Here is a 57,671-nt window from a genome sequence, read left to right on the forward strand (position 1 = left end):
GCAGCAACTGCAGCAGGCCGGGGCGAACCTGGCGATCACGTACCAGAACGAGCGGCTTCGCGCGGAAGCCGAGGACATGATCAAATCGCTGCCGAACTCCGAGGCGTTTCAGTGCGACGTCTCCAGCGACGACGAAATCGCACAACTTTTTGACAAGCTCAAAGCGCGATACGGCAAACTGCACGCACTGGTTCATTCGGTGGCTTACGCGCCCGCCGATGAACTGAAGAACCCGTTTCATCTGACTTCTCGCGAGGGGTTCCGCGTTGCGCATGACGTCAGCGTTTACTCGCTGATCGCCCTCACGCGCGCCGCCGCACCGCTGATGACCGAGGGCGGCAGCGTGGTAACGATGAGTTATTTCGGCGCCGAAAAAGTTGTGCCGAATTACAACGTGATGGGCGTCGCTAAAGCCGCGCTGGAATGTACGGTGCGCTATCTCGCCTGGGACCTCGGACCGCAGAACATCCGCGTGAACGCCATTTCCGCCGGTCCGATCAAAACCCTTGCTGCACGCGGTATTTCAGGCCTGAGCGACATGCTGAAATCGCACGCAGACCGGTCACCGCTGAAACGCAATGTCGATGTTGACGAGGTCGCCGCAACGGCGACGTTCCTGTGCTCACCCGGGGGCACGGGGATCACGGGGGAGACGATCTACGTGGATTGCGGATACAACATCATGGGATTCTGAGAAGAGATTGACGATTGACGACTTTCTCATTGACGATTAAGAACGACCACGAGGCACGAAGATCTTAGGCCAGCGTTCTTCGTCCCTTCGTGTCTTCGTGGTACTTCGCGCCCATGCCTACCGAAACGTTTCTGACCAATTCCGCCGATGAGACCATCGCGTTGGGTGCGGAGGTTGCTCCCATGCTTCGCGGGGCACGCATTGTTCTGCTTCGCGGAGACCTCGGGGCAGGCAAGACGACGCTCGTGAAGGGGATTGCCGAGGCGTTTCGGGCGGCCGCGCAGGAAGACGTTACCAGCCCGACGTTCACCCTCATCCACGAATATCGCGGTCCGGAGCGGACGCTCTATCACATCGATCTGTATCGGATCGATACCGAACGCGAACTCGCGACGTTAGGGTTGGAAGACCTCATCAACGAAGATGGGGCGATCCTGCTGATCGAGTGGGGAGAGAAGTTCGAACGGCTAAGAAAGCTGCGCGACTTGGAGATCAGGCTCGAGCGGACGGGAGATACATCGCGAAAGATCAGCGTAAGTAGCTGACTTCTTTCACCGGCTTGATGGGGCGCTGGGTGCTAGTAAACTCTCAATACCTTCTGCTCCGCCCAAGCTTTTGCGCGGCGAATGGCTTCGGGAAGATAACGGATCAAATCGGTTGCAATCACTGATTGCTCGCCCAACGCGTCGCGCGCGACGTCTCCGGCGAGGCCGTGGAGATAGACGGCGGCGCAGACCGATTCAACCACTTTTTCCGGGAATTGCGAGAGCATGCCGAGGATCAGGCCGGTGAGGATGTCGCCGGAGCCGGCTGTGGCCATGGCGGGATTACCTGTCGGATTCGCGAAACAGGTGCCGTCCGGTAGGGCAACGACCGTGGGATGCCCCTTCAGGACGACTATCAGTTTGCGAGCGGCTGCGAATTTTCGGGCGGCGTCGATGCGGGCTTTCTCGATGTCCTCGCGCGGAACGCCCATCAGGCGCGACATTTCGCCGGAGTGTGGAGTGAGGATTAATGGGCGCTTGCTGCCATCGAGTTTGTCGAGCGCACCGGCGAAGGCGTTGAGACCGTCGGCGTCGAGCACGATGGGGATGTTGATCTTGTGTACGGCCGCGCGGACGAACTGCACGGTCTCCTGGTTGATCGAAATTCCGGGGCCGATTGCTACCGCTGTCTTGTACTCCAGCAATTTCTCGAGCCGCTGATTTTCGAGCGCTTTCAGCGAAATGGTTCCCTCGATGGTTTCCGCGAGCGGTTCGGTCATGATCTCCGGAGCGACCATCGCCACGGTGGAGAGCACAGAACCCGGTATGGCAACTGTCGCCAATCCAGCGCCGGCACGCAGCGTCGCGAGGCCCGCCATTCCGGCGGCACCGGCCTTACCGATCGACCCGCCAAGGACCAGCACACGACCGAATTGTCCCTTGGCGGCATCGAGCGGACGCGGGACAAGCAAACGTGCGACGTCGAGTGGGCTAATAACTTCAAGTTTCAGCGCTGACTGCACCGCTTCTTCGGGCGAGCCGATTTGTGCAACGAAAAGAGGCCCACTGGTGAGCAGTCCGAAGATGTGCGCGGGACGCGGTGCCGTGAACGTTACCATTACGTTGGCGCGCGAATAGAGGCCGTAGTAGCCGCCGAAGATGTCGGAAGGCGCACCGGAAGGGAGATCAACTGCAACCACTGGCGCGCGCATGAAATTGATGGCGCGGATGGCGGCTTCGGCCATGCCTGTGACCGGCGGCTTCACGCCTGTGCCCAGCACCGCATCGATAATCAGTTCTGCGTGACCAAGGCCACGATCCATCTCGGCCTGGATATCGGCAGGTGTACGCAGAATAACGGGCTTCACCGGCAGACGGGCGAACATGTTCGCGGCGTCGCCCTTGAGTTCTTCCGGAGATCCGCATAGGAGCACTTCGACAACGCGTCCCTGCTGGTGCAGTTTGCGGGCTGCGACGAAGCCGTCGCCACCGTTGTTGCCTTTGCCGCAGACGACCGCGATGCGACCCAGGTTCGGATACATGAGGTGCACGACCTGCGCAACGGCAGTTCCGGCGTTCTCCATCAGTCCGAGCGATGGCACGTGATACTTTTCCGTGCTCAACCGGTCGATCGTGCGCATCTCGTCCGCGGTAGTGATTTTCATCAGGCCCTGGCTCCGGCAATGGTTTCCATGCGGCGCAACTGGTCCGGCGGCCCCATGACGATGAGGAAGTCGCCGGCTTCGATTTTGTCCTGTGAGGCAGGATTGTAGTGCATCGGGGCACCCGGGCGCTTGATGGCAAGCACGATGATGCCGAGGTCCTGCCGAATCTTCGAGCCACTCACCGTCTGACCCGCGAGCGACGACGCCGGCTCGATTTGGATCTCCTCGATTTCCAGCCCAAGCTTTTCCTGCTGGACCATGGCGACGTCGATGAAGTCGACTACGTTGGGCCGCAGGAAGGAGTGGGCGATGCGATGCCCGGCGAAGGTGTAGGGGGAGACGACGGCATCGGCCCCGGCAGTGCGGAGATGCTTCTCGGCGTCTTCTTCGCTGGCGCGGGCGATTATTTTTAACTTCGGATTGAGTGCGCGGGCGGTGAGCACGATGTAGGTATTCGAGGCGTCGGTGGTTGTGGCGGCGACGAGTCCCCGGGCGTGTTCTATCCGCGCCTGGTGCAATACTGCTTCCTGTGCAGCATCACCAATGATCATGAGCGGGAATTCGGTGCGATAGCGCTCGGCCTTCGCCTGGTTTGCCTCAACGACGAGATAGGGTGCCGGCTTGCGCTGAAATTCGTGGGCTACGCTGCGGCCGACGCGACCGGCGCCGCAAATGATGTAGTGATCGGAAAGACGGCCAATTTCGCGTTCCATTCTGCGCCTGCCAAAAGTTTCTTCGAATTCGAATTCTATGAGCGCCTGCGTTAGCGATCCGATCAGCAGAAAAACCAGGCCGACCCCGGCAACGATCATGAAGACGTTGAAAACGCGTCCCGCGTGCGAGAGAGGATGCGTTTCCTGGTAGCCGATCGTCGTCAGCGTGGTTAACGTCATGTACAGGCCATCGAAGTAGGACCAGCCTTCGATGAAGTGGAATCCCAGCGTGCCGATGACGAGCAGCAGGAGAATTCCGACGGCCAGGAACTTGACGTTACGCAGGGCCTTCATTGGGTCTCGCAGCGAATTCTAAAACGAAAGGCCTCTCGCGACATCGCGAAAGGCCCATCTTAGTCAATGGTTTGTTGGCCTCTAATCCCCGGCCACAACCTGCTTTTCTCCGAGGAGCGCCTGTACCTTGCTGTGGTGACGGCTGTAGCTGAAATAGATGACCAAGCCGATGACCAACCAGACGAGCAGGCGAATCCAGGTGTCGAGCGGCAGGAAGCCCATCAGGGCCAGTGAAACGAGCATTCCAAGAATCGGAACGAGAGGTACCATCGGGGTTTTGAACGGCCGAGGGAGATCCGGCCGCCGCACGCGAAGGATCCAAACGCCGCCGCAGACGATTACGAAAGCCAGTAACGTTCCGATGGAAACCAGCTCGCCCAGGATATCGATTGGTACCAGGCTCGCAAAGACGGCGACAAAACCGCCGACCAGGATCGTCGAGATCCAGGGGGTGCGGAAGCGCGGGTGAACCGCGCCCGCCCAGCGGGGCAGCAAGCCGTCACGAGACATGGAATAGAACACACGCGATTGTCCCAGCAACATCACGAGCATGACCGTTGCAAGGCCGAAGATCGCGCCCAGTTTCACGAAGAAGGCCGCCCATTTGACGCCTGTTGCTTCAATGCCAATCGCCACTGGATCGGAAACGTTCAGGGCCGTGTAGGGAACCACGCCCGTCAGCAATCCGGAGACGAGAATGTAAAGGATGGTGCAAATAACCAATGAGCCAAGAATTCCGATCGGCATGTCCTTCTGCGGATTCTTGGCTTCCTGGGCAGCGGTCGACACGGCGTCGAACCCGATGTAAGCGAAGAACACGACACTGGCAGCGCGGGCCATCCCGCTCCACCCGTACTCTCCGAATCCCCCCTTGTTCTTGGGAATAAAAGGATGCCAGTTCGCCAATGTCTGATCCCAGTGCGTGAAGGCGTAGTGACCGGCGATCCCGATGAAGAGCAGGACGATCGAGACCTTTACGATGACGATCGCAGAGTTGAAGTTGGCGGACTCCTTGATGCCAATGACCAGGATTATGGTGACGCCGATAATCGCCAGGAAGGCAACAAGATTGAACAGTCCCGTCATGTGCGGCAGCGTCGCCGGGTCCACATGATTCGTTATGAGGGTGGCCTTGATCCTCTCGAAGTGCTCCCAGTAGCCGTTATAGAAGACCAGTTGCTCACTCGGTGCACAAGTTAGCCGCGGTGGGATTCGTATGCCAAAGTCCTGGAGGAAGCTCAGGAAGTAACCACTCCAACCGGAAGCGACGGTGGCAGCGCCGAAGGCATATTCGAGAATGAGGTCCCAGCCGATGATCCAGGCAAAGAGTTCGCCCAAGGTAGCGTATCCGTAGGTGTAGGCCGAACCCGCGATCGGAATCAGCGAGGCGAACTCCGCATAACAAAGGCCGGCAAAGACGCAGGCGATTCCGGAGAGCACGAATGACAGGACGATCGCAGGACCTGCATACTTTGCCGCGGCGGAACCCGTCAGGACGAAAATCCCGGCGCCGATAATTGCGCCAATGCCGAGGGTCATCAGATTGATCGGGCCTAAAGCACGTTTCAGGCTGTGCTCGCCGGTCTCCGACGCCTCAGACATGAGTACGTTCAGAGGTTTAGTTGCCAGAAGTTTCGACATCCAGAGTTTCTCCTTAAGTCGCCGGCCCTCGCCGGGCGGCACATCTTCAATATCTACTCGGCGCGCACACGCAGGTTACGTCTGCCTGGCTTGTTGCGCCTGTGCGCCCCGGGACCACCAGAAGTACACAGGTATCCCGAGTAGGACAATAATCAGGCCCGGCCAAGTGTATTGGGGTTTATAGCGCAACCAGACTACATCAATGAAGACCGCCATCAAAATGTAAATGGCAGGCAAATACGGATATCCGAAAGCCTTATAGGGTCGCGGTGCGTCCGGCCGGGTACGGCGAAGAACAAACAATCCGCCCAGGGTCAAAATATAGAACAGCACCGTCGCGAACATCGTGTAATCCAGCAATTGCCCGTAGCTACCGCTGAGGCAAAGGACACAGGCCCAACCTGCCTGTACGGCCAGTGATATGTGGGGCGTCTTGTATTTTGGATGCAGTTTTCCGACGGGCTTGAAGAACAATCCGTCGCGAGCCATGGCGTAATAGCAGCGTGCGCCGGATAGGATCAGGCCGTTATTGCACCCAAAGGTGGAAACGAGTATTGCGATCGCAATCAGCGAAGCGCCTATCTCCCCAAACATCTGCTGGGCCACAGCCGTGGCCACCCGGTCCTCGGAGGCGTACTGAATGCCGCGAGACAACACCGTCGTCCCATGGGGGTCGCCGAACAGGGGCAGCGCGCAGAGGTAGATCACGTTGGCGAAGATATAGAGCAGGATGACCGTTCCAGTTCCGATCGCCAACGCGAGGGGCAGATTACGGTGCGGGTTCTTCACCTCCGCGGCGGTAAAGGTCACGCTGTTCCAGGCGTCAGCTGAAAACAGCGATCCGACCTGCGCCACGGCGAGGATGGTGAATACCCCGACTGTTGCGGTGGTCCCAGCGAGGCCTACCGGGATCGTGTGAAGAGAACCCAAGCCTGCGTTCTGCCAGAAGTTATGTCCGAAGTTCGCCGCCAGGGCGATGGCGTTTCGCCCCAGGAAATATCCAAGGAAGATGAGTCCGATGAGGGCGGCCGTCTTGGCGAAAGTGAATACGTCCTGCACGAACGCCCCGGTCTTTACTCCGTAAACGTTAACAAGGGAGAGGAGGACAATTGTGACGATCGCGACCAGGTTTTGGGTGTTCAGCCCCACGTCCATGTTGCCGAACACCATGGGGCCGATCAGAATTGCCGGCATCTTGTAATGGAAGGTCAGCCAATGCTCCGAGGCAATCGACGGGAAGAAGACGCCGAGGAACTTGCCCATGGCCACGCCCACTGCCGCGATGGTGCCACACTGGATTACGAGGAAATAAGTCCAGCCATAGAGGAAGCCCCACAAGGGGCCGAGAGATTCGCGAAGAAAGATGTACTGCCCACCGGCCTTCGGCATCATTGCCGAGAGTTCGCCATATGCAAGGCCGCCGATGATGGTCATGATGCCGGTGATGACCCAGGCTCCAATCAGCAGGGCCGGCGATTGCACCTCGCGAGCGATTTCGGCTGAGACGATATAGATTCCCGAGCCGATCATGGAGCCCATGACGAGCATGGTGGCGCTGGTCAGGCCCATGCCTTTTACGAATTCAGAGTCTTGTTGATCGACACCCTTGACGTTCTGGACGGTTGCGGACTGGCTCACAGTCCTCCTTGGGGCAGTTTGGTGGCTTCGCTCTCTACGCCGTCATCACGGGCGAAGCCGCAACTACGAGGTTGAGTGCAGGACCGGCAATTCCTGTCAACATTGTTTCACTGAGAATCCGGAACCCTTCTCACCAACAAAATAAGTGCAAAGACTTTACACCAAAAGCCGGAGAAATTGCTCGGATGCGTGTGCCGGATCATGCAACAGATCGCCAATAACCGCCACCGAATCGGCGCCGGCGTCGATTACGGACCGGGCATTTGCCCGAGTGATGCCGCCAATCGCGACCAGCGGTTTTGACGTGAGCGCTCGAGCGGCCCTGACACCTTCTAACCCGACGACCGGGTCAGGGTTTTCCTTGGTAGAAGTCGTGAATACGGGGCCGATTGCGATGTAATCCGCGGGACCCATGGCGGCCAGCCTTGCCTGATCGGCATTGTGCGTGGAAACCCCGATCCAGCAATGGTTTCCAAGGACAGCGCGGGCGCCTTCCGGGGAAAGGTCTTCCTGGCCAAGATGAACGCCGTCGAAGCCTGCGGCGAGGCAGAGATCGGCGCGGTCATTCATGAAGAGGGTTCGATCTGGACCGAGGACGCGCCGCAGCTCTCGTGCATGCGAGAGCATGTCCCGGGAACTCATATTCTTGGCGCGGTATTGAAAGAGAGTGACGCCAGAGGAAGCGAGTTCGAGGGCAAAATCGCAAATGGCTGTGGTTAGTTGGTCCGGAGAAGTTCGGTCCGCGAGCAAACCGGTATCGATGATCGCGTAAAGCCGAGGCAAATGGAGAGGACGATCGGTCATTTTTCCGAGAAGACCCACGTCTGCTCACTACGGCAGACGTGGGGCACGGATACTAATCTTTCTATTTCCCGGCCTTCGATTCCGCTGCTTTGTTCAGGAAGCGTTCCATGAACTTGGTATCGAACCTACCGGCACGGAAATCGGGATCGGCCATGATGCGCCGGTGCAGAGGAATCGTCGTGTAAATGCCTTCGACAATAAACATGTCGAGCGCCCGCTGCATGCGCGAAATCGCCTCGGCGCGGTCGCGTCCGCGCGCCACCAGTTTTGCGATCAGCGAGTCGTAGTAGGGCGGCACGACACCTTCTGCATATTGGGCGGTATCGACGCGGATGCCGGTTCCGCCGGGGATATTGTATGTATTGATCTTGCCCGCGGAAGGCGTGAACTTTTCGGGATGCTCGGCGTTGATACGGCACTCGATGGCGTGGCCGCGGGAAAGGATTGGACCGTGTAATACAGAACTCAACTTCTCGCCGGCGGCGATCATAATCTGGCTCTTCACCAGGTCGACGTCCGTGGTCATCTCTGTGACCGGGTGCTCCACCTGAATGCGCGTGTTCATCTCGATGAAGTTGAGCTTGCGGTTCTCGTCCATCAGGAACTCGACGGTGCCCGCGTTCACGTAACCGATCGCCGACATCGTCTTTTGCAGGATGCCGCCGATTTCTGCACGAAGTTCGGGGGTGACCATTACCGAGGGTGCTTCTTCGATGAGTTTTTGATGGCGGCGCTGGATGCTGCATTCGCGCTCCCCGAGACTGACGACATTGCCATGGGCATCGGCAAGGATCTGGAACTCGATGTGGCGCGGCGTCTCGATGAACTTCTCCATGTAGAGATCGCCGTTGCCGAAGGCATTCGCGGCTTCAGTCTGGGCGGCCCGAAAGAGGTTCGGCAACTCTTCTGGCGCACGAATCACCCTCATGCCGCGACCGCCGCCGCCGGCTGAAGCCTTCACGATGACGGGATAGCCGACCGACTTCGCCCATTCCAAGGCTTCGTCTTCGCCGCCGATGACGCCTTCGGAGCCCGGCAGGATGGGCACGCCGGCCTTCTTCATCGCCATGCGGGCCTTTTCTTTTTCACCCATCATGCGGATTACGTCCGGCGGCGGGCCGATGAACTTGATGCCGCAGGTCTCGCAAACTTCGGCGAAATTGGCGTTTTCACTCAGCAGGCCGTAGCCGGGGTGAATGGCGTCGACGTTGGCGATTTCGGCGGCGCTGATGACGGCCGGAATATTAAGGTAACTGTCGCTCGGGCGCGGCGGCCCGATGCAAATCGCCTCGTCGGCAAAGCGGACGTGGAGCGAATTGCGATCTGCTTCGCTATAAATGGCGACCGCCCGGATGCCCAGTTCCTTGCAGGCACAAATGACGCGGAGCGCAATCTCTCCGCGATTAGCAATTAGAATTTTCTTGAACATTGATAGACTTCGCCGCGGACCATTCCGCGGCTTTGCTGTTTTCCCTTGCCGTTTACTTCGGTCTTACCGCGAAGAGCGGCTGCCCATACTCAACTGGTTGTCCATTCGCGACCAGCGCTTTCACAACTTCGCCGGCGACATCCGACTCGATCTCGTTCATCAGCTTCATCGCTTCCACGATGCACAATACTTGACCGGCAGCAACGTGGTCGCCCGGCTTGACGAATGGCGGCGCACCCGGCGAAGGTGCCTCGTAGAACGTGCCCACGATCGGCGACTTGACGTGATGCAGTCCCTCTTCCTCGGCGGGCGTCGCCGGGGCAGAAGGACCAGGTGTCGCAACCGGGCTCGCCGCGGGTGCTGCCGGCGCTGCCATGGCAGCGACGGCTGGAGCCATAACTGGAGCGGCCATCATTGGCGCAACCGGTGCTTGGACGACTTGCACCTGCTGGCCGCGCTTGATCCGCATTTTGACGTCACCGCGTTCCAACTCGAACTCCGTAACGTCCTTCTCGATCAGGAATTCAACAAGTTCTTTGATTTCTTTTGAATTCATTTTGGGGGAATCGCCGCCGGAATACTCTCCTTGGGCGCCTTCAGATTTCGATCAGTTCTTTTCTGGCGGACGTCAGCAGATCGTAGCCGGTCTCGGTTATAGCAACTACGTCCTCGATGCGGATACCGCGCTTGCCCGCCTGGTAAATTCCCGGCTCAATGGTGATGACCATGCCGGGCCGCAGAATTTCCTTTTGCCCTTGGGCGACGCGTGGAAGCTCGTGAATCTCCAACCCCACCCCGTGCCCCGTTGAATGCGTAAAAAACTTGTCCAACTTCGCCTGTTTCAGGACGTCCCGGGCCGCCGAATCGACCTCGGTCAGTTTCGCACCCGGGAGACAGGCTGCGATGGCCGCCAACTGAGCGTCCAGCACCGCCCGGTACAGATCGCGCTCTTCCTGATCCGCCCGACCAACGTGCACAGTGCGGGTCATGTCCGAGCAATAACCATGCAGTATAACACCGTAGTCCAAGACCACGAATCCGTTAGCCGGGATAGGCGCCTCGCTCGCCACGCCGTGGGGCAGCGCCGACCTTGGACCAGCGGCGACGATGGTTTCGAAGGACATCGCCTGCGCTCCAGCTTTACGCGCCGCGAATTCAAGCTTCGCCGCAACCTCAACTTCCTTGCCACCAGGGCGGATCGCTTTCTGCGCGACCGGCAGGAGTTCACAACCCAGATCAATCGCCGCGCGGAGGAGTTCGATTTCGACCGGTTCCTTGATCATTCGCAGTTGTTCGACAATGCTGCGCGTCGAAGCCAGACGAACGCCCTTGGGCAACGCGTCTGCAACGGCCTCGGCCGCGGTGACGCTCAAATGATCAGCCTCGATGCCGAGATGGCCCCGTTTCATTCGGCCTGCCTGTTTAGCTGCGGCGGTAAGTGCGGGACTCTTGGTGATGACGACCTTTGCCCCAACCACCTCTTTGGCGGCCTGCTCGGCATAGCGTCCGTCGGTGAAGAAGAAGCTTCTCGATGACAGTAAGAGGACGCCCGCGCTACCGGTGAATCCGCAGAGATACCGAACATTCGGAAGATGGGTGACGAGCAGGGCGTCGCAGCGCGCCTTTTGCATCGCGAGCCTAAGCTGTGCAATGCGGCCAGAGTAATCCATGCTGTTGATTGTAAATGTCGCGAAAATAAAAACCGGAACTCTTTCGAGTTCCGGGTGCAAAGAGGAGATGCCTGGAGCCGTTATGTCTGAACGATCTTCGGAGTGATGAAGAAGATCAACTCCTGGGTTTTCGTGTTGACCGTTCTGTGCTTGAACAGATTGCCCAGCACCGGGATGTCGCCCAGGAGCGGAATTTGATCAGTCTGAACCGAGTTCTGGGTCTGAATGACGCCACCGATGATGACCGTGCCGCCGTCGGTGACCAGTACCTGCGTGGTCGCCTGTTGCGTTAACAGTGCAGGTTGGCCGCCAACCGCCAACGACTGATCGGGGGTCGTGTTCTCCACGTCCACCGCGAGGAAGATGGTGCCCTCAGCCGTGATCTGCGGGGTCACCGTCAACCGGAGGACGGCGTCGATGTAAGTCGTGGTGCTCGGGCCACCCAATTGCGCCTGCGTGACGACCGGGATCTTGAAGCCCTGCTTCACCACGGCGGTGACGTTGTTCTGCGTCACCACGCGAGGACGTGACAGGATCTTTGCAAGTCCCTTGCTCTCCGCCATGCTCAGAACGGCGTCGATACGGTAGTTGTTGGTTGCATTCGTGAAGCCGAGCGCGCTCGTGGGTTTCGCCACTCCCAGGTTTGAGAATAACGGAATGTTTCCCCCACCGCCTGGAGATTGAATGTACATCGGCGCGGTTGGAACGTTGTTCGTGATGGGGCTGTTGCTGCTGAGTATGCCGCCGGCGGCGCTGACGCCATTGCCCCATCCAAGGCCGAGTTGCATACCGATGTCGCGCGCGAAGTTGCGGGTCGCCGCGACCACTCGGGCTTCAATCTCGACTTCCTGGGTCTTACGATCCAACTGGGCAAGCAAGCGATCGATCTGCGGGATCACGCTCGGAATGTCCGAGATGATCAGTGCGTTGGTGCGGTCGTCGGCGATCACTTCACCGCGGGCCGAGAGGAACTTCTTGATGGTCGGAACGACGTCCTTGGAATGCGCGTAGCTGAGGAACCGTGTGACCGTCTCCTTATCAACGGCCAGGGCTTCGGCTTCCGCCTGTGCGCGACGTGCTTCCGCTTCACGACGCATGGTGTCGATGGTCGCAATTCGCAGCACATTTCCCTGCAACTGGCGGTCAAGACCATTGTTCTTGAGAACGATATCGAGCGCCTGGTCCCATGGCACGTCATCAAGCACCAGGGTCAGGCTCCCGTGAACGTTGGGATCCAGAACGACGTTCAATCCGCTGATGTCGTGAATGAGGCGGAAGAAGTCTTTCAGATCGACATCCTTCAAGTTCACTGAAATCGGCTCGCCGGTGTAGCGCGGGCCAGCAGGCTTTTTCGCCATCGCTTGTTCTTGCTTCTGCTCAAGGGCCAGATTGACGGCCGGTTTCGGACCCAGAGCGGCACTCGCAGCCGGCATAGGGCTCTCATCGGCGTGGTTTGCTTTTGCGATCGTGGACGCCGCGTCAGCAGCGCGCACACTCGGATCGGGCTCCGGGCTGGTCGCAGGAGCTGTCGGCTCGCTCGCTTTCGCTTCAACGAAAACCGCAGGCTGCGCCTGAGCGGCAACTGCAGGTTTCACTTCAGCGGCGTTGGCCGGCATCGGGTTCGCTGCAACAACTTTCGCGGCTGGTGCCGGAGTACTGGAAACCGGCATGGCATACGCGGGGGTCGAATTATTCGCAACCGCCTGCATCACGGCGGGTTTCGCCGGAGCCGGGTCAGGCTGCTTCACGTTCTCGGGCTTGGCCGGAGCCGGTTGATTAGCGGTTGCGGCGCCGTGGAACTTCACGGTCAACATGCCGTTGCCGGGAACGAGGTCGAATTCCTGGGCGGACTTCATGTCGAGCACAACACGCGTGACTGGCGGATCATTCTGGAACTGTCCGACGCGGATGTCCTTCAACTCCGGCGAGTTCACCAGGATGTTTCTTGTGTGAACCGCTGGAATGGAATTCTCAAAGTCGAGGACGACGCGGTCGGGATTGGTGAGCGTCATCGCCTTGGCCGAAGTCGCGCCATGAATCTGAACTTCCAGTCCCGAAGCGCCATGCGTTACGGCGATCTTGCGAATGCTGGCCATGTCTTCAGGTACGTTGGATGTAGCCGGTTTCGCGGCGGTCGGCTTAGCAGCCGGTGCGACGGCGGCGCGTTCAACCTTCGGAGCAACAGGCGCGGGTTTCGCAGGCGCTACCGCGGCTGCGACCGGAGTTTCTCCTTTCCCGCTGACACGGAGCATTAATCCACCCTTGGTCTCCGTGACCTGGACGTCATTCGCGTCCGCCAGCGCAATCTCGAGTCGCGTGACCTCGGTGCCGCTCGCTCCCTTATAGCTGAGAACGCGGTACGACTTCACACCGGGAAGATTCAGGTCCTGCTCCTTGTCCTGAAGTTTCCCAGGCGAGATGCCCGTCATGTCCACCAGCAATAAGTTGTCGGCGGGACGGTACTCGTTGTGCGTAAAGGAGCCATTCGCATGCACAGTGACAATTGTCGAATTGCCCTTGGCCGCCGTGCTCACGTTCATCAATTGCGAACTGGCTGCCACCGTGACCGTGCACAGAATCGCCACCAGCGCGAATACACCCAGCAGTTGCTTTAGCCTCATCGTTGTTCTCCTCACGGCGGGAGCCCCGCCCCACACCGTGTGCGATCTCGCGCCCTATGCGTCGAATCGCCTTGAAGAAATCCTTCCCGGCCCTGTTGCGCCTACCACAACCGAAACCGGTGAACCGCACCTGGGTACTGCGTTAGAACTCTTTAATGCGATATTGCCAGCAACACATATCCGCCAACATCCATTAAGCGGCGGGATTGTTAACCTTCTTGACTACCTCGCGCTGAACCGTCTTTCCCAGGCGGTCCGTCACGCTTTCACGGAAAACGATCGAGTCCGGTGTGATCTTCACGACGACGCCGTTATAGACAGGATCGTTTTCCCGCAGGAAATAAGTCTTGTTCGCGGTGCTGGAAACCACAGCAATGGATTCGTCCTGAGAACGGACGACGCCGCGCAGCATAATCTGGTCCGGCATCAGGCACTTCTTGCCCGGGCCCGTGCAGGAGATATTCCCGGTGCGCATCTGGATGATGCTCACGAAAGGATCGCGTCCGCGCTTTACTTCGGGGGCAATGTTGTCCGCGGTTTCCGAGTTGCCAGCAGTTGGCTTCTCTTCCTTCTTTGTCTGCGACGGAACCGCTTTCCTGGTCACGTGATAAGCCTTGGCCGCGTGTTTCGTCGTCCTTTGCGCCCTGGCCGCCACGTGCTCGGGCCTACTCGCCGGCATCGTCGGCTTAGCTGCCGCAGCAGCCGGTTTCGCGGGTGCAGTGGCTTTCTTCACCTGCGCTGCCACCGCATTCTTCGTCGCAGGCGCCTGCGCGAATGCAACACCCGCCAGCATCGTGACTATTAGAAGACTCTTCGTAAGCTTCATTCGCAGTCCCCTATCGCTTCTTCTTCGCGCCCTTCGCCGGTGGCGGAGTGCTCGCATGACTGTAGAAAGTAGTCGCAACACAACTGGCGACTACGCTTTCGTTCGGTTCGTAGTGATACGTCTTTTTCACTCCCGCGCCGCTCGGTTTGGTTACCGAAGCCATCTTCAGGTCGGAGATGTTGATGATGCGTTCCATCTTGCCCACCCGCCGGAAGAAATCGAGCACCGCGTAATACGGGCCGTCGATATCGATGGCGAACGGCGCCTGCGAGTAATACTCCTTCGTCTCGACCGGCTTGGCCTCGTAACGACGGATCTCGATATTCGACTGGGAAGCTTCGGCCTGAAGCACCTTGATGAAGCCCTCGACTTCCTTCTCTTCCGGAACGATGCGCTTCTGCAGTTCCAACTGCTGCTTCAGTCCGTCGATTGCGGCGTTCAACTCGGCCAATTTGCCCTGGTATGGCTGTAACTGGGCAATTTCCGCGCGCTTGCTCGCCAGGCTCTTGGCGGCGTCTTCATTGCTGTCGGCAATGCTCTTATATCCGCCGGGCACGAAATAAAGCACCACGGTCAGGCATAAGGCGACCACAATCATGACTGCCGCCTGTCCCTTCCACGACATTTCACTCCACTTGGCCATAACCGTCCCCGCTATGCTTTCTTGTTCTGACGCTCACAGACCAGCGTGAAACTGAACGTCTGAATGCCCTTCGAAATCTCTTCCTGGATCGACTGCTTCATCTCTACCGTCTTGAACTGGCCTGTCTTCTTCAGGTTCTCCATCAGGTTCGCCAGGGAGACATTGCTCAGCGCGATGCCTTCGATCGTCACGCTCGGCCCGTCATCGTGCATTGTGCTGAGCCAGACTGCGTCGCTGTCGCTTACCGAGGTGCTGATCGCGTTCAACAGCACCACCGGACCCGACTGGTTGGCACGAAGCTGGTCAATGACATCAAACCGCGCCTTCAGCGCCTCGTGCTGCTTCTGCTTTTCGAGGTAAGCCGTCTTCACGGCAGACAGCGTTTTGATCTGCGCGTCCGCTGACTGCAAATCCGCCTGAAGCTTGTCGTGCGTTGCATTGAGCGAATGGTAGTAGAAGTAGTTCCCGGCCGCAGCCAACACGCCCACCACCAGCAGGACGATCAGCGGCGAGGGGCCTTCGCTTGGCAACGCTACCGGAACCGCGCCGCCACGCTTGCCCTTCTTCTGTCTTGGTGTACCCAGCAGGTTGATCCGGATCATAGGTCTTCAAAACTCCTCAGGGCCAATCCCACGGCAACGGCCAACTGCGCCGCGTTCTGTTCCACCAGATCGGCTCCCGGCCCCACCGGAGGCTCGATTTTCTGGAAAGGATTCAGCACTTCCACCGGCAGCGAGAACTCCTGCCGCAAGGCTTCAATCAGGCCCGGCACCTTCGACGACCCACCGGCAAGATAGATCCGCTCGATGTGCTCGCCCGCGGCGGTGGCGCGGAAGAAGTCGAACGTCTTCTGGATCTCCAGCACGATGATTTCGGTCACCTGCTGCAAAATCGGCAGCTTGGCGTCTTCGCTGACCGTGCCGACCTTGTGCCCCAGTTTCAGCGACTCGGCGTCGTCGAAGCTCAGGTCCAGTTCCTTCTGCAGGGAGTCCGTGTACTGGTGTCCGCCCACGCTGACATCGCGTGTGAACAAAGGGGTCGAACCCTTGACGATGTTGATATTCATCACGCTCGCGCCCAGGTTCAGCAGCGCGACCGTCGAATTCGGCGCTGGCTCGTAGTTGTAGTCGTAACAGTTCTGGAGAGCGAAGGCGTCGATGTCCACAACCGCCGGAGCCTTGCCCGCCAGCGAGAGAACGTTCGTGTAATTCAGGATCTTGTCTTTCTTGACGGCCACGAGCAGAACGTCCATCTGGGGGCCCATCGACTCTTCGTTCAGGATCTGGAAATCGATGTTTACGTCGGCGATGTCGAACGGAATGTACTGCGCCGCTTCCTGCTGGATCACGTCTCCCAGCTCGCCGTCGCTCATAGCCGGCATCTTCACGTTCGGCTTCACGATGACCGAATGACCGCTCACTGAGGTTGCAACCGCCTTCGCCTTGATGTTGTGCTCCGTGAACAGCTTCGTGATCGCACTCGCGACGCTGCCACTGTCGACGATCATGGAGTCGACCACGATGTCGGACGCCAGCGGCTCCATGCCCATGTTCGTGACCGTGATTCCACCACGGCCTTTCTTCAATTCCACCAGCTTGATGCTGCTGGAACCTATATCCAAGCCGACGATCGTCTTTGATCCACCCAATCCAAACATTTGCGCTCCGCCTTTACCGTGCCGCCCCTGCGGCCTTGGGTCTCTTCTTGGCCTTCCCCTCACCCAGCGTGCTCTTCTGCTCCATCCAGGTGTCCAGGATGGTCTTCTTGAATTTCCAGCGATTGCCAAGCTTGAATGCCGGGATCTTTTCCTCGTACACGTATTTGTAAAGCGTGTCCGGACTGATCCCCAGGTACTCGGAAGCCTGGCGAATATTCATGACTTCAGGCGAATCGGCCATAACGTTTCTCAGCCCTTTCCACAGAAGTAGTGGCCGACCATGGGGTCCCAACGGCGTCGGTCAGACCACCTGCGGGCTCAAGACCCGCTCAAGGGGGGAAGTTGTGTAGCGAATGCAGGCTGACTATCCGGCATCAACTCCGGTTGTGTCAACGGAAACTTCGGGTGTTTTCCGGGTTTTATGCCAGTTTTTGCCGTAACTTTGGGTGTTGTACTACCGTAACTCTGCAAGTTGTAGTGGAACTAAGAGGAACTTACCACAACGGATAGTGGTAGTAATGCAGACGGTTCGTGTTTGGGGCTTCAGGGTAGCGAAGGTAGTGGACCTTTGGTCCTATTCCGAGTTTTCTAGGTATTGTCTGGCAGTTTCTTACCTTTTAACCAGGCTAATGTGCCGAAATGATTCGGGTCATCGCATCTCTGGCCTCGTCCTTCCGGCCCTTGTACCGGTGCGGCCACCAGAGTACGAGTCCTCGTGGTAACCTATTTATTATGAATGGGATAGTCTGTCCGTTGCAACTTAAGTACCACCCAAAACCGAAGGTAACTTCCCGAAAATTGCAACGGCCGGGACTTGAATCCCGGCCGTCATAGAGTTCAACTTTTCACCAGCGCCGGTCCCTGATACCCGGTAACTAGAAGTTGATATCGAACTGCTCCTGGTGCAACTGCGCATCGCTCTTCACCAGCACCGGACGTCCGACCAACTCCTCCAGTTCCTGGATGCGTTTGCCGTTCGCAGTCTTCAGTTCCTTGGCGACCTCGGGGTTCACACGCAGAATGACGTCGTCCTTTTCGACCTGCTTTCGGACTTTCTTCATCTCTACGAAGATCTCGTTTGCCACCGTGATCGGCGACTTCACGAAGCCGGTCGCGGTGCAGTACGGGCACGGCGTTCCAAGGGTGCGCTCAAGGGACTGCTTGACCCGCTTGCGTGTGATCGCCACCAGGCCGAAGTCGTTGAACTGCAGGACCTTCGACGGGGCGCGGTCGTACTTCAGCTCTTCTTCAAGCGTCTGCATGACCCTCTGGCGGTTCTTGCGCTCGTCCATGTCGATGAAGTCGATGACGATGATGCCACCGAGATCGCGCAAACGGATTTGCCGCACGATTTCCTTGATGGCGTCGCAATTGGTCTTCACGATCGTGTCTTCCAGGCGTGCCGTCTTTCCGACGTACTTGCCCGTGTTGATATCGATTGCGACCAGCGCCTCGGTCTGGTTAATAACGATGTAGCCGCCGGATTTCAGCCATACCTTCGACTTCAGGCTCTTGTTGATCTCGTCCTGGATGCCGAACTGTTCGTAGAGTGGAGTCGACTTCGAATAGAGCTTAATGCGCTTCAGCAGGCCCGGCTGGAACCGGCTGGCAAAGCGCACCACGCGCTCGTACTCTTCCTGGGTGTCCACCCATATCTGCGAGAAATCGCTGGTGACCTGGTCGCGTAGCACGCGCTCGACCAGGTTGAGGTCGTGATAGATAAGCGACGGGGATTTGCTGTTTTCGGCCCGCGTGCGTATCTCCGACCAGAGGTGCTTCAGGAAACGGATATCCGCGCGGAGTTCTTCTTCTCGCACCGCGGCAGCCGCAGTCCGAACGATGAATCCGCCGTGGCCGTTCTCGCGCTCGCTGGCAACGATGCGCTTCAGGCGCTGGCGTTCCTCGTCGGAGTTGATCTTTCGGGAGACGCCGATGTGGTTCACGGTAGGCATGTAAACCAGGAACCGGCCGGGGAGCGCGATGTGACTCGTGATGCGCGCGCCCTTTTTGCCGATCGGCTCCTTGGCGATCTGGATGAGAACTTCCTGCCCTTCCTTCAGCAGGTCGCTGATGGCCGGTGCAGGACGGAACTCGCGCCGCGGACGCATTCCGCCGCGCCGGAATCCACGCCGCCCTCTGCCTCGATCTCCGCCACGGCGCTCGTAACCGGGACGCTCGGTGCGCTCGGACCGTTGCTGATAGCCGGCCGTTCCCGCCGGGGCCCGCAGTCCGGCGTGTCCCTCTTCGGGATTCTCCTGTTCGTCTTCCGCGACGAGCATCTCCGATTCTTCGAACTCGTCCCCCTCGGATGCCTCGCCGTCGCCATTGAACTCGTACTCTTCTTCTTCGAGAAGGGCTTCTTCGTCGCTTTCTCGCACAGCATCGCCCAGGACTTCGGCGCCATTTACGCGACCGCCTTGCGCATCGAGAGTCTCCTCTTCAATCTCGTTCGGGTGATAGTGGTCGAATTCCTCTTCGTAGGTCCCGATCTCTGCTTCATCTTCGTCGATCTCTTCGTGTTCGACGTTATCGCCCTCGATCACGTAGCTGCCGGCTTCCTGATCGGGCTCATGTCGGGTTTCAGTTTCAACGATGGACTCCTCGCGAGCTTCGTCGGGAGTCTCGCTGGAAGCCGCCTCGGTCGGCTGTTCCTGTTCGGCGAACTTGTCGCGCCAATCGCCGGAGGGCACTTCTGCCGAAGTCGTCTCGTGCTCATGTCGCATGGGAGTCTCGTCGGAGAAGCGATGGGTGTCCTCGTGCTGAGGGGTATCTTCTTCAACCGCATCGCCGCCGAAAACGGCAGCGACGTTCATGCTCTCGAACCGCTCTTCCTCGTCCCGCTCTTCCTCTCGCACCTGACGGGACAGTTCAAGCGTGCCAGATTCGCGCTCGGCTTCCATTATGCGAGCGGTCTCCGGTCCTGCTGTCTCCTCGATATTCGCCTCGACGGTATTCGCAGGCTGCGCGTCAGTGGATGCAAGGAATTCGTTTACTTCTGACGCTTGTGTCCCGGAGGCATCTTCGGCCGCGGGCCGCGGGGGCCGCGGGTCTCGATACTTCGAGATCGATTCGCCCGGAAGGACGATGGGCTGGTAATCCGCGGGAAGCGCGTAGGGCTCTTCTTCGCGGCGCTCGCGACGCTCGAAGCGGTCCCGACGTCCTCCACGACGACCGAACCGTCCGCCGCGATCTCCCCGCTCATAACGAGAGTCGCGTTCCGGACGCTCTTCGCTCGGCTGAGACTCCGCAGGGGCTTCGGTTCCGCCACCCTGGTAGCGAGCGATTGATTCGCCGGGCAGCAGTATCCGCTCGTAAGTCGCTTCCGGAGCAGGAACCGGTGCTGGCGGTGTGACATCCCGTTCCACGGATTCTTCTTGTTGTTCTGGTCCTGGCTCCGCCTCCGAGGCCTCGACGGTCTCGTTGCCATTGCTTTCGCCGTTGCGGCTTCGCTCGCGTCCGCCGCGGCGCCCGCGACGGCGACGCCGTCCGCGCCACTTGCGCGACCCGCTCTCATCCTGCTGCCCGCCTTCGGCAGCCTCGGCGCTCTCTTCGTCGCCTTCGTCCTCGGCCTCGACAAGCTCTTCTACTTCGGCTTCCGCTGACAGTTGCGGTCCAAGCTTATTGGGATCGATCAGGTGAGGCTGAAGCTGAACCTGCCCAAGTTCCTCGTCTTCTTCCTCGAGTTCGAGGAAGTCGGAGACGTACAGGAAGGCATCACGCTCCAGGCCAATATCCACGAATGCGGATTGCATTCCCGGCAGCACGCGCGTTACCCGACCTTTGTAGATGGACCCTGCGAGGGTGTACTCGTTTTCCCGCTCGAAATACACTTCGGCGAGCTGATCGTCTTCCACCAACGCCACCTTGGTTTCGTGTGGCGTACTGGAAACGTACAGTTCCTTATTCATTTGTTCTTTCTCCGGCGCCCGCGACCTGTGATGAACCCGCGCAGGGGTCAGGCAGATAACACGGGCAAATGCCGACTGGGTGGGAGAAGAGTGGTCAGTTTTGAAGCTCGGTGGACCGTTCTAACTGCAGAACGGCGCATGCACACGGAATTTCTCGTGTGCCTTTGACATCGCAATGTCGGGAATCTTTTGCACCGGTTTTTCGGGCTGCTGCTCGGAGTTTGTGACCGCTCTCTCACCGCCGGGTGATGGGGCCGTTACCTGCTCCGGGCTCAGCGCGCTTCTTCAATTCTGTCCGGCCCTATCCCTTTCGGCCGGCGTGCTCTCTTTCGCGAGAGCGATCGTAATCTTGTTTCCCCTAGGGACCGGTGCACGTCACACTCGTAATCACCAGGCCCGATTCTTCAAGCTTGCTGGGTGAGCGCCCTCGGCGCATCTTCACCCTGTTGCAGCAACCCTATCACATTTCTCCGTCAAGGGGAGCTTGTCCGGAGTGGAAATCGGTTGCTAGTTCACGAACCTGCGCATCCTGACGTTCATCACAATTCCCAGGGCCAGGAACATGAACAGTATCGACGAGCCGCCGTAACTCATCAGCGGCAAAGGAATTCCGGTAACGGGCATGAATCCTACCACCATTCCCACGTTCACCAGAACATGGAATGTGAGTACCGCCACGACACCCATCACCACGAACGTGCCGGCGCGATCCGGTGCCGTCTGGGCATTATGGATCAGACGCATCAGCACTAGGAAGTATAACAGTAACACCACGGTAGCGCCCACGAACCCGTGCTCCTCCGACCATGCCGCCATGATGAAGTCGGTGTGGGTCACCGGCAGGAACTGCCCCTGCGTTTGGGTACCCTTGGCGGTTCCCTTCCCCCAAAGTCCCCCAGAACCGACAGCCACGAGCGATTGGATGACCTGGTAGCCGGAGCCTTTCGCATCTGCCTCTGGCTCAACGAACGCGGTCAGGCGGTCCCTCTGGTAGGGCTTCAGGAAGTGAATGGCAATCGGCATCATGATGCCCGCAACCAGGACCATCACGAGCACATGTTTCATCTTCATGCCACCGAGGAACAGGGCCATTACGGCGATCGGTAAATAGGTCAGCGATGTTCCAAGGTCAGGCTGTTTCAACACCATGAGCATCGGGACGGCGACAATGGCTCCGGCCTTGACCAGTTCTCTGAACGGCAGTTCACGGTCGTGGTATTCGGCGAAGTATTTCGCCATCGTCAGGATTAGAACGAGTTTGACCCATTCCGATGGCTGAAAATGCCATCCCCCCGGCATTGCGATCCAGCGCTTTGCGCCCAGGTACCGCCGGCCAAACACAAGCACGGCCAGCAAAGAAACGATCGATAGCCCATACATCCAGTGAACGTTTTCGAGGAGCGTCTGGTAGTTCACCAGGCTGATCAGGAACATCAGGATCACGCCGCCAATGATCCAGTAGATCTGCTTAACCTGCAGGTCGGCGTTGTCGAACTTCGTGTTGCGAGTCGCCGAGTAAATCTCGACGATGCCGAGCGCACAGATGAGGAGAACGAAGACCAGCAGCACCCAGTCAAAATCGCGGAAACGTACGTACCGTGCCATTTAGCGCTCCGGCTCCGATGGTTTGGGCGGCGTTGGCGCCTCTGATTTCTTCGGCGTAGGAGCCTCACCTACTTTGGAGGCAGCGCCTGGCTGATTTGCAGGTTTCGGCTTTGCGGCATCCTGCTCTGTTTTCGTGGCTGTGGACGTTTCACCCGCCGGCTTGTTCTGCTCGGCCAGCTTCGGCTTCTTCTGTTCTTGACCTGCTGGAACGTTCTCCATCCCGGGTGCAGCCTGCGCCGCCGGTTTCGGCTTCTCATCCAGTGCTACCTGGAACTTGCCGGAATTCAACTTGTCCTGGTTGCCATCTGTCCAGATGCCGTTCACTTCGGCAGTGGGCTTGGCCTGCGCTGAGTTCCCTCCAGCGTTTGTTTGCGCCACGTTCTGCTGCCCTTGTGGTTGCTCCAGTTTGCGCTGCTTCTCTACGTAGGCCTTGATGACTTGCGTCGCGACACGCGCGGCCAGGTAGCCGTGTTCGCCGCCCTCGGTAAGCACCGCCACGATTATGTTCGGATCACGTCTTGGCGTGAAGCCAACGAACCAGCCGTTGTCCTTGAACTCGGCTTTGTTGGCGATCTTCGCCTTCATTGCGTTCGAAATCGTCTGCGCCGAACCCGTCTTGCCCGCGATATCAATCCCGGGGATATGTGCCGAAGGAGCGGTGCCTTCGGGCAACAGCACCCGGCTCATGGCGTCGGTGATGACGTTCCAGCCGTTCGGATCGATGGAGACGTTCTTGATGTCGTTGTAGTGATTCGCCTCGATGTAGCGCTGCGGAAGATCGGTCGGATTTGCGACGTGCGGCACTACCATCCGTCCATCCATGGCAATCGCTGCGATCGCGCGCATCAACTGGACCGGTGTCGTCGCAACCGCACCCTGCCCGATGCCCACCGAAATCGTCTCGCCCGCGAACCACTTCTGCTTGAAGTTCTTGATCTTCCACTCTTCGCTGGGCATCACACCGCTGGCTTCGTTCGGAAGATCGATCCCCGTCTTATGCCCGAGCCCCAGCATGGTCGCATACTTCGCAATGCGATCGATTCCCAGCTTTTCAGCGAGCGTGTAGAAGAAAACGTCACAGGACTGGTAGATCGCCTTGGTGAGATCGACCTCACCATGTCCGCCTTTTACCCAGCAAGCGAAACGTCTCCCGTAGAACACCGCGCCGCCGCTGCAGTGTACGTGCATGTCCTGCGCAACCCCCTCCTGCCAACCCGCAACTGACATGATGATCTTGAAGACGGAACCCGGCGCAAGTTGGGCCTGGATCGCCTTATTCAGCAGCGGCTTGTTGGGATCGTTGACCAGCTGACTCCATTCCTTGCTCGAAATCCTCACCGCGAAATCGTTAGGGTCGAAGGTTGGCCGGCTGACCATCGCGAGTATCTCGCCGGTTTTCGGGTCCATCGCTACGATGGCGCCGTTCTTGTCACCCAGCGCCTCCTCCGCAGCGATCTGGATATCGAGGTCGATCGTCAGCTTCAGCGATTTGCCCGGTATCGCCGGCTTCTCGCTCAACTCGCCGACTTCTTTTCCCCGGCTGTTCACCAGTACGCGCCGCGAGCCGTTCTGTCCCATCAAGATGTCGTTGTATTCGGCCTCGACACCCGAAATTCCGACGATATCGCCCGGGTTGTAGACCTCGAATCGCGGCGAGTTCAGCATGTCATCGCTGACTTCGCCGACGTAACCGATGAGGTGGGCCATGAAGCCGTTCTTCGGATAAAGACGCCGATGAACGGTGATGGTGTCGAGCTCGGGGTACTCGTTGCGGTGCGCTTCGATGAAAGCGAGTTCATCCGGTGTGATGTCGGACTTCAGGAAAATCGGCTCGTAGCCCGGTTTCCAGGCCATGCGCTTAATGCGCAGCCGAAGTTCGGCAGGATCAAGATGAAGCCCCGCGGCAATAGCGTCGAGATTGGCTTCGGGGATTTTTCCCTGGTTGCGCAACAGGATCGCGGAGAATGAAGGATAGTTGTCGACGATAATGCGTCCTTCGCGGTCAAGGAGTTTGCCGCGAGGAGCAAGAATGGGAACTTCCTTGATGCGGTTCTGCTGCGCCAACTCTTCGTAGCGCTTGTTCGCCATGATCTGCAAGCGCCAGAAACCGAACAACAACAGCAGAAACAGCGCCAGTATCCCGTACTGGATCGCCGTTAACCGAATCGGTGAGACCTTATCTTCGCGTACGAACACCGAGCATGCCTGCTATTTCATCCTGAGCGAAGCCGCGGCCGTCTCGCGGCGAAATCGACGGAGCTTATACATCTATTGATCTTCTGCTTCTTTCGAAGCGCTGGATATTGAGCGATCATCTTAATTCTATCCCGAGTTGCGGGAAGCAATCTGACGCGTTGGTACGCTGAACCAAAGAAGATCACCTTTTGCCTGATATCGTTCACATCCTGGCAATCGCCGGTGTCGCGCTGGTGGCCTCGACCCTGGCCGCTGTCTCCGGTTTTGGCGGAGCCGCCGTGCTGCTACCTATCCTGGTGGCCACTTTCGGAATGCGAGAAGCCATCCCGATCCTGACGGTCGCCCAGTTGATCGGCAATGCCAGCCGCGTCTGGTTCAACCGCCGGGAACTCGACTGGCAGGTGGTCGGCTGGTTTGCGGTCGGCGGAATTCCCCTGGCACTGATCGGGGGCATACTCTTCGCCCGGGCACCGATACCGTTGCTCAGCCGCCTGCTCGGGCTCTTCCTTATATTAGTGGTCATCTGGCGGCACGTTCGGCCGCAGACCACCACAAAGCCGCCCGTTTGGAGCTTCTCCTTAATCGGTGCCGGCGCCAGTTTCCTCTCCGCGCTGCTGGGAAGTGTCGGCCCCGTCATGGCGCCATTCTTCCTGGCCTACGGCCTGGTCAAAAACGCGTACATTGGCACCGAAGCCATGTCGACGGTGGTAATGCACGTCTTCAAACTGATCGCCTACCACGAGTCATCGATTCTTCCCGCACACGCCGTCCTCGCGGGACTCAGCATTGGCCCGGTGATGATCCTGGGCTCGTATCTCGGCAAGCGGATCGTGGCCCGCCTGCCCGAAAAAGTCTTCGTCTGGATTATTGAAGCGACACTGTTGATCGCGGGAGTGGGATTCCTCTGGAAGGGTTAAACGATACAGAAGGAGGGATTATGCTCTTCACGATTCAACTGCCAGACTGCGGTTCTTGATCTGACGCCGAATTGCCGGTGTCGATCTCTTCCAAAAGTACCAGTAAATCTCTCGGGAGATAAATATCCCCGTCGTCGTGTACCAGCATCGTTCCAATACTCTTTTCAGGCCTGCGTAACAACTTGAGGTCGCGAACGAATCGTGCGGAATCGTACGTCGTATTGCCTGCATCAGTCTCAAACGTGGTGAAAACTTCCGGAACAATCGGCATATTGTACTTTGGATTTGTTCGGTCCGCTGTCGCCCTCATTTTCTCCATCATCTTCCGACTGAGTCCCATTGCCGCGCTCTGACGCGAATCCGGCGTCGAGAACTTGATTGAACCGAAGCCGACAATCCAACCTGAGATCCTGACCGAGCGCTTCTTCCATGAAATCGTATCCGCCACTACAGAAAGCAAAGAACCCAACTTCGCTTTCTTGTCTACTCTCCGTGCGACCACTACATGTCCCTTGATCTTTGCGCCTTTAGGAACAACTTCGCCGTTCAATAGAAATGCCTGGGCAACCCTGAGAGCGACCGGGTCTCCTGGCTTCGCGTGCGAAGCTCGGATCGAATGATCGACAAAAGCCACGAAGGTCGTGCCGTTGTGCAATTGTGGACTGGAGTACTGGGCGAAAGTTAAGCAAGCGCCAAATACGAGGACAACACAGGCAACGATAGGAGAGCGCATGGGGAAGAACTCTCCGCGGTAGGAATTTACGCCAGAACTTTAGCGCAGGCGTTCACGTTTTCAAGTAAATGTCGCGACAGAGATGTAGATAGTTCGCTAAGGATTTCTATGCCACCGAATCATCGTTCGAGTACAGCGCCCAAGCGCTCGCCAGGTCCTGCACCACATGCCCGAGCGACTTGTAAATCGTGATCTCGTCGGCCGACCGTCTCCCTTCGACTCTTCCTGCGAGGACTTCGCCGATTTCGCCGGCGATGTGATCGTCTCCGATCAGTCCTGCGGCTTTGGCACGAAGGAATTCGGCGCCCTGCGCGAGCACGCCTTCACGGCTGTCGACGATGAAGCGCGACCGCACGACGAGATCGTGGTCGATCTCCGCGGGACCGGCGTAGCTCGAGCCAACTACATTCACGTGCGTTCCCGGCCGGACCCATGCACCTTTCAGGATCGGCTCCGGCGCGGACGTTACAGTACAAATAATGTCCGCCTCCGCGACCGCGTCGCGCACGTCGGCAGCCGCTCTGGCGGGAACTCGCAGCTCTGCTTGCATGCTCTCGGCGAAGGCTCGCGCACGCTCGGCTGATCGTCCCCAGACAGTAATCGTTTCGATCTTTCGAACTTTGCTGATTGCGCGCGCGTGCGTTTGCGCCTGTTCACCATAGCCGAGCAGCGCCATTCGGCGCGCGTCCTTGCGTGCCAGCACATCCGTCGCGACTGCGCTCGCAGCTGCGGTGCGAATCGCGGTGATTTCCCCGGCGTGAACAATGCAGACCGGCGCGCCGCTCTCGGGATCGAACAGGACGACCACTCCCTGGTGAGACTGGATTCCTTTCGAAAAATTTCCGTGAAACACGCTGATCAGCTTTGCGCCGAACGGAGCATGTGCTCCCATCGCGCCGGGCATGACTCCGAATAAGCGCCCTTCCGACAACGACATAATGGAGCGCAGCAGCTGCTTTGTCTCGCCGCACGAAAACGCGATCATCGCATCGCGAACGATTGGAATGCAGACTTCGTAAGTCAAACGTCTCGCTACCTCATCGCGGTCTACAAAACGCATGAGCCTCTCCTGATGCCGAATCGCCTCGCCCATGCCACTTTTGGGCCGGGTTCATTCACCAAAGGTTCTCGAATCCTACACTTGGTCACGATGAAAATCGCTGACATTCGCCGACCTTCGCACTAGAATCGGGTCCTTTCATTCCTTCAACAATCGAGCGGTTCCCCGAAACCTCTCGAGGGAGACGAGTGTGCATCTCTGCCTCGAAGACCGCCGCCAGAAACGCGTCCTGTTACATCCCGGGCTAAAACTGAGTTCCTTCCTCATTTTCCTGCTGAGCGCCACATGGTTGCATGCGGCTACGATTTCCGGAACCGTGAAGGATCCCAAGGGCGCCGTAATCGTCGGTGCGAAAGTTGAAATCAGCGGCGGGGACCTGGCGCAACCGATTCTGCTCACCACGGACGCCGTAGGGCATTTCGTCTCCCCAGACCTGAAGCCCGGGAAGTACACGGTTCGCGTCACTCAACCGGGCTTCGAACCTCGTGAGGAAGCAGTTGATGCAAACGCGGCGTCAGAACTTCACCTGACGTTAGCGATCGCCACGAAGGAAACAAAGCTCTCCATCACGGGCGCTCCGGGTACATACGCGAATTCGGATCCGGTATACCGCAAGTTGCGCGAGATCGGACTGGGACAGAGCTTCCAGGTGAAGAACTTCAACCTCAACGTGGATGCCGGCAGTTTCCATTTAGAACAGGGTACTCTGACTTTCCTGGCGCCTGTGAACGGGATCTCCACCGGCGCAGTGTTCGTCGGCGAAGGGCACTTCACGCTGAAACCGGTGACGATTCTCGACACACATGAACTCAACCGCCGGATCGGCGCCGACCAACTCGATGAAGATTTTACCGACGTCGTCATCCGCTTTACCGGCGACGCTCATCGCAGCTTGCTGGCCGGCATCGGGGACCCCGTGCCCACACCGGCCGAGGCGACTGCGGTCTTCCAGCATTGGGAGGAGAAGGTGCGGCATCGCCGCGAGATACCACTCGGATTCACCGAATCCCTGCTGACCGACGAGACAATGGACAATGTCGACGCCGATGTTCTGGCCGCGATCTATAACCCTGCCCACCCGATGTTCTTCAATGCGTACATTCACGGCAAGAAACACAAAGACCTGCGCTTCTTCCTGAGAATGCGCGTAGGCGCCTTGCCGCAATTGGATTCACCCGAAGAAGTGGCGCTGATCAATTGCGACACAGACGGCATGAACGATGGCGTGTGGTACCTCGCGCACACGAAATCGGAATACCTGAACGGCACGGCCAGTTCCAGCGAGGACCGGCGGTTGTTCGCCACCCATCGCTACAAAATCGAGACTGTCATTGCCAAGAACCAGCATCTGTTCAGCACCGCCACGATCTGGTTCGAACCGCTCGTGCAAGGCGAGCGCGTGGTCAAATTCGGCTTGCTGCCGAACCTCCGCGTGTCTCAGGTCCTCGACGATAAGGGACAGAACCTCAACTTCATCCAGGAAGGACGGAAAGAAGATGGCTCTTTTTACGTCGTCCTTCCGGCAGCTCCACCGATGGGGCAGGAGACGTCGATCACGATCGAGTATGCGGGCGACAAGGTCATTGAAAATGCCGGCGGCGGTTCCTACTACGTTCAAGCGAGAAGCTCCTGGTATCCCAACCTCAATGGCTTTGGCGAACGCGCGACCTACGACCTCACCTTTAAGGTGCCGCGCAAATTCAAATTGATCAGCGTCGGAGACCTGAAGCAGGAATCCGTCGAGCAGGACGTCGCGGTGACGCATTGGGTCACACCCATGCCGGTAGCCGTGGCCGGATTCAACTACGGCGACTACCAGAAATTGGAGTTGGACAGCGGCAAGGACGACAAGACCAGTTACAAGATCAGCGGCTACTATCTGACCGAGTTGCCCGGTTCACTCGCGAACTACAGCATCTTGAAAACGATGGCTCCCCGCAGCATGACCGAATTCGCGATGCAGCAGACGCGCGCGCAACTGCAGATCTGCAGCCTGTATTTTGGCAAGAGCCCTTACGATTCCATCAACATTACCGAGCAGCCAAACTTCAACTTCGGACAGTCGTGGCCCTACCTCGTCTATCTTCCCATCTCCGCGTACACCGACTCCACGCAGCGATGGATGCTGTTCGGAAACATCAACAACAAGTTCACCGGCTTCGTCGATGAAGTCACCCCACACGAAGTTTCTCACCAGTGGTGGGGACATGAGGTGGGCTGGGCCTCTTATCACGACCAGTGGCTCTCCGAAGGATTTGCCGAATTCTCCGCCGGGCTGTTTACAGAAATCGCGTACGGAAATAACCACAAGGAGTATCTGCAATTCTGGGATCGCCTGCGACATCGCACTCTCGAGAAGAACAAATTCGGAGTCGCGCCGAACGACGCTGGACCGATTTGGATGGGGTTACGCCTGATTTCGCCGAAAAGCGAGGAAGCGTATCAGGATGTCATCTACTCCAAGGGCGCGTACGTATTGCAAATGCTTCGATCCATTATGTACACCCCCGGAGACAAGCTCTTCATCGACACGATGCATGATTTCGTCCAAACCTATCAGGGCCGTGCGGCGAGCACCGAAGACTTTGAAAAGATCGTGGAGCGCCACATGACGAAAGCGATGGACCTGCAAGGGAGCGGAAAGATGGACTGGTTCTTCCGTGAGTGGGTGTACGGGACGGAGGTTCCGAAATATCAGTTCGAGTACCAGTTGACTCCGGCGGACGGCGGCAAAGTGAAGCTGTCGATGAAGATCACGCAAAGCGAAGTCGATCCTAATTTCGCCATGCTGGTTCCGGTGTTTGCAGATTTCGGCAAAGGCATGATGCGTATCGGACAGGTCGCCGTCGTCGGCAACTCCACGCGCACAGGAGAGACACTGCTCCCAATGCAACCAAAGAAGGTTGCACTCAATGTGGAACGGGACATCCTGGAGCGTTGATCACCGGACAATTGGACTGGGTTCAACCCTGATTCCGTTTCGAAATAATTCATAACTGGGTCCAACCGACCCAGTTTTTCTTTTTGTCACCTTTGTTAGTGATTCACCTCACATACTCGCGGGTTACCGATGTTGCAAAGTATCGCAACTCTTAAACGGTGGCGATCTTTGCCGCCATTCGCCGCTTCCTGAACCCACTTCGTCGCACACGAGAATGGCAGTGTGCCGACATGGTTCCGTGACGTAGAAAAGCACCTCGATTTTCAACCTCGCGGTTCTTGTCGAGCGGGTGGATGATCATGGAACATCCGAGACCCGCATACACACTGGCCTCCTCTGTGAACTTCAGAACGGAGGATAGAAGTGAAAGCGAAGGATCAAAGACTTGTCACGGCAACCGTGCTGGCAGGATTGGCATTGTTGCTCTCCCCCATCCTTGTTCCTGGCGGAGCGAGCACGGCGTGGGCTGAATCGAGAAACAGGACGTCGACGCTCGTTGTGAGCCCGACATCCTTGTCATTCAGCTATCAGCAAGGCGGAGCATTGCCGACCGCCCAATCTCTTTCAATCAGCACCGGAAACCGGCATCAGAGTTTTTCGGTTTCTATCTCAGGCGGGACATGGCTCTCCGCTGGTCCTGCAAGCGGCACCACGCCGGGAACCGTAACGGTTTCGGCCAAGCCCGGAAGTCTTGCCGCCGGCACGTATAGCGGCGCAGTGACTATCTCCTCCGGTGGGCGGTCGGCGACGGTTCCCGTGAAACTGACGATTACAACCTCGTCATCTGGTGGTGGTGGCGGCGGCGGCACCGGCACCGGCAGTTATGCCCTGCTCGCCTGGAGCGAGTTAGGCATGCATTGCATGGACGGCAAGGACTATTCCGTGTTTTCCGTGCTTCCACCCTACAACACGATTTATGCCAAGCTGCTTACCAAGGGCAGCCAGCCCGTCCCGGTGACATCCGGCATAACAATCACGTACGCGGCAATGGCCGACAGCACCGGATCTATCAATACAACTTCGTACGGTACGAGCACGGTCGCGCAGAAAACGAACTTCTGGACGTTTGTCCGGTTGCTTTTCCTCGGCCAGCCTCTCCCCGACGTCGGACTGCACAACTACCCGGTGCAGAGCCTCACCCCGCAGCAGATGACTTACGACAGCACGAAGGGACTTTGGAAAGCCGAAGGCATTCCCACCGCTCCTTACGACGACAAGGGAGCCAGCAAGCCGTACCCGATGGCGCAGATCGTAGCGAAGAACTCGTCGGGACAGGTCATCGCAACCGCTGCCATCGTTCTCGCCGTGAGCGACGAGATGAGTTGCAAGAACTGCCACTCATCCGGAACCAACAGCGCTGCAATGCCTTCCGGCGGATGGATCACGCAGTATTCCGCCGCGCAAAACGTAAAGCTCAACATCCTAAAGAAGCATGACGACGACCATCCAATCCCAGCCGCAGTGCTTTCGGCCGTGCAGTCGAAGGGATACAACTACCAGGCAAGTCTCTACCAGACGGCGTTAGCCGGAGGCGCGCTCGATAATCCGGTACTGTGCGCATCCTGTCACGTGTCGAACGCACTGAACGCCGCCGGCATGGACACCGGCGTGAAAGACAGTTCCGGCAAGTCGCTGGTTCCGCCTCTTACGCAATCCATGCATACGTTGCACTCGAGCGTCACGCTCCCGGGCAGCACGACGACGCTCGACAACGCAACCGACCCTGCGAACAGCTGCTACCAGTGCCACCCGGGCGCGACTACCAAGTGCCAGCGCGGCGCCATGAGCGGCGTCGCGTGTTACAGCTGCCACGGCAATCTCAGCCGCGTCGGCGTTGCCACCCGCCAGGGATGGCTTGACGAACCGAATTGCCAGATGTGCCACCAGAACGCGACGACGTACTCGACCGCGTTCACTTCCACCAACATTGGTCCGAGCGGGACGCAGCGCACCAGTTCCGACCAGACCTTCGCGACCAACTCTAACGTTCCGTCCAGCGGCTTCAGCCTCTACCGCTTCAGCCAGGGGCACGGATCAACCGAGTGCTCGGCGTGTCACGGATCGCAACACTCCGAATACCCCACGAATCAGGCCAATGACAACGTCTACAGCACGAACCTGCAAGGCTATGCCGGGCGGATTACCGAGTGCGCTACCTGCCATGGCACCAGCCTGGCAACCACCAATAACGGCGGACCGCACGGGATGCACACCGTCGGACAGTCATGGGTGAGCAGTCACCCGCAGTATGCGCAGGGCGGCGGATACACGGCATGCGCTTACTGTCACGGCTCCACTTACCAGGGAAGCTCGCGCTCAACGCTGCTCACCACTAAGACATTCAACGTGGATGACGGAAGGACGAAGACGCTGAGTTCGGGTCACCAGGTCAGTTGCTACGACTGCCACAACGGACCGACCGGCGGATAACCCCTACTGGAGGTCAACGCACGCAAGGCTCTCGGTTAACTTGCTGCCGAGAGCCTTGCGTCTTCAACTGGAAACTGAGAACCGAGGACTGGTACCTGCGTCTCAGTGCATTGCCGCGCCCCCGCCGCCCTTATGCCGAGGTTTGCGCATCAGGAACACCAGCGGGATCATGCAGAAGAAAATAATGCCCAGCAGGCGGAAGGACTTAATGAAGGCGAGCATGGCCGCCTCGCGTTCCATCATGCCGAAAATCGCGGCATAGGCCTGCTGCGTTGCCGTATACACGTCCGCCCCGCCCTTCATCATTGTCGCCCGCAACCCCGCTATCGCTGAAGTAGCCGCGGTATTGTATGGCGTAATGTTCCCACTCAAGACATTGAGATCGCTGCGCGTGGAGCGAGCGTAAATCGTTGTTACCGAGGCAATGCCGATGCTGGCGCCGATATTTCGCATCAAGTTGAAGAGGCTGGTCGCGTTGCCCATCTTCTCGACCGGCACCGCGTCATTCGTGACTGTGGTGAGCGGAACGAAGAGCAGGCCCATCGCGGTTCCCTGCAGAATCTGCGGCCAGAAGATGTCCCAGTACCCGGCGTTCAGGTCCAAGCCGCCAAGCAGGATGAGGCTGTACCCCGCTGCGATCAGGCCAATGATCAATAACTTTCGTGGCTCGATCTTCCCCATGAGAATGCCGACTATCGGCATGAACAGGAACGAACCGAGACCGCGTGGCAGCATGGCATACCCCGACTGCAGCGCCGGATATCCCATGATCGTCTGCAGCCAGATCGGCAGCAGCACCGTGCTTCCGTAGAGCACGAACCCGAGAATGGTCATCATGAAAACGCCGGTCGCATAGGTTCGATTTCGGAAAACACCGAGATCGACAATCGGATGTTTCGTCATCAACTCGCGAATAGTAAAGGCGACTAGACCAAAAATCGCGAGAACACATAGGGTGCGAATGAAATCCGAGCTGAACCAATCTTCCGTCTGGCCTTTGTCGAGCAAAACCTGCAACGATCCGATGCCGATGACCAGGAAGCCCATCCCGATGTAGTCGATATACGCCGATTTCCTGCCGATATAGGGCGGGTCCCAGACGAACAGCTTGGCCATGATGGTGGCCATGATTCCGACCGGCAGGTTGATGTAAAAGACCCAGCGCCAGCTGTAAGTATCGGTGATCCAGCCGCCCAGCACCGGGCCGAGCATTGGAGCAACCACGATGCCGAGCGCCCAGAACGCCATGGCTTTGCCGCGCTTCTCCGGCGGAAAAGCTTCCAGCATGATGGCCTGCGACAATGGCTGGAGGCCGCCACCAGTCGCGCCCTGGATGACACGGAATATTATGAGAGTGGCAAGATTCGGAGCCAGTCCGCAGGCGACCGAGGCCATCGTAAACCCCGCCACCGACATCAGCAGGATGCGCTTGCGCCCAAACTGATTCGCCAGCCAGCCCGTCATTGGGAGGACGATGGCGTTCGAGACTAGGTACGAAGTCAGAACCCAGGTGGTCTCGTCCACCGTCGCCGAGAGGCTGCCCGCGATGTGCGGCAGCGACACGTTTACAACGGTCGTATCGAGCACTTCCATGAACGTGCCCAGCATCACCGCTACGGCGACGATCCATGGATTGATTTCGGGCGGATTAGAACGATTCTCCGGCATTACTGCGAATTCCCAGTTCTCGGATGAATTGATTCAGTGCCAGGCACTCGGTGCTGGGTACTGGGATACCGCATCGCAAGCACCCAGTACCAATCGCCCAGCACCCTACTTTCCGGTATACACGGTGGGAACCACCGACATACCTGGACGCAGCTGGTGGTTCGGATCTTCCCCAGGATCCAGAACGATCTTCACCGGCACACGTTGCACCACTTTCACATAATTTCCGGTTGCGTTATCGGCAGGGAGCAGGCTGAAGCGCCCACCCGTCGCGCCACCGATGGAATCCACATGCCCCTTGAGGTCCTTGCCGAATGCGTCGACATGGATGGTTACAGCCTGCCCGGGATGCATGTTCTGCAACTGCGTTTCCTTGAAATTTGCCGTGACGTAGATGTCCGCGAGATTGACGAGTGCTGCCAGCGGCTGGCCCGGCTGGATCGTCTGCCCGACTTCTACGGAGCGCTTGCTGACCTCACCGGCCTCCGGCGCCCGAACCGTGCAGTACTGCAGGTTCAGTTCCGCCTGTGCGAGGTTTGCCTGTGCCTTCTCGACCGCTGCGTCGGCAGCACCCGCTTTCGCTTCGATCACGCGCACCTGCTGCGGCCCTGTTTGCGCGCTGCGAACCGCTGCATCAGCTTGTATGACGTGACTTTGCGCAGTTGCAACTGCCGCCCGCGAAGCGTCGACTGTCGCGCGCGCCGACTGGTCGGCAGCGACTGCGGCGTCATACTGCTGACGCGAAATCTCGTCCTTCGTGATCAGTTGCTTGAAGCGCTCGAGGTCTTTTGCAACCTTGTCCGCATTCGCTTCGGCTTCACGGACTCGCGCGTTGGCAGCTTCGACCTCGCGCTGTGCAGCGGTACGGTTGGCGACAGCAGCTTCAACACCGGTCGAAGTGGACGTGCTTGCGATGGGCACGCTGGTGCGCGCGGCGGCCGCCGCCGCTTTCGCATCGGCCAGTTCCGCCTCTGCGCGTTTGACGGCTACGTCGTAGTCTTTCGGGTCGAGCTGAACTAGAATCGCGCCTGTCTCAACGTGCTGGTTGTCATGGAAGTCAACGCTGATCACAGTTCCGCCCACGCGGGCACTGATTGGCGTGATGTGGCCGTCGACCTGCGCGTCATCCGTCGATTCCCGAACCGAGTAGTAATGCCAGACGTACGTTCCAGCGACTATAAGCAAAATGATGCCCGCGATTAACGCATAACGAACGCCGGGATGTTCGCGGAGGTATGCTTTGACACCACGTTTGCGAACAACCGCGGTGTCTTCCTCCGGCCAGGGTCCGTGCAGGTCGGGGTCTTGAACTTCGAGTTCCTGGTCCTGGGGCTTTCTGGAATCCGGCACTAGTGCTGTCCTCCTAAGAATCTTTTCGTCGCCTCTTCGGCAACACCGAGGGCGCGCGCCAAGTTCAGCTTGGCCACGTTATGAGCATAAAGACTGTCGATGTAATTCTCTTCCGCCGTGGCGCGTTGCTCTTGTGCCTGCACCACTTCCACCGTGTTGGTCACGCCGGCAGCGAAGCGATCGCGCGACTGCGAAACCTGCTCCCGTGCGACCGCAAGCGCGCTGGTTGCCACCTTGAGTTGCGCTGTTGCGGCATTGACGTCAAGGAAGGCCGTGCGGACCTCGTATTCGATGCGCTGGCGAAGGTCGTCGAGTTCGGCCTGGCGTTGCTGCAATACTGTCTCGGCCTGCAGGACATCCGCATCGATCTTACGGCCCTCGAAGATGGGAATCGTCACTCCCGTAGCTGCCGTGAAGGTTCCGTGCGAATTCCCGGGAGTCTTGCCGAGAACTCCGTAATCGCCGTTGACACCTAGTTCCGGATACCGTTCCGCTTTTGCCGCCTTCACCGACAATTCAGCGGCACGAAGCTGCGCCTGCAACTGGTGGTAATCCGATCTTTTCTCGTATGCGCGCTTCAGAGCTTCATCAAACGTGATCGGCACCGGTGCGGAATTGGGCATCGTGTCGGCCAGCTTGAAGTCCTGTCCCATGGGCACACCGATGGTGCGCGCCAGCGAAAGCAGTTGCTTGTCGTAGTCGTTCTGGGCAACGAGGAGTCGCTGCTGCTGCGCCTGCAGTTCCACCTGTGCGCGCATTACATCGATTCCGGCCGTCATCCCGGCGTTCTTCAGGTTCACCGCCTGGTCATAAAGGGCCTGCGCCGTCTGGACCTCAGCGGTTACCGCCGCAACCCTGGAAGCATCGGCGAGCGCCTGCAGATAAGAAGAGCCGACTACCAGCACGATGAGATCGCGCGTGTTCTGGTAGGAGTAGCGCGCGGCGCGAACGTTCTCGCTGGCGGCTCGCTCTTTGTAGAGCGAGTTGAATCCGAGAGTCTCATTGAGAAGCGCGCGACTGTCAAAGATACTGAATGGTCCAATGATGCTGGGAGTTCCCGGCGCGATTGGAATTCCGTAGGCCGCCAGGTTGATCTGCTGCACGCTTTCGGCAACGCGCGCGTTGATGTGCGGAAGCATCTCGCTGAGCGCGCGGAGTCTGGCGGCGCTTGCCGACCTGTTCCCCTGTTCGGAAAGAATAATGCCGAGGTTGTACTTCAGCCCGCGGTCAATGGCATCCAGCAGCGAGAGAGAGACCGTCCCCGGCTGCAGGGGAGCGGGGCGCGATCCCGCCAGAGGGGTCTGTCCGGCACTGAGCTGCTGTATGACATTGGGGGTAGGCGGCGGCGTTCCCACGGAATAACCAGCCGCAGGTGTGGTCTGCGCCTCGACCCCTAAGCTCAACAAGAAAAGAATGCCAAACCAAGATAAGTAAGTACGTACTTTTATTTTCACAAACTATATCCCCCACCAGCCGCGGAATTTCCGCAGAGACGGGCAAAAAAGATTACCCCGATTTAGATTCGCGAACCCTTCGTTCGGACTCATACCTTGCCCTACAGGGGTTCAGGGTAAAGATGCCCAGACAGAAGAAACAGAATTGCTGGAGCCTGGACCAAAATATCAGTGTAAATGAGGGAAGTAGAACGACCAAATCGAGCAAGCCACCGCAGGCCTCAGGAGAAGCGCACCCGGCGAATAGGCTCCGCCTTTGGCGATGATGCTCGGAGCCGTCTCTGCATCAGTTCCTTTAACTGCTCAGGAAGCGCCGTTGTATTGCTCCCTTTGATGTAGAGAGCGTCGGCACCCATGCGCCGCCACTCGGCAGAAGGTACCGGGTAAGCTGTCACCACAACGATAATTGGGCGCGGAGACCGATCCCGGGCGGCCCGGACGACCTCGAATCCCGCTGTCGGTGTCTCCATGCTCAGGTCTGTGATCACGATCTCAAAGCCGTCGCTTTCAATCGCCGCCCTCGCCTCTGACGCCGACGTTGCCTGCGTAACTCCGAACCCGTTCATCTCCAGCACGGTCGAGAGGAGTTGAACGATGCGGCTGTCATCATCAACCAGTAATACCCGAGTCATAAACGGGGCACCCTGTAGCCCGTATCTATGCTGCCGTCTGGTTCTGGTCGCTGTAATCAATGCGGCCGGAAAGCGCATCTGCGGTAGCGTCCTTTAAAGCTAGATTGATGCGGTCCATCGCCTCGTTGGCCGCCTTCACAGATTCACCGTCCCCCATCTTCTGAACGAGGAGACACAACGGAAATACCGCATTGCGAACATGATGATTCAATTCCGCCACGATCGCCGCCCTATCAATGGCGTTTCGGTAATGAACTTCTTCCTGCCGGAGTTGAATGGCGAGGCAAACTACAACCGTGGTGAGACCTGCAACCAGGTCGCCGATCAGCGCGTGCAACATCGTCCCGGGGTCGTGAGGGATAGTCGCGAGGTGCACTGCGGCCGCGATGGCGCCAACGATGACGCCGGAGAGGACGGCAAGGCCCAGTTTGCCACCGTTGCTCAACCGTTGCATAAATCTCCTGCCCGGTGGTGAGTGGAAATGTTCGGTCGACTACTCTCAGGCCGCCAGCTGATATGTTTCCGTTCGGTCCCGAAATGATTTGATGCAAGAACAATCCATGGCGCACCCGGGCGGATGCGACGGCACGCAAGTTTCGGTACATGTACCTTCGGGCACTGAACCCGAGGTCAGACGGGAGTTTTCAAGGCGAAGCTGTGACGAAGCTGCCTTCGGAAGAACCGGGGGCCTACGGTGGAAACGAGGTTTTTGTCCTCTCTTTTCTACACTGGCGCCAACCGTGCCTACGCCCAACGTAACTAGTTCATCCCCCGGCATTGGCCTAAAGTTGAGCGAGCATAGTTTCAAGGTCATGGCCACGGGAACCCACATCGAGTACGTGCGCGCCTTCGTCCGCAACCTGAATGTCGTTGTGAAGCAGGTCAACCTCTATGGACTGGCGCACAGACAAGTCGCGCCCCAGTTGGAGAATACCTGGAAGGAATTGCGCGGCGCTCTCTGCGGAGAGAGGCTCGTTCTGACGGCCGCCGGTGATCATCTCCTGCTTGACGGCAAGCCTCTCCAGGCAGGGAGCGCCGACCGAACCCTATCCCAGATGCTAGTCGGCGCCGGCATTGCAGGTATCTGTTTTTTTCCTGAAATCGAAGCGGAGCAACTCACCACCTTGGTCCGCATACTGGCAACAACGAAGCTGCCCGACCTTGTAACGGAGTTCAAGAAACAGCTTGGAGATAAATCGGCAGTTCGCCTCCTGGAGTTCCGTGTCAGCGGCGAAGAACCTGCAGAACCCGAACTTGGCTTTACAGGTGCAATTGCGGCTGCGATGCTGAGCGGCATCTCGCCCCGCTCCGGATTGGCGATTACCGGTCCGGTTTCGGCGAGCGATCTGCTGCGGATGCTGTGCTCTCTCGGCGACACTTCCGCACAAGCGACGCCATCAACCGCAACCTCTGGGCGCCTCGCCGAAGGTGATGTCACCGAAACCATCCGCTGGCTCGTCCGCCTGAGCGCCGGACAGAAACGCAAAGACGACACCCCTCTCCCGGCGCCGCAGGAACTACCAACCGCAGGACTGCAAGCACTACGCGAAGCAATCGAATCGGCCAACACGATTAAAGCTTCAGGCGATCGGCCAGCGCTTCTCTCTCTTGCCGAGCAGTTGGCGGTAAACGTCGCGCTCGAGAAGTACCACAGCGGCGAGATCCCAATAAATGCGGTCCACGAGATGCTGCAGAGACTCAAGAAAGAAATCGAAGCCCTGCACAAGGTCCTCCGGTCGCATGAAGACACAATGCAACGCGCCGGACTGCTCGTTGAAAGCGAACCCGACGCTCTCGACCGGCAGTTCTGGGCAGGCATCCCCGACAGAAACAAGCTCCAGGTACTGCTCTCGCCGGAAGCCTGGTGCGTTCCGGCTCGCAACATCGGATCTTTCGCGACTGACCTGTCGCAGAAAAATGACGTGGCCGCTGAACAAATCCTGCGCCATTACTGCCTGAGTCTGAAGTCCAGCGATCCCGAAGCGCGGTTGAGAGTCGCACATGGTATCGCCACCCTGGCTCCGACATTCGCTCTCGCCGGACTTCGCGTCACACGATGGGCGATGGCCGAGGTCTCCGGCAGCTTGAGCCGGGAACTGGCATCGGAGTTGACGGCCCCGCTCTGTACCGCGTTGGCAGCCCTGGTCCGAGAAGCCGCCAAGGCACAACGTTATGAGATCGTGCCCGCGTTCTTCGACACCCTTGGCGAACTGCAACGTTGCGCTCCGCAGATCAGCGATCGCGTTCATATCGAAGCTGGTATAGAGGGTTCCGCCGAACGCTTCGTCGAGGAAGCGCTCTCGACTGAAGCTCCCCCCAGGGCCCTCGTTGAAGCGTTACAGCAGATGCCTTACGCGGTGGCGACCGAATTGAAGAAGCGAGCTGCCGGTTGCGCCAAGCGCTCCGAGTACCGCAAGCTCACCAGCCTCGCCGACCGGGTCGGCGAACAGGTTCTGGAAGCGCTTCGCCACAGCGCCGGCACCGATCAAGCATCCGAGGCGTTACCGGCCATAGGCCTGCTCACTCCCCTCGATTGCCACTACGTCGAACGCACGATGAAGAAACGCCTCTCGAGTTGGACCCCGCTCCAGCAGGCCACAGCCATTCACCAGATTGCCTGCAGCGGCATGATGGAACGCGGGATCCTCCTCTCACAACTGTTCGACTCCTTTGACGAACTCGTGCTGCCGCAGGCCATAGACGAAATCGGTTTCAGCGGCAGAGCGAATATGGATCGCCTGATGCTCGAGGCAGGTCGCGAGGATCCTCGCTCGGAATTCGTGCAACTGAAAGTAATTGAGGCGCTCGGCAACCTGCGCGAAAAATCCGCAGTCGCGCTGCTGAAGGAAATCGTGCTGGCTAAATCGGTCTGGAAATTCGAGTTCCCGCGCGAAACCCGCATCGTTGCCCTGCAGGCGCTTCTCAAGATCGAGTCCCAAGTCGCAACTGATGTCATGAAGCACTCCAGCATCTCTATGCCCGAGTTGCTGCTCGCCCCGCTGAAACCGGCTTCCGGAGAATGGGTGCGCCAGAGACGCTACACTCGCGTCCCACTCGACGGAGAAATGCGCGCCGAAATCATCTCGGATACAGGAACCTGCGACGTTTCGGTTGAGGCACTGAGTCTCGGCGGCGGTGGCGGAACAGCAAACGACCGTGCGCACCTTGGAAGCGATGGGCAGGTTGAGTTCAAGCTCGGACTTCGCAAAGTACGGGCCCGAGTCCTGTTGCACGGTTTCGACTCGCACAAAGTCGGCTTTGAGATCGCATCCATTCCTCTCGAAGACCGCACTCGCCTTCGGCAGTTCCTCACATCGCGGCAGCACCGGTAGGCTGCTCTCAAAACCAGTTCTGAACCTTCGGATTTCCACTGCCTGTGGCGGCTGAATTAACACTCCTTTAACAATCCTTTCGAATCACATCACTAGAATGTCAGCCGGGTTGAGAATCCGGCAGTTCTCGTTCGACAAGGTAGAGTGATGTCATCGCGCGCACCGGTTTCGGGCCGAAAGAATCAGGAGACAGCGAGCAGTCAACTGAAGGACAAGACTGCACGCGCTTTCCTGATTGCGCGAGACGCGGTGGCGAACCTTCGCGAGTTTCTTGACGAATCGTCGCGAATGGCTTTCCTGACCGTGAAAGAGTGCGAGCGTGAACTGGATCAGATCGAGCGGGAGATCGACGAACAACTACCAAAGGCGATCACTCGGGTAGGTGAACGCAAGGCCCGTGACTTGCTCGCGTGTCTCCGGTTCATTACGGATCTGGAGAGAGTCGGGGACTTGGTATGGTGGATCGCCCAGCATTTGAACGATACGCGGCCCAAGTTGCGCCCGCGGGACACAGACGCTCTGCGGGCCATGGCCAAGCTGATCATTTCCATGCTCGAAGAGGTACATAGAGGGTTCGTGAACGGGACGGTTGAACCCGGTCATGCGGTGATTGCGCGCGACCGCGAAATCGACGAATTGCGAAAACAGATTTTCAGGTCGCAACTCGAGCACAGCAATAAAACGCAGGATAGTCGTGAGAGCATCGACATTTTATTTATGACGCAGGCGCTGGAACGCGCGGGAGACCACGTGACGAACCTAGCCGAGGAATTGATACACCTGGTGGAAGAGCGCAGTGTTCGGCATCTTCCGAAACGCATATCGGAATGATCGTCCTTCTCCTGCCCTAAGGCAGGACCTACCCTGGAGAAGAAGTATGACTATCGCACGAGTTCGCCCAGTCTGGATTCCGGAACGAGTACCAGCGAAAATCACCTGCCTGCAGTGCGGTTCGCGCATGGAGGCTGTACTCGCCAGCGAGAAAGAGGGTGGGTTCAGCTACCGCTGCCAACGTTGCGGAGGAAGCACAGTTGTGTCACTGGACCAGTTGAACGATCCGAACATGCGGCCTAAATTGATGGGGGACAGGGCGTCATAACAGAGGTCGGCGCCGCTGAGAGTTTGTGATGCCCTCGTCGGGCGTTGTAGCATCTATATAGCTGTTGGGGAAGCCGGGGCTGCTATTCATTGCCTGGTAGTTGTCTGTACGTTCCTACGTAAAATTCAGAGCTGCGCCCGCTGCTTAACCCTTCGCTGCCACCGGTGTGATTGTGCGTTCTCCTCTGGAAAACCCGTCGTACTACATCGGTCGTGAACTTTCATGGCTGAAGTTCAACGGCCGGGTCCTCGAAGAGGCTTTCGACGAATCTAACCCTCTTCTGGAGCGCGTGAAGTTCCTCGCCATCACCGCCAGCAATCTCGACGAGTTTTTCGAAATAAGAGTTTCAAGCCTGCTCCAGCGTCTGGAAGATGGCTACACCGATCCCGGCATCGATGGCGTTACACCCGCCGATGAGTTGGAGCAGATTGCCGAAGAGACTCACCGCTTCGTTCGCGCCCAGTATCGTTGCTGGAACGAGAAGCTTCGGCCCGCCCTTGCCGAGAACGGCATCCGCATCCTCCGGCTCGCGGAACTCGACGACGAAACCCTGGAGTATGCGCAGGATTACTGCGATCGCGAACTGGATCCGCTCCTGACACCGGTGACGGTTGATCCCGCCCATCCTTTTCCACGGGTAATCAACAAGGCGCTGTGCCAGGCATTACTGCTGAAGCGCCGCCGCCGCTCGTCGTCGACCTACATTGGTGTGGTCACGGTGCCGCGATCCTTGCCACGCTTCGTGCGCCTTCCGAAGCGAGGCTTCACCGACGATTTCATCGGCCTCGCCGACCTCGTAGAACTTCACGCCGCCCGTATGTATCGCGGCTACGAAATCATCTCCGAGGGTGCGTTCCGAGTCACCCGCAACTCGAACCTGTATCTGCAGGAAGAAGAAGCGCGCAGTCTTCTCGATTCGGTTCGCACGGAGTTATCGAATCGTCGCAAGGGTGACGCCGTCCGTCTCGAAATCGAGAGCGAAGCCAACCAGGAAATCGTCTCGCAGCTTGAGACCGTCTTTGAACTCCAGGACTGGCAGGTTTACAAGGCCGAGGGCCCGGTCAATCTATCGCGCCTGATGCATATCTATTCCGGGCTGAACCGTCCCGACTTGAAGTTCAAGCCGTTTGCTGCGCGAGAGTTTCAACTCTCGAAGAAATCAAAAACCATCTTCGATGAAATTCGCGAGCACGATGTGCTGCTGCACCACCCCTTCGACTCCTACAAAACCGTGGTCGGGTTCATCGAAAAAGCGGCGGAAGACCCAAGCGTCCTCTCGATCAAGCAAACGCTTTATCGCACCAACGAGGACTCTCCGATCGTGGAAGCCCTCGTCGAAGCTGCTCGCCAGAAAGAAGTCGCCGTGGTCGTCGAGGTGAAAGCCCGTTTCGATGAAGCCTCTAATATCCGCTGGGCTCGCCACATGGAAGACTCCGGCATCCAGGTCTTCCACGGCCTCGTCGGCCTCAAGACGCACTGCAAGCTCACGCTGATTGCGCGCAAGGAAACAGACCGAATTCGCCATTACGCTCACCTGGGCACCGGCAACTACAACCCGACCACCGCGCAGTTCTATACCGACCTTAGCCTGCTGACGTCCGACACGGACCTGACGCAACCAGTCCACGACGTCTTTAATTTCCTCACCGCCTACGCGGAGTATCCGAAATACGACCCGCTGCTGGTCGCCCCTCTTGACCTCGCCGACCACACTCTTGAGTTGATCGCCCGCGAAGCCGAGCATGCCCGAGAGGGTCGCCCCGCGCGGATTATCGCGAAAATGAACGCGCTCATCGACAAGGGTGTCATCCAGGAGTTGTATCGCGCATCGCAGGCCGGCGTTCAAATCGATCTCATCGTCCGAGGCGCCTGTGCGCTGAAGCCCGGCATCCGCGGCTTAAGCAATCGCATTCGTGTCCGCAGCATCGTCGGCCGCTTCCTCGAGCACAGCCGGATTTTCTATTTCGAAAACGGCGGAGACGAAGAGATCTATCTCGGCAGCGCCGACTGGATGCCGCGAAATCTGTACGAGCGCGTAGAGGTTATCTTCCCCTTGAAAGATTCCATGCTGCGCTACCGGGTGCGCCACGAAATCCTCGAAGCTTATCTGCGCGACACTGCAAAGGCCCGCATCCTCCAGCGTAACGGGACATATGTTCGCGAGCACCGTGGCCGTGGCCGCTCCGCCAACGTTTCCACCGGGTTTTCGGCGCAGCAGTTCCTCATTGAAGTCGCCGAGGGTAAGCGCACATTCGAAGACATCCCGAAGGCTCCGGCGCCCACTCGAACTCGCGGTGTACGGTCAGCGAGTTAGGATAGATCCTTATGGTCATCTTCTTCTTACGTCATGCAAGCGCGGGGAAAAAGCGCTCGAATCCGAAACAGGATGAAAAGCGTCCCCTCGACAAAGATGGAATCGAACAGTGCCGAGAAGTCGGTCGCGCTCTCGCCGCGATGGATATCCAGGTTGACTCCATCATTTCCAGCCCATTGAAACGCGCAACCCAAACAGCTGCCCTTGTCGCAAATGAGCTTGGCTATGAAGGTAATCTGAAAATGGATGCTGCGTTGCGTCCGGAAGCGACCTACGAACAGTTTCGCGCCTTGCTGCAGAAGAATCGCAAGTTCGACTCCATCATGGTGGTTGGACACAATCCCAACCTGAGCGAATTCTGCAGCCTCCTGCTCAGCAACGGCAATGAAAGCGGAGCCATCGATCTTAAGAAAGGCGGCGCCGCAAGAGTAGAACACAGCGGAAAAGAGGGCGCGGAATTGATGTGGTGTATCACGCCACGGATCGTCCGCACCCTTCAGTCCAGCGCAACTGACAAATCGCGCCCGAAGACCGCGCGGAAATAGCTGCGCTCTTTATCGACCGCCCACATCTCCAGGTCGCCCGCACCGCGCTTCGATTTCAGAATGAGTTCCACTTCGGCCGGGTGCACGCGCGTGCGAAAACTCGTGATCGCCGCTGCCCTTCCCTGGTCGAGAGCTAGTGCCAACCTGAGCAGCGCTACCGTCCTGACGACGTAATGACGATCCACTTCCGGCAACACGCGTATGACGCGGTGATTCGGAGCCGGCTTTGAGCGTCCCATGAATCGCGCGATCGCCGCCACCACTTCACGCTGATGCGTGGTGAACCCGAAAATTTCCGAATGCGCGATCAGGTAATAGGCGTGCCGGTGCCGACCCGAGCGATTGATGTAGGACCCTATCTCATGCAAGAGTGCGGCCGCAGCCAGCCACTCTTCGTATTCGGCCGGCAGACAATGAATCGGTTTGAGCTTTCGGAACAGTGCAACCGCATTCTTCCGCGCCCGCTCCGCAAAGCGTCGATCGACACTGTAACGCTCCTCCAATTCGTGCAGCGAGTGCGCGCGCTCCGTTTCCACCTGCCGCCGCACCCGGGTATGGCTGTCATAGTCGGCAACCATCTGTGCCAGCACGCCGTCGCGCAGGCCGAGAGGAAGATACCGGAAACTGGTGAGACCAAGCCGGGTGAGAAGCTCGCTGTAAACATTCGCACCGGCAACGATGATTTCCGCACGCCGCGGCCCGATCCCCGGCATAGCGCGGCGTTGCTCGAGCCCCGTCTTTGATAATTTTTCCGCGAGTTGAACCACCACTTTCCGCGGTACTGTACTCGACTCGACATCCGCTCGTGCGGCGTACAGGTCCGCCAGTGCCGCCGCCGTTCCAGACGTCGCAATCGCAACCTGTGCCCCCGCGTTCTTCATGCGGCGCTCGACTCGGCCTACTTCTTCCGCGATGAATGCCCGCAGCTGCTCCAACTCCTTTTTCTTTGGCGGATCGTGCTGCAGGAACTCTCGTGTAAGCCGCACCGCGCCCAGCGGCAAGCTCACGATATCGCGAATCTGGTGGTCAACCGACACGGTGATCTCGCAGCTTCCGCCGCCAAGATCCATCAGCAGCACACGGTCGGCGTGAATCTGCGCATTCGCCATCACGCCAAAGTGAATCAGGCGCCCCTCTTCCAGGCCGGAAATCACTTCGATGCGCCAACCGGTCGCCGACTCCACCCACTCAATGAACGCCGAGGAATTCCGCGCGTCGCGCAACGAACTCGTGGCGACTACGCGCACCACCGTTGCGCCATGCTTTTGAGCCTCTCGATGGAATCGCTGCAGGACTTTGACCGTCTGCGCCATCGCCTTGGGATCGAGCAGCCCAGACCGAAATACCGACTCGCCCAAGCGCACGACCTCGCGGTCGTCGGCAAGTTCAACGAGCCGGTTATTCCGGAGCCGACCGATTTTGAGCCGGACGGAGTTAGCGCCGATGTCTACCGCGGCGAAAGTGGCCATGATTCACAGGATGCGCAAAAACTAGCCTACGATCACACCAAAACGCTGACGATTCCAGAGCCACTTTTATGCGGGCGCTGTTCGTGCCTTCGCGCGGCGTGACTTACGCTCTGATTGGAACCTGTATCTGCTGTTGGGTGCTGCCGCCATTTGTTCGCATACTTTGAGAAAAGCCCTGCCGGCATGCGACATTGGTGCCCCCTCGCGCGCAACAAGCCGCATTAGCCGCTCCAGCCGCAGTTCGTTGATCGGAACCTCGACGAGGTCCCCACGGCCAAGGTCGTCCTCGACGGTGATTCGCGGTACCATCGCCAGGCCGCTGCCCATCCGTACAAACTCCTTGATCGACTCCAACGTCGGCAATTCCACATTCATGTTCAGCACCGTCTTCGAATTCTTGAACGCCTCGATCACCTTTGCCCGATACGGCGAGACCACGTTGTGCGCAACGAAGGATTCCGCCCCGAGGTCTCGAATACTGACATTCTTAGCATTCGCCAGTGGGTGCGACGGGTACACGACAAATATCAACTGGTCTCGGTAGAAGATCGTCGAGTTCAACTGTTCATCATCCGGCTTGAACGACAACACGCCAAATTCGACGTTGTGATTGACAACCAGCCGCTGGATCTGGCTCGCCAGAGCGCGCTGCACCTGAATCTTGATAGTCGGGTGAAGGCGGTGAAATTCATTGAGAATTGGGAGCAGGCACAGCACCGTAAACTCGTTGGCCGCGATCACCAACTTGCCCTGGTGCAACTGCCGCAACTCGGCCAGGGCATCGCGGGCTTCAGAACGAAGGTTAAGCAACTCCTCGGCATATTCCACCAGCAGGTGCCCGGCATCAGTCAATGTGCCGTCCCGTGACGACCGGTCGAACAACGTTTCACCTAATTCTTCTTCCAGCCTGCTTATGGTTTGGCTAATAGCTGATTGCGTTCGGTGGAGGCGCTGCGCAGCCCTAGAAAAGCTCTTTTCCTGCGCTACGGCGAGAAAGGTTTCCAATTGATACAAATCCATATATCACCCGGGAGCCCCTGTGGCATCACCCCGACTGATTAAATCACAAGTTGTAATCATTGTCGAAATTATATTAGTTTGACTAATCGATTCCTAAGCCCCAGATTGGTCGCCATGGATATCAGTGGCGTAAGCGACCGTCTCCTGGTTTTCGATACCTCCCTCCGCGATGGTGAGCAGTCCCCCGGTTGCAGCATGAATACCGGCGAGAAATTGCGCCTTGCGCATAATCTGGAGTCGCTCGGCGTCGACATCATCGAAGCCGGGTTCCCTGTTGCTTCCACCGGAGACTTCGAGGCCGTCAAACGCATCGCAAACGAGATTCGCGACACTCGCATCGCCGCTCTCGCCCGTTGCACGCGGCACGACATCGAGGTCGCCTGGGACGCCATTCGCGACGCCGTCCGTCCGCGTATCCACACATTCCTTGCGACGTCGGATATCCATCTCGGCTTCAAGCTGAAGATGACCCGCAGCGATGCCCTTCGCCAGGCGCAGGATTGCGTCGCCTTCGCGCGATCCATGTGCCAGGACGTGGAGTTCTCGCCCGAAGACGCGACTCGTTCGGATGTCGATTTCCTCTGCGAAGTCCTGCAGGCCGTCGTGGACGCCGGTGCGACCACCTTGAACATTCCCGACACGGTCGGCTACACGACTCCAACGGAATACGGCAACCTGATCCGCACCATTCGCGAGCGCATCAAGGGTATCCAGAACGTCACCGTCTCGTCGCACTGCCACAATGATCTCGGACTCGCAGTCGCGAACTCCCTGGCGGCCGTCAGCGCCGGAGCGCGACAGGTCGAGTGCACTATCAACGGTATCGGCGAGCGCGCGGGGAACGCTTCACTCGAAGAAGTCGTTATGGCACTTCACGTTCGAAACGATCTTTTCCCAGTTACGTGTGGAGTAAACCGCGAGCAGCTCTACTCGGCGAGCCAGTTGCTTTGCGAAATCGTCGGTTTCCAAGTGCAGCCCAATAAGGCCATTGTCGGGCGCAACGCCTTCGCGCATGAAGCCGGCATTCACCAGCACGGGGTATTGAGCAATCCGCTCTGTTACGAGATCATGACTCCGGAATCCGTCGGCGTACCCGCCGAGCGTCTCGTTCTTGGCAAGCATTCCGGGCGTCACGCGCTCGCCTTCAAGTATCGCGAACTCGGTTACGACTTGAGCGGCGATGAAATTTCTCATCTCTACACGCGATTCACCGAACTGGCGGATCGCAAGAAGAAGGTTTACGACCAAGACCTGATCTCCCTCGTGATGACAGGCCGCAGCCCGGTCACGGGTAGCGTTTCCCAGGGTGTTCATTCATGCGACTAAGAATCACAGTTCTTCCGGGCGACGGCATTGGCCCGGAGGTCACGGCCCAGGCAGTGCAAGTTCTCCGGACAGTGTCCGACGTGTGCGGTTACAACTTCGATTTCACCACGCGCCTCATCGGAGGTGCCGCCGTTGAAGACAGCGGCCATCCGCTTCCCAAGAAGACGCTCGACACCTGCCTCGAGTCCGATGCGGTCCTGCTTGGCGCAGTCGGCGGGCCTAAGTTCGACGGTCTTGCTCCGCATCTTCGCCCTGAAGCCGGCTTGCTTGCGATTCGCCAGGCGCTCGGCTGCTATGCGAACCTGCGTCCGGTGATCGCCTACGAGTCGGTCGCCGACTGTTCTCCGCTGCGTCCCGAGCTGCGGCGTGGCGCCGACGTGCTCATCGTTCGTGAATTGCTCGGTGGCCTCTATTTCGGCGAGCCCCGCGCTAACGACACGGAGCACAAGAGCGCCTATAACACGATGCGCTACTCGGAGCCCGAGATTGAGCGCATCGCCCGCGTGGCTTTTGAAGCTGCTCGCGAGCGCAAGAAGAAAGTTACATCGGTCGACAAAGCTAACGTTCTCGAGACCTCGCGGCTATGGCGCAGCGTCGTCACCCGTGTCGGCAAGGAGTATCCCGACGTGAAACTCGAGCATGCGCTGGTCGACTCGTTCGCCATGCAGCTGATCATGACGCCCACGCGCTATGACGTGGTCGTGACGGAAAACCTGTTCGGCGACATCCTTTCTGACGAAGCCGCCGTGATCAGCGGTTCGCTCGGCCTGCTGGCCTCGGCCAGCATAGGCGGCCCGGTCGGATTGTATGAGCCGATCCACGGCTCGGCACCAGACATCGCCGGCAAAGGCATTGCTAATCCGCTGGGCGCGATTGCCTCGGCCGCCATGCTGTTGCGCTATACCGGCAAACTCGTCGGTGAAGCTGAGGGCATCGAGACCGCGATCCGCAACACGCTCGACGCCGGCTATCGCACTCCCGACCTCACGACTACGGAAGCCGCGCGGAAGCGTACGAATACCACAGAACAGGTTGGCGCGCGTATTGCCGAAACCGTTTGCGATCTGCTAAACCGCAGGATGGCGTATCACGCGGTATAAATTAGAAGGTATTAGGTGCCCCAGGTTCACGCCCTGTGGTTGGGCGTTAACCTGGGTCTTTTTCGGATTTTATATCGGTTATGTCCAACCCACAGACCCTCTTCGATAAGGTATGGTCCGCCCACGTTGTGCGACACGCCGCGGGCGAACCCGCACTCATTTACATCGACCTTCATCTCGTTCACGAAGTGACCTCACCGCAAGCCTTCGAGGGCCTGCGCTTGAACGGCCGGAAGGTCCGCCGACCGGATCTAACCTTCGCCACCGTCGACCACAACGTACCGACGACTACAGAAGATCGCTTCGTCATCAAGGACCAGATCGCTTCGCAGCAGGTCCAAACGCTGCGCAAGAATTGTGAAGCCGCCGGCATTCCTCTCTACGACGTTGGCGACCGTCGCCAGGGCATTGTCCACGTGATCGGCCCGGAGTTGGGCCTGACGCAGCCCGGAATTACCATCGTCTGCGGCGACAGCCACACCAGCACGCACGGCGCTTTCGGAGCCCTCGCTTTCGGCATCGGCACCTCGGAAGTCGAGCACGTTCTCGCAACACAGTGCCTGCCGCAGGCAAAGCCGAAAACAATGCAGGTACTCGTTAAAGGCGACCTCCCGCGCGGAACTACCGCGAAGGACCTCGCACTCGGCATCATCCACCAGATCGGCACCGATGGCGGCACTGGTTATGTCATCGAGTACGCTGGCGAGGCCATCCGCAAGCTCTCCATGGAAGGCCGCATGACGCTCTGCAACATGAGCATCGAGAGTGGCGCCCGCGCCGGCATGGTCGCACCCGACGAAACTACATTTGCTTATTTGAAAGATCGTCCGCACGCGCCTAAGGGAAGCAAGTGGGATCAGGCGGTCGCCTACTGGCGAACGTTGTCGACCGATCCCGGCGCGCGATTTGACCGCGTCGTCGAATTCGATGCCTCGAAACTCGAACCGTGGGTCACTTGGGGAACTTCGCCCGGAATGTCCGCACCCGTAAGCGGCTTCGTCCCAAAAGATCAGGATGCCCGCAGCGAAGCCGAGTTGAAAGCTCTGCATCGTGCCATCGAGTACATGGGCATCCGAGCAGGCGGGAAGATCGAAGATCTTGCTATCGATAAAGCTTTCATCGGCTCCTGTACCAACGCGCGTCTCGAAGACCTTCGTGAGGCAGCGCGCGTTCTCCGCGGATACAAGATCAATCCCAAGGTGCACGCCATCGTCGTACCCGGTTCAGGCCAAGTAAAGGAAGCCGCCGAGCGAGAAGGTCTCGATCGCATCTTCAAAGATGCCGGCGCCGAGTGGCGCGAGCCCGGCTGCTCTATGTGCCTTGGCATGAATCCCGACATCCTTCAGGAAGGCGAGCGCTGCGCCTCGACCAGCAACCGCAATTTCGAAGGCCGCCAGGGGCGCGGCGGTCGCACGCATCTCGTCAGCCCCAGCATGGCCGCTGCCGCAGCCGTCGCCGGACACTTCGTCGACGTGCGGGACTGGAAATATAAGGAGTAGCCGATGGAAGCTCTGCGCCAACATCGCGGCCAGGTCGTGCCGCTCGATCGCCCGAACATCGATACCGATCAGATCATCCCCAAGCAGTTCCTCAAGCGCATCGAGCGAACCGGCTACGGCGAGTTCCTCTTCTTCGACTGGCGCTTCAACGCCGACGGCACGCCAAAACCGGAGTTCATCCTTAACCAGGAGCCGTATAACAGTGGGAGCATTCTGCTGGCACGCAAGAATTTTGGTTGCGGCTCCTCGCGCGAGCATGCCGCATGGGCGCTCATGAACTATGGCTTCAGCGTGGTGATCGCGCCATCGTTCGCCGACATCTTCCACTCCAACGCCGCGAAGAATGGCCTGTTGACGATCACTCTGCCCGAAGAGATTGTCGACGAGTTATTCCGTCGCGCAAACGGTAAGTACGAGCTGAATGTCGATGTCGCGAACCTGACCATCAGCGACGACCGCGACCTGCGCGTGAACTTCACAATGGACGCCTTCCGCCAGAAATGTCTCCTCGAAGGCCTCGACGACATCGCCCTAACCCTCGCGCACGAAGACGCCATCTCCACCTACGAGCGTGACATGGTTCCCGCCTGGCGATAATAAGGCTTGGATCCTCGCTTGATGATCGCGGATGAAGCCGAAGATGACCGCTCGGCTGCCGAGTTTCACGCGAGCCTCCCCGCCGTTCCCTCTTCTTCCGCTTCAGAAGTCGGGCAAAACGGGTACGGAATCCGTTCTTCCGCCGCGACCGCCTCTGCTTCATAGAACGACTTGCTGCGATCGCAGATCAGCGTCGGCAAATCCGAATTGAGCGCCGCGACTTCAACCGGGAACAGGTGCTGCGCCGCGAAATCGATCGCTTTCGGCTGCACGATCCCGCCGCCGATCTCGATTGCTTCCTGCCAAGTCAACGTCTTGAATTGTCGCGGCTCGGCTTCTGATGTCGCGGGATCGAATTCGAAAATTCCATCGACATCTTTCACCAGCCGGCAGCGGTTCGCCTCGATCTTCTGCGCGATGAACACGGCCGTCAGGTCCGACCCGCCCCTTCCCAGCAGAGACAGCGATCCATCCGGCAACCGTCCCACGAATCCCGGCGCGACGATCACCGGCGTTTGCTCGAACACTCGATGCACTTCCGCGGCATTGATCTCCACCGGCTCCGAGTTGAGCACTGCCCCATGCGTTCGCAGCCCAAGTCGGGTCTCATCCAGAATCGCGCACCCGATTCCCGCCCGATCCAACGCGAGCGAAAGCAGCGCCGCAGACGTCGCCTCGCCCGTCGCGAGAAGCGCGGCTACGGAATGATCATTGATGTTTTCGCCGAACGACTTCGCGAGCGAAAGCAGTGTATCGGTCGTATTCCCTATTGCCGAGACGACAGCGACGACACGATGGCCGGAATCGATCCAGCGGCGAATTTCTTCCACCGTGTTGGGGAGGTCCAATTCACTGCACAGGACCGAGCTACCGAATTTCAAAACGATTACGGGATACCGGCGCACCGCATCCGGCGAGACACCGCCGTGGCTGGCCAGCGTGGGCAGACGAAAATTCTTCTGAGACGACACTACGAATCTCCCTTCGAGGTTGAGCGTTATTCGGGCCAAAAACAGAATCGCCGCCTTTGGAAAACCCCCAGGCGGCCGCTCAGTGATGGGAGATTGTCAGATCGTTGCTTCAGGCTCCCGACGCTGGCCAGACACCGCCTGGGGTGCACATGGCCATATACATTCGGGATATCTGCTGCAAATACATAATCAATCCGTTTTTTCCCTCACGTCACAAGGTGGTGTGAGGTGGATTCAGTGTATCAACCGAGCCGGAATTGTCAATCATGCTTCCGGCGTATTCACAAAAGTTTGATTCAAACATCAGTGCCGCTAATTCGACTTACGCCTCGGCCAGCACAGCATCCACGGTCTGCACGTCAACCAGTCCGCGACAGCCATAGATGGCAGGCAAAACTTTTTCTGCTGCGAATTTCCGGCGCAACTCGGCTACCTTTTCCGTTCCCGAACGATACGCCGGCAGATACATTCGCCCCAGCAGCGGATGCCGTCCCCACGCGCCTGAGAGTTTGTCGGCGCGCTCTTCGGTAACCAGGAAATCATTCCGCAACGTCTTCGCGACCTCTGCCTGCGGCCGTCCTTCCTGCCACGTCAGGTATGACGAGTGATTCTTCGCATCATCCTGCAGCAGCGCCAGCAGGACACCAATCTGAAGGTCTTCGTCCGGCAACTGCTCGACGTCGGTGACGCCATACGCGATCAGGATCGCGTTGTTCGCGATGCCCTCGAACAGCGTCGCCGCCCGCGTGTTCATCGTCAGCACAGTCGCTTCGAACCCGGCTAGGCCGCGCGCATACAAATTCTGCAGATAAGCAAAGGTTGTCACGTGCCCCGGGACGACTTCATGGCTGATCAACTGCTCGAACTCCGGTTCCGTGATTTGCAGCGAGGCGTTGATCTCATACGTCGCCTCATATTTCGGGCTGCCATCCGCATTGCGCGCGCGGCCAACGTAGTTCATCGAACCCGAGAACCACGCATCTTTGATGGGGAGGAAATCGATGTTCGCGCGCGGAACTCCGTGTAGTTCCTTTGGGAGATAGGGCAACAAGTTTTTCTCGCTTAGCCGGTCGTAGTGCGCGATCACTGCCGTGCTCAGTGCGCGAACCGATGCCATCGGAATCACGCGCTCCTTGCGCCACGCATCTACCGCCGGAAGAATTCCGTTCGAAGTCGCATACCCCGCCCGACTCAGCAACTCTGTGACCCGCTCGCGCTTTTTCTCCGGATGCGACGGCTCCGGCGCCCGCGACGTCGATGCTTCGACGCAGCGCGAATACGGAACTGCCGGCCCTTTCCCGAGGATCTCCATCGCGAGGTCCCACATTGCCTGCAGCGATACCGCGAGGCCCAAAAGATAGCTGCGCCGCGTTCCATCGAGGCTCCCTGCTGCGTCACGCACGCCGCCGATTGCCTTCGGCAGGTCGACTTCCTTCAAATATTGCTCCACCGCCGCCCGATCCACCTTCGGTCCGGAGACGCCGCCAGTCTCGCGCACCCGCGCCGCCGCGGGCGTCGTGTACGCAACCGGCAACGGTTCGCCCGAAAACCACGAGTCCGCAATGAACCGTCCCGTTCCCGACGGACACATGACGTCTCCGCCCCACAGGGTGTCGATTCCAAGAACCGCGTCCGCGACAAAACGCCCAAGCTGATCCATTACGCCTCCCTCGATTTATTCAATGAGCGGAACCAAACATAGCAGCATAGCGCAACGAACAACACAGCCGAGACCGTCTGCGAAACCGGCACGTTGTCGAAGAAGGGAGTATGCACCCAACTCTCCTTGAAACCCGGCAGTAGTCGTAACGCCGCGCCGAACACTCCACCCAAGGCTCCTCCGGCCATTAATCCTGAGGCAATAATCACTCCACGCTCGCGAATCGTCCTTCCTCGTTCGCCATTAACCTTCGCCGCCCTCTTATTCAGGAAATGCGAGAGGAATCCGCCCACCAGCGCCGGAGTATTCAATTCCAGCGGCAGGTACATCCCGAGCGCAAATATCAACGAAGGCTGTCCGAGCATTTCCAGAATAAGCGCAATGAAGGCGCCTACGCCGAAAAGCATATACGCCACTGGCTGATGGCTCATGAAACCCTCGACCAGTGCCTTCATAATCGCCGCCTGGGGCGAAGGCAGCACCGGAAGCGTATTCCCAGGCACGGCCTCGCCGAACTGGAACGTCTTCGCCAGCATCACGATCGTCAGTCCCGCTGCCGCTGCCGAGAACAGCACGCCCAGGAATTTCACCTTCTCTTGCGACGCCGGCGTCGAACCCAACCAATAGCCCGCCTTCAGGTCTGTAATCAGCTGTCCGGAGATTGACAACGCCGTGCATACCATTCCGGCAATCGCCATCACGAAGAACATTCCCGTCGTGCCGGAAACGCCAAACCGCAGCAGCACCACGGACGAGATGATAATCGTCAGCATCGTCATGCCGGAGACCGGGTTGCGCGCCGTCGTGGCAATCGCGTTTGCGGCGACCGACGCAAAGAAGAATGAGAACACCAGGGTCATTGCGACGCCTATCGCCACCGCAACCATGCTCGCATGCAGGGTCCCCATGAACACCGCGACGCCTATCGCGCTGAAAATGACGCTGAGCAGGATCGTGGTCATGGAGATGTCGCGGTCCGTGCGCACAGAACTGGCGACTTCGCCTTTGTGAAATGCCTTCAAGGCGATCCCGAACGACCCCGCAACAATCTTCAGCGACTTGATGATCCCGAAAATTCCCGCCGTGGCAATCGCACCCACGCCGATGTAGCGAACGTAGTTGCTGTAAATCGCAACGGCGCTCATGTCGTGAATCGGAACTTTGCCCGGGTAGACCGCGGTCGTAACGTGGCTTCCTATAAACCACACCAGCGGCACCAGCACGAAGTTCGAGAGCACGCCGCCCGCGCAGAGAATCATCGAACTGCGCAACCCCATCACGTACCCGAGCCCGAGAATGAAGCTGATCGCGTCGAAGTTGAATACGATCCGTGCGCGATCGTTCAGCGTGCGCATCAGCGGTACGAACTGGAAATTGACGTATTCTTTCCAGACCTCGAACGTCGTCACGAAGAAGTCGTAGACGCCGGCGATGAACGTCGCTTCGAGCAGCAGTTTCGCCTGCGAACCGCCCTTTTCGCCCGTGACGAGAACTTCGGTGATCGCCGTCGCTTCCGGGTATGGCAGCAGCCCATGCATCTCGCGCACGAAATACCGGCGCAGCGGAATGAGGAACAGAATCCCAAGACATCCGCCCGCCAGGCAGATGAAGATTGTCTGCAGCGGATGTGGGCTGAGGTTCAGGATGTAGAGCGCCGGTAGCGTAAAGATCGCGCCTGCGACTACACCTCCCGCAACCCCTCCAATTCCCGTGATGATCACGTTCTCGAGCAGAGTCGACCGCCGCGCGTAAACACGCGCCAACCCGATCGCGAGGATCGAGATCGGGATCGCCGCTTCCATCACCTGCCCAACCTTCAGGCCGGAATAGGCCGACGCAACGGTGAACACGACGCACAGGAAGACGCCCCAGCCCACCGATCGCCAACTGACTTCGGGAATCTTCGCTTCTGATGCGATTACCGGCGGATACTCTTCGCCGGGTTTCAGCGGCTCATACGCTTTTGTGGAGAGGGATTTTGCGGTTCCGACCTCGGACATCCGGGGCCTCCTGTCAGCCCTTGGGCAGGCTGATTATAGGGAGGCCATCACCACCGAGTTTGTGACCGTCCTCACGTGTCGCGGGTGACGCAAACGGTCTTCTGGCGCGTCGACAAAACCCGCATCAGTTCGCCGCTGGCACGGCCATCGGCTTTCTCGATGGCCCAAGGTCGACCTGTATTTCCGTGTTACGTGGGAAGACCACGTCCTTGCCGTGAGCGATAAAGTGCGAGTAGACGGACCGACCCGCTGCGATTCCGCCCAGCGTACCGCCCATGATGTTGGAGCCTGTCGAGATGGCGATGATGCGCCCGATCAGTCCGAACCCGTTGCTCGAAGTCGCAGCATGAGTCACGTTGGCCTCATCCTCCGTCAGTGCCGAGGTCGCCAGCAGCCCAAGGCTCAACGGCGCCAGCAGGGCACGGTTCGACTGTGGCCTGGCTCCGCCCTCGCTGTCGAGCTGAATATTCGCAGTGGCGCGGCCTGCCACCGCCGTCGGCACGCCGGTTACGAACTGCTGTGCGCCTTCGGGGAACTCCATCTTATGGAATGTGAACCGCAGTGCGCCGTTGCGACCCCACTTCCCCGCCGGACTCGCCTGCAATACGTTGCCTTCCAGCAGCGTTCCCTGCGGGATCTCAACGTGGTTAGCGGCGTCCATTTTTGGCTGCGTAACGACGGCCGTTACCGGATCGCCGGGCTTCGCCTTCGCCGAGGTCAAGCCCGTCAGCAGGCGCGCATGCAGTTCGGTCGACGACTCGAGCTTCTGCCTTTTCGAAGCCCTTGGTGGATCTGCCATCGCCGTCTGCGCACCCAGAGGACGCAGCAGGGCAACGTCATATTCCGTCCCCGGTTGCAGCGACTCCGGATGCCACGGCAACTGGCTGAACAGCATTTGTTCCAGTCGATACTGCTTGCCGGGAGCCGTAAAGGTGCTGACCGCCTGGTTCTTCTTCCCAAGCGCCATACTCCACGCGCGGTGAATCAGCGAAACATGCTTCGCCCCGGCGCTGTGGAACACGACCACGCTCGAACTCTCATCCGACACTGCAGCACTGATCGGCAC

At 58.6% G+C, this 57,671-nt stretch carries 44 protein-coding genes (2 of these 44 cut by a window edge); 14 read left to right on the plus strand and 30 right to left on the minus strand.

Annotation, left to right across the window (positions count from 1 at the left end):
* Together ROO76_21760 and tsaE are read left to right on the plus strand one after the other, a co-directional pair.
* A protein-coding gene (locus tag ROO76_21760) for an enoyl-ACP reductase (GenBank protein MDT8070796.1) crosses the window boundary here: on the plus strand, positions 1-694 show its 3' portion. Its footprint begins 77 nt before the window's first position; 694 of the gene's 771 nt are visible here — the last part of the coding sequence; its start codon lies beyond the left edge, outside the window; the stop codon is at positions 692-694.
* A 113-nt stretch (positions 695-807) separates the two neighbouring features.
* Positions 808-1,239: a tRNA (adenosine(37)-N6)-threonylcarbamoyltransferase complex ATPase subunit type 1 TsaE gene (gene tsaE / locus ROO76_21765; protein MDT8070797.1), complete on the plus strand. Its 432-nt coding sequence runs from the start codon at positions 808-810 to the stop codon at positions 1,237-1,239.
* A gap of 32 nt (positions 1,240-1,271) precedes the next feature.
* On the opposite strand, the gene ROO76_21770 is transcribed toward tsaE, so the two are convergent.
* From ROO76_21770 to mrdA, 17 genes are all read right to left on the minus strand, one after another.
* On the minus strand, positions 1,272-2,843 hold the full coding sequence (locus ROO76_21770; protein MDT8070798.1) for an NAD(P)H-hydrate dehydratase: 1,572 nt from the start codon (positions 2,841-2,843) through the stop codon (positions 1,272-1,274).
* On the minus strand, positions 2,843-3,850 hold the full coding sequence (locus tag ROO76_21775; GenBank protein MDT8070799.1) for a potassium channel protein: 1,008 nt from the start codon (positions 3,848-3,850) through the stop codon (positions 2,843-2,845). The genes ROO76_21770 and ROO76_21775 overlap by 1 nt, the downstream gene beginning before the upstream one ends.
* Before the next feature lie 81 nt (positions 3,851-3,931).
* Positions 3,932-5,491: an amino acid permease gene (locus ROO76_21780; protein MDT8070800.1), complete on the minus strand. Its 1,560-nt coding sequence runs from the start codon at positions 5,489-5,491 to the stop codon at positions 3,932-3,934.
* Positions 5,492-5,566: 75 nt separating this feature from the next.
* Positions 5,567-7,060 (minus strand): amino acid permease, encoded by a 1,494-nt coding sequence (locus ROO76_21785; protein ID MDT8070801.1) that lies wholly within the window; start codon positions 7,058-7,060, stop codon positions 5,567-5,569.
* Positions 7,061-7,285: 225 nt separating this feature from the next.
* Positions 7,286-7,933 (minus strand): thiamine phosphate synthase, encoded by a 648-nt coding sequence (gene thiE / locus ROO76_21790; GenBank protein ID MDT8070802.1) that lies wholly within the window; start codon positions 7,931-7,933, stop codon positions 7,286-7,288.
* Positions 7,934-7,994: 61 nt separating this feature from the next.
* Positions 7,995-9,362, minus strand: coding sequence for an acetyl-CoA carboxylase biotin carboxylase subunit (gene accC, locus ROO76_21795; protein ID MDT8070803.1), 1,368 nt, complete (start codon positions 9,360-9,362; stop codon positions 7,995-7,997).
* A gap of 52 nt (positions 9,363-9,414) precedes the next feature.
* On the minus strand, positions 9,415-9,918 hold the full coding sequence (gene accB, locus ROO76_21800; protein ID MDT8070804.1) for an acetyl-CoA carboxylase biotin carboxyl carrier protein: 504 nt from the start codon (positions 9,916-9,918) through the stop codon (positions 9,415-9,417).
* A 40-nt stretch (positions 9,919-9,958) separates the two neighbouring features.
* On the minus strand, positions 9,959-11,032 hold the full coding sequence (locus ROO76_21805) for a Xaa-Pro peptidase family protein (GenBank protein MDT8070805.1): 1,074 nt from the start codon (positions 11,030-11,032) through the stop codon (positions 9,959-9,961).
* Between the two features lie 80 nt (positions 11,033-11,112).
* The gene (pilQ, locus tag ROO76_21810) at positions 11,113-13,653 is read right to left on the minus strand and encodes a type IV pilus secretin PilQ (protein ID MDT8070806.1); all 2,541 of its coding nucleotides are present in this window, start codon (positions 13,651-13,653) and stop codon (positions 11,113-11,115) included.
* Positions 13,654-13,846: 193 nt separating this feature from the next.
* Positions 13,847-14,479, minus strand: coding sequence for a hypothetical protein (locus tag ROO76_21815; protein ID MDT8070807.1), 633 nt, complete (start codon positions 14,477-14,479; stop codon positions 13,847-13,849).
* Positions 14,480-14,489: 10 nt separating this feature from the next.
* Positions 14,490-15,122: a type 4a pilus biogenesis protein PilO gene (gene pilO, locus ROO76_21820; protein MDT8070808.1), complete on the minus strand. Its 633-nt coding sequence runs from the start codon at positions 15,120-15,122 to the stop codon at positions 14,490-14,492.
* 11 nt (positions 15,123-15,133) lie between these two features.
* A complete protein-coding gene (locus ROO76_21825) occupies positions 15,134-15,724 on the minus strand; it encodes a PilN domain-containing protein (GenBank protein MDT8070809.1) in 591 nt (196 codons plus the stop codon).
* Positions 15,721-16,779 carry a type IV pilus assembly protein PilM gene (gene pilM, locus ROO76_21830; protein ID MDT8070810.1) on the minus strand — a complete coding sequence of 353 codons (1,059 nt, stop codon included), beginning with the start codon at positions 16,777-16,779 and terminating at the stop codon, positions 15,721-15,723. The genes ROO76_21825 and pilM overlap by 4 nt, the downstream gene beginning before the upstream one ends.
* Before the next feature lie 13 nt (positions 16,780-16,792).
* Positions 16,793-17,020 carry a helix-turn-helix domain-containing protein gene (locus ROO76_21835; protein ID MDT8070811.1) on the minus strand — a complete coding sequence of 76 codons (228 nt, stop codon included), beginning with the start codon at positions 17,018-17,020 and terminating at the stop codon, positions 16,793-16,795.
* Between the two features lie 634 nt (positions 17,021-17,654).
* Positions 17,655-20,687 carry an Rne/Rng family ribonuclease gene (locus ROO76_21840; protein ID MDT8070812.1) on the minus strand — a complete coding sequence of 1,011 codons (3,033 nt, stop codon included), beginning with the start codon at positions 20,685-20,687 and terminating at the stop codon, positions 17,655-17,657.
* Positions 20,688-21,194: 507 nt separating this feature from the next.
* The gene (rodA, locus tag ROO76_21845) at positions 21,195-22,292 is read right to left on the minus strand and encodes a rod shape-determining protein RodA (GenBank protein MDT8070813.1); all 1,098 of its coding nucleotides are present in this window, start codon (positions 22,290-22,292) and stop codon (positions 21,195-21,197) included.
* Complete coding sequence (gene mrdA, locus ROO76_21850) at positions 22,293-24,488, minus strand: penicillin-binding protein 2 (GenBank protein ID MDT8070814.1); 2,196 nt, start codon at positions 24,486-24,488, stop codon at positions 22,293-22,295.
* A 188-nt stretch (positions 24,489-24,676) separates the two neighbouring features.
* Here mrdA and ROO76_21855 point away from each other — a divergent pair, with 188 nt between their 5' ends.
* The gene (locus ROO76_21855; GenBank protein MDT8070815.1) at positions 24,677-25,405 is read left to right on the plus strand and encodes a sulfite exporter TauE/SafE family protein; all 729 of its coding nucleotides are present in this window, start codon (positions 24,677-24,679) and stop codon (positions 25,403-25,405) included.
* Positions 25,406-25,439: 34 nt separating this feature from the next.
* Here the strand turns inward: ROO76_21855 and ROO76_21860 are convergent, their stop codons facing one another.
* Both ROO76_21860 and ROO76_21865 read right to left on the minus strand, forming a co-directional pair.
* Positions 25,440-26,138 (minus strand): hypothetical protein, encoded by a 699-nt coding sequence (locus ROO76_21860; protein ID MDT8070816.1) that lies wholly within the window; start codon positions 26,136-26,138, stop codon positions 25,440-25,442.
* A gap of 106 nt (positions 26,139-26,244) precedes the next feature.
* Complete coding sequence (locus ROO76_21865; protein ID MDT8070817.1) at positions 26,245-27,198, minus strand: ornithine cyclodeaminase family protein; 954 nt, start codon at positions 27,196-27,198, stop codon at positions 26,245-26,247.
* A 190-nt stretch (positions 27,199-27,388) separates the two neighbouring features.
* Here ROO76_21865 and ROO76_21870 point away from each other — a divergent pair, with 190 nt between their 5' ends.
* Together ROO76_21870 and ROO76_21875 are read left to right on the plus strand one after the other, a co-directional pair.
* The gene (locus tag ROO76_21870) at positions 27,389-30,139 is read left to right on the plus strand and encodes a M1 family aminopeptidase (GenBank protein ID MDT8070818.1); all 2,751 of its coding nucleotides are present in this window, start codon (positions 27,389-27,391) and stop codon (positions 30,137-30,139) included.
* A 363-nt stretch (positions 30,140-30,502) separates the two neighbouring features.
* Positions 30,503-32,569: a hypothetical protein gene (locus ROO76_21875; GenBank protein MDT8070819.1), complete on the plus strand. Its 2,067-nt coding sequence runs from the start codon at positions 30,503-30,505 to the stop codon at positions 32,567-32,569.
* 102 nt (positions 32,570-32,671) lie between these two features.
* Here ROO76_21875 and ROO76_21880 read toward each other — a convergent pair whose 3' ends face one another.
* The 5 genes from ROO76_21880 to ROO76_21900 form a co-directional block, all read right to left on the minus strand.
* Positions 32,672-34,237, minus strand: a complete 1,566-nt coding sequence (locus ROO76_21880; protein MDT8070820.1) for a DHA2 family efflux MFS transporter permease subunit — start codon at positions 34,235-34,237, stop codon at positions 32,672-32,674.
* A 105-nt stretch (positions 34,238-34,342) separates the two neighbouring features.
* Positions 34,343-35,587: an HlyD family secretion protein gene (locus ROO76_21885; GenBank protein ID MDT8070821.1), complete on the minus strand. Its 1,245-nt coding sequence runs from the start codon at positions 35,585-35,587 to the stop codon at positions 34,343-34,345.
* Positions 35,587-36,993: a TolC family protein gene (locus ROO76_21890; protein MDT8070822.1), complete on the minus strand. Its 1,407-nt coding sequence runs from the start codon at positions 36,991-36,993 to the stop codon at positions 35,587-35,589. The genes ROO76_21885 and ROO76_21890 overlap by 1 nt, the downstream gene beginning before the upstream one ends.
* A 269-nt stretch (positions 36,994-37,262) precedes the next feature.
* Entirely contained in the window at positions 37,263-37,673 is a 411-nt protein-coding gene (locus ROO76_21895; GenBank protein ID MDT8070823.1) for a response regulator, read from the minus strand.
* A gap of 25 nt (positions 37,674-37,698) precedes the next feature.
* A complete protein-coding gene (locus ROO76_21900; protein ID MDT8070824.1) occupies positions 37,699-38,127 on the minus strand; it encodes a hypothetical protein in 429 nt (142 codons plus the stop codon).
* Positions 38,128-38,485: 358 nt separating this feature from the next.
* Between ROO76_21900 and ROO76_21905 the strand changes: the two genes are divergently transcribed.
* The 5 genes from ROO76_21905 to sixA all read left to right on the plus strand — a co-directional run bounded on the left by ROO76_21905 (position 38,486) and on the right by sixA (position 44,963).
* Positions 38,486-41,005 carry a hypothetical protein gene (locus ROO76_21905; protein ID MDT8070825.1) on the plus strand — a complete coding sequence of 840 codons (2,520 nt, stop codon included), beginning with the start codon at positions 38,486-38,488 and terminating at the stop codon, positions 41,003-41,005.
* Positions 41,006-41,152: 147 nt separating this feature from the next.
* On the plus strand, positions 41,153-41,836 hold the full coding sequence (locus ROO76_21910; GenBank protein ID MDT8070826.1) for a PhoU domain-containing protein: 684 nt from the start codon (positions 41,153-41,155) through the stop codon (positions 41,834-41,836).
* Positions 41,837-41,882: 46 nt separating this feature from the next.
* Positions 41,883-42,104, plus strand: coding sequence for a hypothetical protein (locus tag ROO76_21915; protein ID MDT8070827.1), 222 nt, complete (start codon positions 41,883-41,885; stop codon positions 42,102-42,104).
* 172 nt (positions 42,105-42,276) lie between these two features.
* Entirely contained in the window at positions 42,277-44,418 is a 2,142-nt protein-coding gene (gene ppk1 / locus ROO76_21920) for a polyphosphate kinase 1 (protein ID MDT8070828.1), read from the plus strand.
* A gap of 11 nt (positions 44,419-44,429) precedes the next feature.
* A complete protein-coding gene (gene sixA / locus ROO76_21925; protein MDT8070829.1) occupies positions 44,430-44,963 on the plus strand; it encodes a phosphohistidine phosphatase SixA in 534 nt (177 codons plus the stop codon).
* Here sixA and ROO76_21930 read toward each other — a convergent pair.
* Positions 44,915-46,432, minus strand: coding sequence for a Ppx/GppA phosphatase family protein (locus ROO76_21930; GenBank protein ID MDT8070830.1), 1,518 nt, complete (start codon positions 46,430-46,432; stop codon positions 44,915-44,917). The genes sixA and ROO76_21930 overlap by 49 nt on opposite strands.
* Positions 46,433-46,498: 66 nt before the next feature.
* Positions 46,499-47,437, minus strand: coding sequence for a LysR family transcriptional regulator (locus ROO76_21935; GenBank protein MDT8070831.1), 939 nt, complete (start codon positions 47,435-47,437; stop codon positions 46,499-46,501).
* 129 nt (positions 47,438-47,566) lie between these two features.
* On the opposite strand from ROO76_21935, the gene ROO76_21940 reads away from it, so the two are divergent.
* The 4 genes from ROO76_21940 (at position 47,567) to leuD (ending at position 51,974) form a co-directional block, all read left to right on the plus strand.
* Positions 47,567-48,778, plus strand: coding sequence for a 2-isopropylmalate synthase (locus ROO76_21940; protein MDT8070832.1), 1,212 nt, complete (start codon positions 47,567-47,569; stop codon positions 48,776-48,778).
* Positions 48,769-49,878, plus strand: coding sequence for a 3-isopropylmalate dehydrogenase (gene leuB / locus ROO76_21945; GenBank protein MDT8070833.1), 1,110 nt, complete (start codon positions 48,769-48,771; stop codon positions 49,876-49,878). The genes ROO76_21940 and leuB overlap by 10 nt, the downstream gene beginning before the upstream one ends.
* An 80-nt stretch (positions 49,879-49,958) precedes the next feature.
* Positions 49,959-51,377: a 3-isopropylmalate dehydratase large subunit gene (leuC, locus tag ROO76_21950; GenBank protein ID MDT8070834.1), complete on the plus strand. Its 1,419-nt coding sequence runs from the start codon at positions 49,959-49,961 to the stop codon at positions 51,375-51,377.
* 3 nt (positions 51,378-51,380) lie between these two features.
* Positions 51,381-51,974: a 3-isopropylmalate dehydratase small subunit gene (leuD, locus tag ROO76_21955; GenBank protein ID MDT8070835.1), complete on the plus strand. Its 594-nt coding sequence runs from the start codon at positions 51,381-51,383 to the stop codon at positions 51,972-51,974.
* Positions 51,975-52,039: 65 nt separating this feature from the next.
* Here leuD and ROO76_21960 read toward each other — a convergent pair whose 3' ends face one another.
* The 4 genes from ROO76_21960 to ROO76_21975 all read right to left on the minus strand — a co-directional run.
* On the minus strand, positions 52,040-52,945 hold the full coding sequence (locus ROO76_21960) for a hypothetical protein (protein MDT8070836.1): 906 nt from the start codon (positions 52,943-52,945) through the stop codon (positions 52,040-52,042).
* A gap of 322 nt (positions 52,946-53,267) precedes the next feature.
* Complete coding sequence (locus ROO76_21965; GenBank protein ID MDT8070837.1) at positions 53,268-54,605, minus strand: hypothetical protein; 1,338 nt, start codon at positions 54,603-54,605, stop codon at positions 53,268-53,270.
* Complete coding sequence (locus ROO76_21970) at positions 54,605-56,605, minus strand: oligopeptide transporter, OPT family (protein MDT8070838.1); 2,001 nt, start codon at positions 56,603-56,605, stop codon at positions 54,605-54,607. The genes ROO76_21965 and ROO76_21970 overlap by 1 nt, the downstream gene beginning before the upstream one ends.
* Positions 56,606-56,729: 124 nt before the next feature.
* Positions 56,730-57,671: the 3' portion of a hypothetical protein gene (locus ROO76_21975; protein ID MDT8070839.1), read on the minus strand. 327 nt of this gene lie beyond the right edge of the window; only the last 942 of its 1,269 coding nucleotides appear in the window; its start codon lies off the right edge, out of view; its stop codon occupies positions 56,730-56,732.

Source organism: Terriglobia bacterium, from assembly GCA_032252755.1.
Taxonomy (GTDB): Bacteria; Acidobacteriota; Terriglobia; order Terriglobales; family Acidobacteriaceae; genus JAVUPY01.

What these genes read in the sequence shown, in the direction of transcription:
- tsaE (MDT8070797.1), top strand. Translation starts at nt 808, where the DNA reads ATGCCTACCGAAACGTTTCTGACCAATTCCGCCGATGAGACCATCGCG.
- ROO76_21770 (MDT8070798.1), bottom strand. Translation starts at nt 2,843, where the DNA reads ATGAAAATCACTACCGCGGACGAGATGCGCACGATCGACCGGTTGAGC.
- ROO76_21775 (MDT8070799.1), bottom strand. Translation starts at nt 3,850, where the DNA reads ATGAAGGCCCTGCGTAACGTCAAGTTCCTGGCCGTCGGAATTCTCCTG.
- ROO76_21780 (MDT8070800.1), bottom strand. Translation starts at nt 5,491, where the DNA reads ATGTCGAAACTTCTGGCAACTAAACCTCTGAACGTACTCATGTCTGAG.
- ROO76_21785 (MDT8070801.1), bottom strand. Translation starts at nt 7,060, where the DNA reads ATGGGCCTGACCAGCGCCACCATGCTCGTCATGGGCTCCATGATCGGC.
- thiE (MDT8070802.1), bottom strand. Translation starts at nt 7,933, where the DNA reads ATGACCGATCGTCCTCTCCATTTGCCTCGGCTTTACGCGATCATCGAT.
- accC (MDT8070803.1), bottom strand. Translation starts at nt 9,362, where the DNA reads ATGTTCAAGAAAATTCTAATTGCTAATCGCGGAGAGATTGCGCTCCGC.
- accB (MDT8070804.1), bottom strand. Translation starts at nt 9,918, where the DNA reads ATGAATTCAAAAGAAATCAAAGAACTTGTTGAATTCCTGATCGAGAAG.
- ROO76_21805 (MDT8070805.1), bottom strand. Translation starts at nt 11,032, where the DNA reads ATGGATTACTCTGGCCGCATTGCACAGCTTAGGCTCGCGATGCAAAAG.
- pilQ (MDT8070806.1), bottom strand. Translation starts at nt 13,653, where the DNA reads ATGAGGCTAAAGCAACTGCTGGGTGTATTCGCGCTGGTGGCGATTCTG.
- ROO76_21815 (MDT8070807.1), bottom strand. Translation starts at nt 14,479, where the DNA reads ATGAAGCTTACGAAGAGTCTTCTAATAGTCACGATGCTGGCGGGTGTT.
- pilO (MDT8070808.1), bottom strand. Translation starts at nt 15,122, where the DNA reads ATGGCCAAGTGGAGTGAAATGTCGTGGAAGGGACAGGCGGCAGTCATG.
- ROO76_21825 (MDT8070809.1), bottom strand. Translation starts at nt 15,724, where the DNA reads ATGATCCGGATCAACCTGCTGGGTACACCAAGACAGAAGAAGGGCAAG.
- pilM (MDT8070810.1), bottom strand. Translation starts at nt 16,779, where the DNA reads ATGTTTGGATTGGGTGGATCAAAGACGATCGTCGGCTTGGATATAGGT.
- ROO76_21835 (MDT8070811.1), bottom strand. Translation starts at nt 17,020, where the DNA reads ATGGCCGATTCGCCTGAAGTCATGAATATTCGCCAGGCTTCCGAGTAC.
- ROO76_21840 (MDT8070812.1), bottom strand. Translation starts at nt 20,687, where the DNA reads ATGAATAAGGAACTGTACGTTTCCAGTACGCCACACGAAACCAAGGTG.
- rodA (MDT8070813.1), bottom strand. Translation starts at nt 22,292, where the DNA reads ATGGCACGGTACGTACGTTTCCGCGATTTTGACTGGGTGCTGCTGGTC.
- ROO76_21860 (MDT8070816.1), bottom strand. Translation starts at nt 26,138, where the DNA reads ATGCGCTCTCCTATCGTTGCCTGTGTTGTCCTCGTATTTGGCGCTTGC.
- ROO76_21865 (MDT8070817.1), bottom strand. Translation starts at nt 27,198, where the DNA reads ATGCGTTTTGTAGACCGCGATGAGGTAGCGAGACGTTTGACTTACGAA.
- ROO76_21880 (MDT8070820.1), bottom strand. Translation starts at nt 34,237, where the DNA reads ATGCCGGAGAATCGTTCTAATCCGCCCGAAATCAATCCATGGATCGTC.
- ROO76_21895 (MDT8070823.1), bottom strand. Translation starts at nt 37,673, where the DNA reads ATGACTCGGGTATTACTGGTTGATGATGACAGCCGCATCGTTCAACTC.
- ROO76_21900 (MDT8070824.1), bottom strand. Translation starts at nt 38,127, where the DNA reads ATGCAACGGTTGAGCAACGGTGGCAAACTGGGCCTTGCCGTCCTCTCC.
- ROO76_21905 (MDT8070825.1), top strand. Translation starts at nt 38,486, where the DNA reads ATGGCCACGGGAACCCACATCGAGTACGTGCGCGCCTTCGTCCGCAAC.
- ROO76_21910 (MDT8070826.1), top strand. Translation starts at nt 41,153, where the DNA reads ATGTCATCGCGCGCACCGGTTTCGGGCCGAAAGAATCAGGAGACAGCG.
- ROO76_21915 (MDT8070827.1), top strand. Translation starts at nt 41,883, where the DNA reads ATGACTATCGCACGAGTTCGCCCAGTCTGGATTCCGGAACGAGTACCA.
- sixA (MDT8070829.1), top strand. Translation starts at nt 44,430, where the DNA reads ATGGTCATCTTCTTCTTACGTCATGCAAGCGCGGGGAAAAAGCGCTCG.
- ROO76_21930 (MDT8070830.1), bottom strand. Translation starts at nt 46,432, where the DNA reads ATGGCCACTTTCGCCGCGGTAGACATCGGCGCTAACTCCGTCCGGCTC.
- ROO76_21940 (MDT8070832.1), top strand. Translation starts at nt 47,567, where the DNA reads ATGGATATCAGTGGCGTAAGCGACCGTCTCCTGGTTTTCGATACCTCC.
- leuB (MDT8070833.1), top strand. Translation starts at nt 48,769, where the DNA reads ATGCGACTAAGAATCACAGTTCTTCCGGGCGACGGCATTGGCCCGGAG.
- leuC (MDT8070834.1), top strand. Translation starts at nt 49,959, where the DNA reads ATGTCCAACCCACAGACCCTCTTCGATAAGGTATGGTCCGCCCACGTT.
- leuD (MDT8070835.1), top strand. Translation starts at nt 51,381, where the DNA reads ATGGAAGCTCTGCGCCAACATCGCGGCCAGGTCGTGCCGCTCGATCGC.
- ROO76_21965 (MDT8070837.1), bottom strand. Translation starts at nt 54,605, where the DNA reads ATGGATCAGCTTGGGCGTTTTGTCGCGGACGCGGTTCTTGGAATCGAC.
- ROO76_21970 (MDT8070838.1), bottom strand. Translation starts at nt 56,605, where the DNA reads ATGTCCGAGGTCGGAACCGCAAAATCCCTCTCCACAAAAGCGTATGAG.